Genomic DNA, 57,671 nt, shown 5'->3' on the forward strand with positions numbered 1-57,671 from the left:
TAAAAATAGACTTTGATTGTAATAGATAATTGTTTTCTAAAACATGGAAGGACCGAAGAAAATGACATTGGCGACCCAATTGTTGGCCTGGTATTATAAAAATGGCCGCGACCTGCCCTGGCGCCGGGATAAGGATGCCTATAAGATCTGGGTTTCCGAGATTATGCTGCAGCAAACGCGGGTAGAGGCTGTAAGAGACTATTATACACGGTGGCTGGACAGGTTTCCGACACCGGCGGCGCTGGCGCAGGCCTCTGAGCAGGAGGTTCTTACCTATTGGCAGGGGTTGGGTTACTACAGCCGGGCCCGGCATTTACTGGCCGGAGTCAGGGAGGTCTGCGCGGAATACGGCGGCAGGGTACCTGATAATCCTGCTCTGATTCAACGGTTGCCAGGGGTTGGTGAGTATACTGCCGGGGCTATTGCCAGCATTGCCTATAATCAGGTGGCACCGGCCGTTGACGGTAATGTGCTGCGGATCTTTAGCCGGCTGTTTTGCCTGGAGGAGGATATTGCGAAGACGGCCACTAAGCGGGCGGTTGAGCGCCTGGTTATGCAGCATATCTCCCGGCAATGCCCGGGTGATTTTAATCAGGCCCTGATGGATTTAGGCGCTATGATCTGCATTCCCCGGCGGCCACGCTGCCCTTTATGTCCGTTAGCTGATCTATGTGAGGCTTACCGGCGGGAGGTTCAGGATATGCTGCCGGTACGGGCGCCGAAGAAGGCGCCCCAACTGGTTACCCTGGCGGCCGGGGTTGTGCAGCGGGCTGGGAAATTCCTGGTGCAGCAGCGGCCGGCAACCGGTTTGTTAGCCGGGATGTGGGAGTTTCCGGCGACCGAAATGGGGGCAGGGGACGTGGCGGCTGCGCAGTTAAGAGAAAAATTCCGCTGTGAACTGCAGCAGACTGTGGAAATCGAAGAAAAAATATTGCAGTGCCGGCATACGTTCAGCCATCGCCAATGGGATATTGCTTTTTACCGGTGTCAATGGCTGGCCGGTGATAAACTCCGGGAGCAAGCCTGCTGGCTGGGCAAGACCGAATTGGGGACAGTACCCTGGGCCGGTCCTCATCATAAAATGGCGTTGGCGTTAGCTGAAAGACTGCCCAATAAATAAACAAACATCAAGCGACTCCCCGGTCAGTGATCAGGGAGTCGCTTGTAATCTGGAGGCGTTTAATCTCCGGGGGAACCGCAGGCCCAGGGCGGTGAAGCTGCCGGCTATGGAAAAAAGATGCGGCCGCTTGCAAAAATCATAGCTGGTGTGTAACCGATAAAGCAACCCGGTCATAGCATATAGCAGATGGCCTGATTGTTAGCTGCGGCTAAAAGATATAGATACCTGTTAGCTGGAGCTAACTTATATTTTTGGGCAATCTGTTAGCTAAGGTTAAGTTAGGGAGGGTTGTATATGGATACGTATCCTATGTCACCGATGTCAACAATTGCGCTTTCGGAATTAGCGGTAGGGGCATCCTGTTATGTGGCCAGCGTGGAACTGGAAGGGTTATTGCGACGGCGGATACTGGATTTAGGCATGGTGCCGGGGACATCTGTCCGCTGCGTGCGGAAAAGCCCGGCCGGTGATCCGATTGCGTATGCGGTCCGGGGCAGCACAATTGCCCTGCGGAATGACGATGCCCGTCTTATCCGGGCGTATGTAACCGATAACACCGACCTGGACGGGAGGCGGTAGGCTGTGGCCCAGGCAGTAGATTCACCTAAACGGGTATTGCGAGAACAGTTCGGGGTTTATTCCAACCCTGGTCAATTCGTTATCGCCCTGGCCGGGAACCCCAATGTTGGTAAAAGTACTGTTTTTAATGCCCTTACCGGCCTGCGCCAGCATACCGGCAACTGGCCGGGAAAAACGGTCGACAATGCGCAGGGAACCTTTACGTATCATAATAAATCCTTTTTGCTGGTTGATTTACCAGGTACTTATTCGATTTTAGCTCATACTGTGGAAGAGCAAATCGCCCGGGATTTTATTTGCTTTGGCTGTCCTGATGTAGCCCTGGTGGTAGTAGATGCAACCTCGCTGGAACGAAACCTGAATCTTGCGCTGCAGGTAATGGAAATGACGCCGCAGGTTGTTGTGTGTGTCAATCTGATTGATGAGGCCCGCAAGAAAGGCATTGAAGTCGATATCGACGCTTTGGAAAAAGAACTTGGCGTGCCGGTGGTAGCAACAGCAGCACGCCAAAATGAAGGCCTTGATCACCTTTTATACACGTTGCATCGTGTAGCCACAGGTGAATGCAAGACAAAACCAAACCAATTAATATATTCACCGGCAGTGGAGCAGGCCGTGCAATTGCTGCTGCCAGGGGTGGAGCGTCTGATTGGTGCCAGGCTTAATTCCCGGTGGGTGGCACTCCGGCTGCTGGATGGCGACAGGGCGTTTATCGAACGCATCGGCATGCACCTCAATCTTACTGAGGTAAGCATTGTCAAGGAGGCCGCCAACCGGTGAAAGACAATGTAAAACCGATGAGCACGCTGGCCCAGTTATGTGCGGAGGCTGATTCCATCCGTCTCCGCCACGATAACACATTAGGCGATAAAATAGTGGAAGATATTTATGCTAATGCCGAAAGAATTGCCCGGAAAACAGTGATAGCACCGGCTGCAGATAAGTCCCAGTGGGATAACAAACTGGACGATATTCTGACATCCCGTATTTTCGGCTATCCGATTATGCTTATGCTGCTGGGGCTGGTTTTCTGGATTACCATTAAAGGGGCCAACGTCCCTTCAGGCCTGCTGGCCGGCATGTTTTTCAGTTTTCAGGAGCAGTTAACTATATGGTTTCAGGCGGCCGGGGCCCCGGACTGGCTGCATGGGGTTCTGGTCCTTGGCCTCTATCGGGCCATGACCTGGGTTATCTCGGTCATGCTGCCGCCAATGGCTATATTCTTTCCTTTATTTACCCTGCTGGAGGATTTGGGGTATTTGCCCCGGGTGGCCTTTAATCTTGATAATATGTTTAAAAAATGCAAGGCTTGCGGCAAACAGATTCTGACGATGTGTATGGGGTTCGGCTGCAATGCGGCCGGGGTAGTGTCCTGCCGGATTATTGATTCACCCCGTGAACGGCTGATTGCGATCTTAACCAATAATTTTGTTCCCTGCAACGGGCGGTTTCCGACCCTGATAGCGATTGCAACCATCTTTGTGGGCGGGGCTTTGGCACCGCAATATGAAACTGCGATTGTCACGGTTTTCATGACCGGCCTGGTGATGCTGGGGGTTGCTTTTACTTTTGCCATGTCCTGGCTGCTGTCACATACTGTCCTGAAAGGCGAGGCCTCTTCCATGGTACTGGAATTGCCTCCCTACCGCAAGCCGCAGATCGGTTCTGTAATTTACCGGTCAATGATTGACCGGACGTTGTTTGTTCTCAAGCGCGCGGTGATCATGGCAGCTCCGGCCGGTGTTATTACCTGGATTTTTGCCAATGTGTACATAGGTGATACCAGTATTCTGCTCCATCTGGTGGGATGGCTTCAGCCGCTTGCTTACGCCATCGGTCTGGACGGATACATCCTGCTGGCCTTTATCTTAGGGCTGCCGGCTAATGAAATTGTTGTGCCGATTCTGCTGATGAGCTATTTGTCTACCGGCTATATGATTGAACTTGATGAGCTGTCACAGCTGCATCAAATATTTATCAGCCATGGCTGGACCTGGTTAACGGCCTTGAATACGATGTTGTTTTGTCTGCTGCATTGGCCGTGCACCACGGCCTTGCTGTCAACCTATAAGGAATCCGGCAGTGCCAAGTGGACGTTGCTGGCTTTCTTACTGCCGACGGCAGCCGGTTTTGCGGTGTGTTTTGTGGTTGCTCAGACGGCCCGCTTTTTCGGATTGGTATAGTAGCTGCCGCCCGGGGGCCGGCAAAAGCCCCCGGCTTTATTTATCTTGCAGAAAGCAGAGCCCCTTGCTGCTAATGTCAAGCACGGCTAGATCCTAAGGGCACAGGCGGCTTTTGCCGGCGTCTGGCCCAAGCCAGGTCTTGTCTTAGGAATCCAGCATCTGACAGCTCTCAAGAAATGCATAGAATTGCTGATAAACATCGGGATTTTTCCGCATAAACACCACCAGGGCCTGAAATGAGCCGATAGTCGATTTTGACAAATAGTGCTCGATTGCTTCGGCTTCGGCGGCAATATTGCAGTTTGCCTGCAGCATTAACAAAAATTCCTGTATGATCTGGTTGCGGCGGACAAGAAATTTACCGGTTTCGTTCCCTGTTGCCGTCAGGGCGATATGGCCATATTTCTGGTAGGTGATGTAGTTGAGGGCTTTGAGTTTGCGCATGGCTTTGGTAACAGACGGCAAAGAAACATTGAGCTTATGGCTGATATCTGTCACCCTGACCACACCGAGGCTGGTGTGGAACCGGTATATTTCCTCAAGATAGTCTTCCAGACTTGGTGAAAGCAGTATCCACACCCCCTCTGCATGATCACTGAAGACCGGATAAGCGTAAGAGACAGTATTCGCAGCAGGACTATTTTGACAACTACTATATACTATGATGGACTGGGCAATTATAAACCGTCTGTTTTATATCATTTTTTTCGTAATACCGCCGTCAATGACCAAGTCCTGACCAATGATAAAGGTTGCTAATGCCAACGGCGATAATCCGTTGGTTGTTCATTATTCATGCCGGTGTACAGGCATTTCGGCTGTAACTGTATTGCACTACCTTTGGGCGTCGGTTAAACTATCGCCGGAAAACCTGGCAAAGCGGCTCAGTGCCGAAAAAAATAAATTTGTAGATTTAATATAATTCGACATAAATCAACTATGTATTCAAAATAATTTATGCATTTATTATAAAAATTTAATATGCAAGCAGGATTAAGGGTGGTCTTACCAGAACATATAAAGCACAAGAAACTTTAACTGTAAAAGCTTCAAAAAACAGGATTCTTGTATTTTTTTTCGTACAGGCGGGAGTTAATTAGCGTTATCAGGACTACCAAGCCTGGCCCAGACGCTGATTCCAATATTATGTAAAAAGGAAGGGATCCCGATGGCAAAAATGAAGACTATGGACGGCAACACAGCAGCGGCTCATGTAGCCTATGCTTTTACAGAAGTTGCAGCAATTTATCCCATCACACCCTCATCCAACATGGCAGAATCTGTTGACAGTTGGGCAGCGGAAGGCCGCAAAAATATTTTTGGGCAAACCGTACGGGTTGTAGAAATGCAATCCGAAGCCGGTGCAGCCGGTGCTGTACACGGTTCACTGCAGGCGGGTGCGCTGACAACTACTTTTACAGCCTCCCAGGGTTTATTGCTGATGATTCCCAATATGTACAAGATTGCAGGGGAACTTCTGCCAGGGGTATTACATGTAAGCGCCCGGGCGGTGGCTGCTTCTGCTCTTAATATTTTTGGCGATCATCAGGATGTAATGGCAGCACGTCAGACCGGTTTTGCCTTACTGGCCGAAAGCAGTGTGCAGCAAGTAATGGATCTGGCTGCTGTTGCCCATCTGGCGGCGATTGAGAGCCGGGTTCCCTTTTTAAGCTATTTTGACGGGTTCCGGACTTCCCATGAGATTCAAAAGGTTGAGACCTGGGATTACGATGATCTGGGCAAGCTTGTAAATCAGGATGCCTTGGCTGCTTTCCGCCAACGCGCGCTCAATCCCGACCATCCGGTAACAAGGGGGACTGCCCAAAACCCTGATATCTATTTCCAGGGACGGGAGGTTGCCAATGAATACTATCTGGCTTTACCGGACATTGTTGAAAAATATATGGAAAAGGTCAAAGAGGTTACCGGCCGGGAATATCACCTGTTTGACTATTATGGCGCACCCGATGCCGACCGCCTGATTGTGGCGATGGGCTCTGTCTGCGAAACCATTGAGGAAACCATTGATTATTTGAATGCCAATGGGGAAAAAGTCGGTTTGCTTACCGTTCATCTCTATCGGCCGTTTTCTATTGAGCATTTCTTAAAATATATCCCTAAAACCGTTACTAAAATTGCGGTGCTTGACCGTACCAAAGAACCTGGCAGTGCCGGCGAACCTTTATATCTTGATGTTAGAAATGCATTTTACCGCAAGGCGTGGCAACCCCTAATTGTTGGCGGACGCTACGGTCTGGGCTCAAAGGATGTGGTACCGGCCCAGATTGTTGCCGTTTACGAGAATCTGAAAACTGATGAACCCAAAGATGGTTTTACTATCGGGATTGTCGATGATATTACCAATACCTCCCTGCCGCTCGGCGCGGATATCGATACGACCCCGTCCGGCACGCGGGCCTGTAAGTTCTGGGGTCTGGGTTCTGACGGCACAGTCGGTGCCAACAAGATGGCCATCAAGATTATTGGTGATAAAACCGACCTGTTTGCGCAGGGCTACTTTGCCTATGACTCGAAAAAGTCAGGCGGTATAACCGTGTCCCACCTGCGGTTCGGCAAGAAACCGATCAAGTCGCCGTATCTGATCAATAAAGCTGACTTTATTGCCTGTCACAACCAGTCCTATGTTGCGAAATACGATGTGCTGGCAGGATTAAAACCGGGCGGTACCTTCCTGCTCAACTGCATCTGGGATGAAAAGGAACTGGACGAAAACCTGCCGGCCGGCCTGAAGCGCTTTATTGCCAATAACAATATTAAGTTTTATACAATTAATGCTGTGCAAATGGCCAGAGATGTAGGTCTCGGCGGCCGTATCAATATGATCATGCAATCTGCTTTCTTCAAATTAGCTGATATTATTCCTGTGGAAGAGGCGTTGAAGTACCTGAAAGATTCGGTTGTTGATGAATATGGTCTGAAAGGTGAGAAAGTCGTCAACATGAACTTTGCCGCTATCGACCAGGGGGTCAGCGCCATGGTGAGGATTAATGTTCCCGCCGCCTGGAAAGATGCTCAGGATACTGCTGTGGCTGAAAAAGAAGTGCCTGAGTTTATTAAAAAGGTTGTTATTCCCATGAACCGTTCGGAAGGTGACAAACTGCCCCTGAGTGTACTCAAAGAAATGGGCATAACCGACGGTACCTTCCCGATGGGCACCGCCGCTTATGAAAAGCGTGGGATTGCGGTGGATGTTCCGGCCTGGGAAGTGGATAAATGTATTCAATGCAATCAGTGCTCTTTCGTTTGTCCCCATGCTGCTATCAGACCGGTGCTTGTAAACGAAGAGGAAGTCAAAAATGCGCCGGCCGGCTTTGTTACCAAGAAAGCGCTGGGGGCCGAGGGGCTGCAGTTCCGCGTCGCCGTATCTCCTTATGACTGCACCGGCTGCGGCAATTGCGTCCAGGTGTGCCCGGCCAAGGGCAAGGCCATTACCATGCAGCCGATCGGCAGCCAATTGTCGCAGGCTGATTTGTGGGACTATGCTATGACCGTCTCGCCCAAGCCTAATCCGGTTAAAAAAGAAACTGTCAAAGGCAGTCAGTTCGAGACACCTTATCTTGAGTTCTCCGGTGCCTGTGCAGGTTGTCTGGAAACGGCTTATGCCAAGCTGGTTACCCAATTGTTTGGTGACCGGATGATGATTGCCAATGCCACCGGCTGCTCCTCCATCTGGGGCGCCTCGGCCCCGGCAACTCCTTACTGCACGGATAAGCTCGGCCGCGGTCCGGCCTGGGCCAACTCGCTCTTTGAGGACAACGCCGAGTTCGGTTTTGGTATGCAGGTTGGCGTAAAACAGATCCGTGAGCGGCTGGCCGGCAAGGTTGGCGAGGCACTGGCTGTTGCTGACGGTGACGTCAAAGCGGCCTTGGCCGATTGGCTGGATAACAAGGATATCGGGGCCGGTTCCCGGGACCGTGCTGAGAAGCTCAGCGCTGCGCTTGCGGCTGTTAAAGGCTCTCACGCCCTCCTGGATGAGGTTTACAGCTATAAGGATTTCTTTGTTAAACGCTCACAATGGATCTTTGGTGGCGACGGCTGGGCGTATGATATCGGCTTTGGCGGCCTGGACCACGTCCTGGCTTCCGGCGAAGATATTAATGTGTTTGTTTTTGATACTGAAGTATACTCCAATACCGGCGGCCAGTCTTCCAAAGCCACACCCAGTGCGGCCATTGCTCAATTCGCTGCCAGCGGTAAGCAGACTAAGAAAAAAGACCTTGGTATGATGGCAATGAGCTATGGTTATGTTTATGTAGCTCAGGTCTGCATGGGGTCTGATAAAGCCCAGACGCTGAAGGCTATTGCTGAAGCCGAGGCTTATCCCGGACCTTCGCTGATTATTGCCTACTCGCCTTGCATCAACCATGGGTTGAAACTGGGTATGGGCAATAGCCAGCTGGAGTGCAAACGTGCTGTCGAAGCCGGTTACTGGGCAACGTACCGCTATAATCCGGCTCTCCAGGCAGTGGGGAAAAATCCGTTCAGTCTGGATTCCAAGGCACCTACTGCTGACTTTAAGGAATTCCTGATGGGTGAAGTCCGTTACTCTTCCCTCCAAAAACTGTTCCCGGATCAAGCCGAAGCGCTGTTTGACAAGACCGCTAAGGATGCAGCCGAACGTCTGGATGGCTATCGCCGGTTGGCCAGAATGTATGATGAGGCGGTAGCTGAGGCTGCTGCCGCCAAGGAATAAATGGTTCATAACTAAGCCCTATAATGCCGAAAGCACTATTTGCCAAGAGCAAATAGTGCTTTTTGCTTAATAGGTAATCCTGGTTTTGATGATCTGGGCCTGGCCGTTGCCGGTATTGAATATAGTGACAGGGAGAGGCCGGACATCGCCGGGGGTGCTGAGCAGCAGCAGGTCACCTTGCTGCAATTGGTAAAGGGCCTGGTTGTCGATGGTAATACGTACCCTGCCGGTGACACAATAAAAGGCCGAAGTCAGGTGGGCGGAACCGGCGGCGGGCTGATGTGCGGCCTGTTCGCTGCCGGTTTCTTTTAGGCTGATTGCCATTAATTGGCCCGCGCAACCGGCAGCCAGCATCAGATTGAAATCACGTACTTTACCATGACTTGTAGTTGTCCAGGCACCGCTGAAACTATCCTGTTCAAATGGCCGCAAATGGACAGTGTGGTGGCCGGCATGGGTAAGCTCCAGCTCGCCTGCAATGACCATGAGCAGCCGCCAGATGCCAGGCAGGGGGGTAAAGGTCGATGCCTCCACTTCAACGCTGGCTGAGCTAAGACGCCAGCTAAAGTTCTTTTCACTGTAGCTGGCGTCCGGCGGGTAGATGGCAATTTGTGTTGTTGTGCCACCGGACCAACTGCTGGTAGTTTGCTCAATTTGTTTGATTAACTTGACTGTATAAGCCATGGTTGTTCCTCCTGATTAACAAATACACAGCTTGATTGTACCAATATTTCAATAAATTGGCTATCGGTAAATAAGTGAATAACAAGGAGTTGTTCCTGTTTTTGTCGAAAGTTTGTACAAGTGCAGTAAGAAAGTGGATGGGTACGAGGTTGATATAATGCATGAGTTATCTGCGGTTTTATTGGGAAGCCCTGAGGTTTACTGGAATGGAAAACGGGTGTTTTTTCCTTTTGCCAAGATGGAAGCATTACTGTATTATTTATTGGTTAAAAGAAAGGCAACCCGCGAAGAATTAGCGGCCTTGCTATGGCAGGAAATGGAAGATGGGGCAGCCAGAAAAAATCTGCGCAATACACTCTATCTCCTGAAAAAGCTGACGTCAGAAACCTTGCTCCTGACCCCGTCGCGGGCTAATGTTTTGCTAAATACCGAAACCGTCAGCATTACTACCGATTTCCAGGAATTTAACGAGGTCTCCCCGGCCGAATCGCTGGTATTATACCGGGGGGAGTTTCTGGCGGGATTTGCCTGTAAAGATGCGGAAGCTTTTGAAACCTGGGTCAACCGCCGGCGGGAGAGCTGTAAAGAGGACCTGCTTGCCCGGCTGACCAAGGTTATTGTTGCCCGGCTTAATAATAAAGATTATAGTGCGGCCGAACGTTATCTTAAGCAGCTTATTACGCTGGACGAATATAATGAGAGTGCGTACCGAACGCTGATGAAGGTGTATGAGCGGGCCGGGGCTGTAAATAAGTCGCTTGCTGTCTATGATGGTTTACAGGCCAAGCTTAGCAGCGAACTGGGCATCGGCCCGCAAGACAAAACCCGGGAGGCTTATGAACGTATCAGGGCCAAAATGGTTAATCAGCTGGTTGTGCCGGCCGAGCAGGCGGCCGAGAATTTTTTCGGTCGCAAGCGCGAGCTGCTATGGCTGCAGCGGCTTGTGGCTGACTTTTGCGCAGGCTGCTCACCGTGCGTATGGGCGATTGTAAGCGGTGAGCAGGGAGTGGGGAAAACAGAAATTGTCCAGCGGCTGCAGGAAACGCTGGCTGCCGACTGTGTAACGGTTTTGCGAACCCAGTGTTATCAGGCTGAACAGGATTATCCCTATAAAGCCTGGAATCAAATCTTTTGCCAGGCAATGGAGCTGCTATCGCAGCGCGGTGTGGTACTGCCTGCCATCTGGTATCAGATTATTGCCTCTGTGTTTCCGGCAGTTCTCGGTAATCAGACCGTAGCCTGCCAGAGCCAGGCCGTCAACGGCTATAATATTCATTCCGGTATGATTGAAGAGGTTATGGGCGGTATTTTAGAGAAGGTTGCCGCCCCCAGAAAGGTACTTTTGCTTATTGATGATGTTCAATGGCTGGATATTCAGGGCTGGTCTGTATTGCGCCAGTTGCTGCGGTCCGGGCGGCAGCAACTGTTATGTATAACAACCTGCCGCACCGATTATCAGGAACAAATTGAGTTGTTCAGCGGCAACGCCAGGCAGGAGGGCCTGGTCGAAACCCTTATACTCGAAAATTTTAGCCGGGAAGAGGTTGTCAGATTTTCGGAGTTGATGCTCCCGGCTGATAAGCTTACGGCCGGGCTGCAGCAAAAGCTGTATGAGTATACGGACGGCAACGCCCTGTTTTTAGTGGAAAGCTTTAAGTTAATTAAGATGGGACAAAATGTGAACCGCCTGTCGCCACGCCTGCGGAGTGTGTTGCATGAGCAGGTTAATACGCTGGCGGACAATGCCAGAAAAGTGCTGGATGTCATGTCGGCATTTTTTAATGACGTGGGCTTCAACGAGTTGCTGGCTGTTTGCGGGATGAACGAGTTTGAAATTGTGGAAGCCATTGAGGAATTGCAGCACAGGCGGCTCATTCAGGAAATGCCCGGATCAGTTCCGGGGGGAAGAGGGCCTGTGTACAAATATAACCATATCCGGATCAGAAGCTATATTTATGCAGAATTGTCTTCCTCCAGAAAACAGATGATCCACAGGCGGGCCGGCCGCTATCTGGAAGAACTGATGGATAAAGAGGCCTGGGGCCGGGACTTATATTCAGAGATTCTGTACCACTATGCGCAGATTGACGAAAAAATAAAAATCCTGGAATATACGATTAAGCTGGCCGAAAGATTTTGCTGTCCCCAATATGAATTGTTTCCTGAATTTAGTGATTGGCCGAGAGGGAATGGCTTTATTCTGGATAATAAATTGCAAATCATGCATTATTTGGATAAGATCAAAGCGTTGTTGGCCGCGCTGGAGCAGGAATATGTGCCGCAGGCGAGTTTAAGCCGGTTCCGGGCAGCCTACCTGGAAATGCTGGGCCGTTATTATATCTGGCGCGGGGAGCATCTGGCCGGCCTGCGGGCCATCCATCAGCTGCTGCGCCTGGCCGCCAAAAAAAGTTTTATTGATTATACAGTAAAAGGGTATCAACAAATTATCTATTGCGGCATCCAGATCCGTAATCCCAAGCTTATCGAACTCTTTGCCAATAAGCTGTTACAGACAGCCCAGGCCGCCAGTCTGGCAGAAAAACAGGCCGTGATCCAGCGGTTCCTGGGGATTGCTTATGCTTTGCGCCGGCAAACAGGCCGGGCAGAGCAATATTATCGCCAGTCGATTGCTTATTATAAGCGTTTGGGAGAAAGACCGGGGGAGTTTAATCTGCATATTGCCGCCGGCTATAACTACATCGGCGATGTAAGGCGCATGGAGGGCAAGCTGGCAGAGGCTCTTTATTATTATGATCAGGCCATCAGGGTTGCCGGCCGCAACCAGAGCAGCGCCGGTGTTGTTATTTTTCTGGTTAATGCCGGCCATGCCGCCTATGACCTGGCGGAATATGGCAAGGCTTTCGCCTATTTGTCGGAGGCTTTGGCCCTGGAGGCGCAGTATGGCGAATATCAGGGCTATTGGTGCCTGCGCAGCTACTGTACGTTGCATTGCCTGCTGGCTTTATTGGCTGTTAAGGATAACTCCCTGCAGCAAGGGCGCAGTTATCTGGAGAAAGCCGATGAATTTCTGCAGCGGTATCATGATCTTTATCAGGCCGGGCTTATTGCCCGGGCCAAGCTGGAGATTGGCGTCAGGATGCAGCAGGATGCCCGGCTGCAAGCCGTTTTTGCCGATTATCTGCCGTTGCCGGTTGAGGAATACTATCGCCATGGGCAAGGGTTCTTTAGTAAAACCGGGAATACATTTGAGCAAATAACACTGGACAAATTATATTTAGCTGCAGGTGGCGGGGGGAAAATCATTTTGCATAATAAAAAACCGGCCCAGGGTTAATAATGGTTGATATTTTTGCCCGAGTTTAGGAAACAGTTTCTAACAGGGGGACTGCCAGCTGATTTTGCCGGAACAATCAGTTGGCAGTCTTTTGGTTGAGCGGGCAATAATAATGTTGAAAAAACGGCTGCCGGTATTTTGACGTTTCGTTGACGCAGCTGTGATACAGTAATGGTAAAGTAAGGTATAATAGAGGATATAGATGGAGGGATAATTATGGTTCGCAATTGTGAGATTGGCAGTGCCATGACCGTCAAATTGGATAATGTGCTGCCCGCATTACCGGTTTTTGAACCTGGCATTCGCCGTGCACCCAACCGGGGGTTTCGTCTGACCCGGGAACAGACCAAAGTAGCTTTGAAAAATGCGCTGCGCTATGTGCCGGAGGAGCTGCATGCCGTGCTGGCGCCGGAATTTATGGAGGAACTGCGGACACTCGGCCGGATTTACGCTTACCGTTATATGCCGCAAGAAAAAATTGCCGGCAAGCCGATTGATGCCTATACAGGCAACTGTGTGGAAGGCAAGGCCTTTCAGGTAATGATTGACAATAACCTGGACCCGGCGGTTGCGCTTTACCCGTATGAGCTTGTCACTTACGGGGAAACCGGCAGTGTGTGCCAAAACTGGCTGCAGTACCAGCTCATCAAAAAGTATCTGGCAGTCATGACCGACCGGCAGACTATGGTAGTGGAATCAGGTCATCCGCTGGGGTTATTCCCGTCCAAGCCGGAGGCGCCCCGCGTAATTATTACGAATGCGCTCATGATTGGCATGTTTGATAACCAGGAGGACTGGGAGATTGCCGAACAGATGGGGGTGGCCAACTACGGCCAGATGACGGCAGGGGGCTGGATGTATATCGGGCCGCAGGGAATTGTGCACGGCACGTTTAACACTCTGCTTACGGCCGGCCGTAAACGTTTGGGCGTGGCGGCAGATGGCGACCTGCGCGGGCATTTGTTCGTTTCTTCCGGTCTGGGCGGCATGAGCGGTGCCCAGCCGAAAGCGATTGAGATTGCCGGCGGGGTGGGGATTATTGCCGAGGTGGATTATTCCCGGATTAAAACCCGTTATGATCAAGGCTGGGTCACCAGGATTTCGGCCGATTTGGACGAGGTATTCAAGCTGGCCGAAGAGTATCAACGGAAGAAAGCGCCGATTTCTATTGCCTATCATGGCAATGTTGTGGATTTACTGGAGTATGCAGTTCAAAACAACAAGCATATTCCGCTGCTTTCCGACCAGACTTCCTGCCATGTTGCCTATGATGGCGGCTACTGCCCGCAGGGGCTGAGCTTTGCCGAGCGGACAAACCTGCTGGCTGCCGACCGGCAGCAGTTCCGTAAATTGGTTGATAAGAGCCTGCAGCGCCATTTTGAGCTGATTAAGATACTGGCCGAACGGGGAACCTATTTCTTTGATTATGGCAATGCCTTCCTGAAAGCGGTGTATGATGCCGGGGTTAAAGAGGTGGCCCAAAATGGCTATGACGAGCGGGACGGCTTTATTTTCCCTTCTTATGTTGAAGATATCATGGGGCCGGAATTGTTTGATTACGGCTATGGACCATTCCGCTGGGTTTGCCTGAGCGGCGACCCGGCCGATCTGCGCAAGACCGACCAGGCGGCCATGGCCTGTATTGACCCCAACCGGCGCGGCCAGGACCGGGATAATTACATATGGATCCGGGATGCCGAACAAAACAAACTGGTCGTAGGGACGCAGGCCCGGATTTTGTATCAGGATGCGGAAGGACGCCTCCGGATTGCCCTGAAGTTTAACGAGATGGTGCGCCAGCAGGAAATCGGGCCGGTGATGCTGGGCCGGGACCATCATGACGTCAGCGGCACCGACTCACCCTTCCGGGAGACTGCCAATATTAAGGACGGCAGCAATATTATGGCCGATATGGCCGTGCAGTGCTTTGCCGGCAATGCGGCCAGAGGTATGAGCCTGGTTGCTTTGCATAACGGCGGCGGGGTCGGTATCGGTAAATCGATCAATGGCGGTTTTGGCATGGTGCTGGACGGCAGCGAACGGGTTGATGAAATTTTGCGCCAGGCGATGTTATGGGACGTTATGGGCGGGGTAGCCCGCCGGGCCTGGGCCAGAAACGAACATTCGATGGAAACGATTGTCGAATTCAACCAGCAATACGCCGGCAAGGGCCATGCGACACTGCCTTATATCCCGGAGGAAAGCCTGATTGACTGCATTGTCGCCAAAGTGTTTGCCAAGTAGCATACAGGAAGGAGAAAAAAATGGCAGGAAAAAAATTGCTGATTAAACATGCGGCAGAATTGATTACTTGTGCCGGACCGGCCCCCAAGCAGGGGCCGGCGATGGGGGATATCGGGATGATTCCGGACGGGGCGCTGCTGGCCGAGGATGGCCGGATCAGCTGGGTGGGACCGACGGCCGCACTGCCGGCCCTTGATGAAAGTCAATGGGAGGTTATTGATGCCGCCGGGCAATGCGTGCTGCCGGGGTTTGTTGATTCGCACACCCATATGGTATTTGGCGGCTACCGGGCGGAGGAGTTTTTCTGGCGGTTGAGCGGCACCCCCTACCTGGAAATCCTGGAACGGGGCGGCGGCATCCTGAACACAGTTGAGGCGACCCGGGCGGCCAGTCTGGCGGAGCTGAAAGAGCTGGCCGGGCGGCGTTTGCGCAGCATGCTGGCAATGGGAGTAACTACGGTGGAAGGCAAAAGCGGTTATGGGCTGGATAAGGAGACCGAATTGCGGCAGCTGGCCGTGATGGCCGAACTTAACCGGGAACAGCCGGTGGAGATCGTACCGACCTTTATGGGCGCCCATGCCGTCCCGCCTGAATATAAGGGACGTACCGACGCCTATGTGGACTATCTGATTGCCGAGGTATTGCCGGCCGTGTCCGCGCAAGGGATCGCCGAGTTTTGCGATGTGTTCTGCGAACAGGGGGTTTTCTCGCTGGCCCAGTCGCGGCGGCTGCTGACCGCGGCCAAAGGCCTGGGGCTGAAAGCCAAGCTGCATGCCGATGAGATTGTTGCCCTGGGCGGGGCCGAGCTGGCGGCGGAGCTGGAGGCCTGTTCGGCTGACCATCTGCTGCAGGCCTCTGCTGCCGGCATTGCGGCCTTGGGCAAAAAACGCACCGTGGCTACGCTGCTGCCGATGACTGCTTTTTGCCTGCGTGAGCCGTATGCCCGGGCCCGGGCGATGATTGACAGCGGGGTGGCGGTAGCCCTGGCCACAGATTACAACCCCGGCAGCTGCTTTAGTCATTCCATCCCGCTGGTAGCCGCTTTGGCGGCGATTCAATTAGGTATGACCCCGGCCGAGGTGGTTACGGCGCTGACCATTAACGGTGCCGCCGCAGTCAACCGGGCCGACCGGGTCGGCAGTCTGGAAGTGGGCAAACAGGCCGATGCAGTCATATTGGAATATCCGTCCCATCTGTTCCTGGTTTACCATGCCGGCATGAACCTTGTCGACAAGGTGATTAAGCAGGGACAGCTTAGCTGGAGTAAAGCCGACAATATAGACAATATACATAGAGAAGGGAAGTTATAGCTGTGGCAAAACTTGTAGAATGCGTACCGAATTTCAGTGAGGGCCGGCGGCCGGAGGTCATTGCGGCGATTGTCAATGAAGTGAAGAGTGTAACCGGCGTCAGCCTGTTTAATGTCAATTCAGACGGCAGTCATAACCGGACGGTGGTAACTTTTGTCGGTGAGCCGCAGGCGGCTAAACTGGCTGCTTTTAAAGCCTGCGCCAAGGCGGCCGAGCTGATTGACATGGAACAGCATCAGGGGGAACATCCGCGGGTTGGGGCCACTGATGTGATTCCGTTTATTCCGGTGAGTGAGGTTACTATGGAAGAATGCGTGCAGCTGGCCAACGAATTGGGGCGGGAAATCGGGGAAAAGCTTAATATCCCGGTATACCTGTATGAAGCGGCTGCCAAACAGGCGGCGCGGGTCAAACTGCCTGATGTCCGCAAAGGCGAGTACGAAGGGCTGAAGACCGCAATTGCCACCCCGGAGCGCCGGCCGGATTACGGCCCGGCCCGGATGCATCCGGCGGCGGGGGCAACCGTTGTCGGTGCCAGGCAGTTTTTAATCGCCTATAACATCAATCTGAGCACAAGTGACGTCAATATTGCCAAAAAGATTGCGGCGGCCATCCGGGAGGCGAAGGGCGGCTATAAATTCTGCCGGGCGATGGGGGTTATGATTGAAGAGCGGAATATGGCGCAGGTAACGATCAATATGGTTGACTATACGGGCACTCCGCTGCACCGGGTATTTGAAACGGTTAAGTCGGAAGCGGCAAGGTACGGCGTAAATGTCATCGGCAGTGAGATTGTGGGCATGGTGCCGCTGCAGGCACTGATCGACACGGCTGATTTCTATCTGCGCCTGGAGGGATTTGAACGTAAGCAGGTATTGGAAGAAAACCTTTAGTAAGGGGCTTGATGATATGTTAATTGCAATGAAAATTACCGAGTTTCTGGAGGAACTCGGGTCAAACTCACCGGCTCCGGGCGGCGGCAGTATCTCGGCTCTGGCCGGGGCCCTGGGCGGCGCGTTGACGGCTATGGTCTGCCGTCTGACCGTCGGCAGCGGCAAATATGCCGAGGTGGAAACAGAGGTAACAGCCCTGCTGGCGGAAGCTGATGCGCTGTCAGGGGTGCTGACCCGCTATGTTGATGCCGATACCGAGGCCTTTAACAAGGTAATGGCGGCCTATAAACTCCCCAAAGCAACGGAGGCTGAGAAGCTGGACCGCAGCGCGGCCATTCAGCAGGCGATGATGTATGCCACCAACCTGCCGCTGGAGGTTGCCGCCTGCTGCCTGAAGGTGTTAACAATGGCAGTGCGGATACTGGCCATTGGCAACAGCAACGCGGCCAGCGATGCCGCTGTGGCCGGCCTTATGGCCCATGCCGGCCTGCATGGCGCCCTGTATAATGTAAAGATTAATTTAGGCAGTATAAAAGCGCCAGGCTTCCAACAGGAGATTCAAACGAAAATGGACCTTATCATCAAAGAGGACGAGCGCCTGCACAGCGAGCTTATCGCCGTGGCCGGCAAGGTGATCGGCTAATACTTTTACAGCAACAGGACTGATCCCGGTGACGAGACTCAGTCCTGTTTTGTCGTGCGGCGGGAGACTAACCGGAGCCTGATTTATGATTGCCGTTTTGCCTGTTACCCCGGATAAAATTATGGCGATGCTTACGGCAAGGCAAGCTAAGTAAAAAAGGAAACAACAGGCCCTGCAGGCCGGCAGGATAATATTCCCTGGCGGCGAATGTACTATTAAGGCAATAAGTGCGATGATTTATAGGCGTTCTGTAACATATGCAGAACGTATGATTTTTTGCGGAGAACAACAAGGGTGCGGGGGGTGAATGAATTGGCTGAAGTCCGGGTATTTGGTGAAAAATGTAAAAGCTGTGGTCTCTGTGTGGCCGTGTGTCCGCGTCAGGTACTGGCGATAGGCGATAAAGCAAATTCCAGGGGCTATTATACTGTCGTTGCTGCCGACCAAGAAAACTGTGCGGGCTGCGCCCTGTGCGGCCTGATGTGTCCTGATATTGCCTTAGAGGTGTACAAAGAGTCCTAAGGAAGGAGCAAGTTGTATGAAGAAAAAGTTGATCAAAGGCAATGAGGCCATTGCCGAGGCCGCCATAAAGGCAGGCTGTAAGCTGTTTTTTGGTTATCCGATTACCCCTTCTACCGAGATCGTGGAATATTTGTCAAAACATTTGCCTAAAGCCGGCGGCACCCTGCTGCAGGGCGAAGATGAGATTGCCTCAATTAATATGTGCTACGGCGCGGCCTGTACAGGGGCCAGGGTTATGACCGCCTCCTCCAGCCCCGGCTACAGTCTGAAGCAGGAAGGGTTGTCTTATCTGGCCGCGGCTGAACTGCCTGTCGTTGTCGTCAATATTAACAGGACGGGCCCCGGTCTGGGCGGACTTGGTCCCTGCCAGTCCGATTATTTCCAATGTACCAAGGGCGGTGGTCATGGCGACTATCGTCTGCTGGTGCTGGCCCCGTCCAAAGGCCAGGAAATGTATGATTATACGCTGGCGGCTTTTGACCTGGCCGATAAGTACCGGAATCCGGTATTGATCCTGGCCGACGGCTTTTTAGGGCAGATGATGGAGCCGATTGTGCTTAAAGACCGGCCTGATGCTGAGCTGCCGGTCAAGGACTGGGTGACGGACGGCTGCCTGGGCCGGGCTAAGCGCAAGATTGCCAGCTATTCATTGACCAATGAAATCGGGGAACAAAATAATCTCTATTGGGAAGGAAAATATCAGGCGATCAGGGAACAGGAGCAGCGCTGGGAAGAATTCCGCACTGACGACGCCGATTATCTGATCGCTGCCTACGGCACCTGCGCCAGAATTGCCAAAACGGTCGTGTTGCAGGCCCGGGCCAGGGGGATTAAATTAGGTCTTGTCCGCCCCATTACGCTGTGGCCGTTTCCGGAGAAAGCGTTTGCACCGTACCGGGGGAAAGTTAAAGGCGTGCTTACGGTCGAGCTGAATACGGGCCAAATGATTGAGGATGTGAGACTGGCACTGGAATGCAGTGTCCCTGTCAGTCTGCACCGGCGCTTGGGCGGTATGCTGCCCCATGAGGATGAGGTCCTGGCGGCGCTTATTCAGCAATTCAATATTCCCCTGGACCGGGAGGTGTAGTTATGGAGAAGATATTTGGCAAAACCAAAGGCCTGACTGATGTACCCTTTCACTATTGCCCTGGCTGTACCCATGGCATCATCCACCGTCTGATCGGTGAAGTTATGGAAGAGCTTGATATTATTGGCAAAACTATCGGTGTGGCCCCGGTGGGCTGTGCCGGTTTTTCCCTTGATTTTTTCAGCTGCGACTTTGTCGGTGCGGCCCACGGCCGGGCCCAGGCCGTAGGCACCGGCATCAAACGGGCGCAGCCTGACAAGCTTGTGTTCACCTATCAGGGCGATGGCGATATTGCTGCCATTGGGACTGCCCATGCCATTCATGTGGCGGCCAGGGGTGAAAAGATTACCTCGATTATGGTTAATAATGCGGTTTTTGGCATGACCGGCGGCCAGATGGCGCCTACCACCCTGGCCGGACAGATAACGACAACAAGCCCTTATGGCCGAGACCCGGGCCTGGTCGGAGCACCCGTAGACCTGCCTAAAACCATTGCCACTTTAAATGGTGCCGTGTATGTGGCGGCCGTGGCGGTAGACTCTCCCAAAAACATTATGCAGGCCAAGAAAGCGCTTAAGCGCGCCTTCCAGGTACAGCAGCTGGGGCTGGGGTTTGCTTTTGTCAGCATATTATCCACCTGCCCGACTAACTGGGGCCTGTCACCGGTTGACAGCCTGGCCTGGCTCCGGGAAAACATGCTGCCTGTTTATCAAATGGGAGAGCTCAAAGTACCGGAGGAGGTTAAAAGGCTATGATGGACAAAATACTCTTAGCTGGTTTTGGTGGTCAGGGAGTCATGTTTATCGGCAAAGTTCTGGCCTATTCAGGCATGGCAGCCGGCCATGAGGTCTGCTGGATTCCCTCCTATGGACCGGAGATGCGGGGCGGAACAGCCAATTGCTCGGTGCTTGTTGCTGACGAAGAGATTCATTCACCGGTCATAAGTCAGGCTGATGCCGGGATTGTTTTAAATCAACCCTCCTATGACCGGTTTTTGGCGCGCATCAAACCGGGGGGCACCCTGGTAGCCAACAGTTCGATTGTGGCCTTAACCCCTAAACGGGAGGATATTACTGTTATTGCTGTGGAGGCCACGGAACTGGCGAATGAAATTGGCAACTCCAGCCTGGCCAACATGGTATGTCTGGGGGCTTTGCTGCCGGCGCTTTCGCTCATTAACCTGGATAGTGTGCAAAAAGCTATGGCTGAGGTAATTGGTAAGAAAAAGCCGGAGTTATATGATTTGAACGTCGCCGCCATCAGCAAAGGCATGAACCGGTAACAGGGGCGGCCGCAGGAACGGGTTTTACCGCAGCTGCAATGGTAAAAAGGGGCTGAGCTCTAAGCCGGAGCGCGGCCCTTTTCTGCATGAGCGGAAGGGTTAGGGGCTTTCTTATAAAAGCGCCAGGCCAGGCTGTTATTTTCATAGATTTTTTAACGACAGGGGCAGCCAGGATAATAATACTTGTGGAGACTTTTGTAGCTGTGATAAGATTAAAAGATATAGATATTTGTCGATCAGGGAGCTGGTGAGATGATAAAAAGAATCATCTTTTTATTATGGGGCCTGTTTTTATTTGCCCTGGGAATTGTCTTGACTGTGCAAAGTAATCTGGGAGCCTCACCCTGGGATGTTCTGCACCTGGGGCTGATTAATTATTTCCCGGTAACCCTGGGTGAAGTGTCCCAGCTAACCGGGATTATTGTAATCCTGTTGAGCTGGCTGCTGGGAGTCAAGCCAGGCTGGGGCAGTATTGCCAACATGTATTTTATCGGGCTGTATATTGATATTATCGTCGGCAGCGGCTGGATTCCCGGTCAGCAGCAATGGCCCGCCCAGCTGGCAATGCTGCTGGCCGGCGTGGGGCTGATTGGCTGGGCCAGCTATTTTTATCTGACGGCGGCTTTTGGCGCCGGCCCCCGCGACAGCTTTATGGTTGGCGCAGTGCAAAAAACAGGCTGGCCCGTATGGAAGGTGAGGACAATACTGGAATCCGGGGTGGCCGCAACCGGCTATTGTCTGGGCGGTCCTGTAGGCCCCGGCACGATTATTATTGCCGTTACGCTCGGTCCTGCTATTCAATGGGCCTTTGCCGTTATGGGCCAACGGCCGCAGGATATCGAACATACGCCGTTTGTATTTTGGCTGCCCAGGCCTGTTGGCAATCAGGAACAGGATAAGGCGGCGGTTATGGATTTCACGGAAAAAGGCGGAGAAACAAGTGGCAGAGAATGCAAAATATCACAGTGAACACTTTACCGGCGTAGTGTCTGCAGCCGGAGCTTATTTATTATGGGGAATACTGCCGGTGTACTGGAAGCAGCTGGCTTATGTGCCGGCTTATGAGATCCTGGCCCATCGTGTGATTTGGTCGTGTGTTTTTATGTTTGCGGTTTTGCTGGCAACACGGGGTATCCGGCAGTTTGCCCAGGAAACACTGGCAATTGTGCACAATCCGAAAAAACGTTTAGGCTTACTTGTGGCTTCGCTGCTGATAAGTGTCAACTGGCTTATTTATATCTGGGCAGTTAATGCGAACCGCGTTGTGGAAACAAGCCTTGGTTATTATATTAACCCTCTGGTCAGTGTCCTTTTAGGAATCATGGTTCTTAAAGAGCGCTTGTCTTTGTGGCAAAGCATCTCGGTTGTGCTTGCCGCCGCCGGGGTTGCCGCCCTGGCGATAAGCTACGGGACAATTCCCTGGGTGTCGGTGTCGCTGGCCTTGTCGTTTGCTTTTTACGGCATGTGCAAAAAGATGCTGGGAATTGGCGCTGTAACATCCACAACCCTGGAGACGCTGATTGTAGCCCCGGCGGCCCTGGTTTATTTGCTGTACATAGCCGGCCAGGGCGGCGGTGCTTTTCACCTTGACTCCTTGCTTACGGCCGCTCTGTTAATGGGGGCCGGGGCTGTGACGGCTGTCCCCCTGCTGTTGTTTGCCAGCGGTGCGAACCGTCTTTCGCTCAGCCTGCTGGGGTTTATTCAGTATATGTCGCCCACCATCGCCCTGGCCTTAGGCGTCCTTTTATATCATGAGCCGTTTACCAGTGCCCACCTGATGGCCTTCAGCCTGATCTGGCTGGCGTTGGCGGTGTTTTCACTGGCCAGAACCAGGTTTTTTGTCACGGCGGAAGGCTGGCTGAAAAAAGCAGCCTCTTGACACTGATAATAACTTTAATTATAATGGAAAACAATCAGATTTATGTTGTGACGCAGAAGTCGCTTGCCATGATATCATGGCAGGCGACTTATTTTATTTTTATTAAAAAGGGGGATTATTATGAACAAGCCTAAGAGTCATATTTTTGTCTGTACCAGCTCCCGGCCTAACGGTCAGCAAAAAGGTCATTGCCACACGAAAAACGGGGTCGAGATTGTCATGGAATTTATGGAGGAGATTGAGGAAAGGGAGCTGGGCGGTGAAGTATTTGTGACCAATACCGGCTGTTTCGGTATTTGCGACAAGGGCCCGGTTGTGGTTGTTTATCCTGATAATGTCTGGTATGGCTCTGTAACACCGGCTGATGTCGCGGAGATTATGGAAAACCATATCGAAGGCGGCATGCCGGTGAAAAGGTTAGAGATTTAAACAAACAGCGAGATTTGTAAAAAATCTGTTAATAGTTGACAATAGTTAAAAACTTATGTTAAATTTAAGAAATGCAGGTGTAATAGTGTAAGCTTTCAAAAAAATGGGCCTATTTAGATTATGTCTAAATAGGCTCTATTTAAGGCGTAATTTGATTGAAAGGAGGCAAAAATCAGACTATAATGGTGAGTATTGAAAGTGGCTACTAAAGGAGGACTTTTTTTATGAAAATGAGATGGTTAGTCCTGGTTATGCTGGCGATTTTGGCAACAGTGGCTGCTGGCTGTGGCACGGCCGGCGATGACAATGTTATCAAGATCGGCAATGCCGTCGCTTTAACCGGTGACAATTCAACCTGGGGCCAGGCTGAAAAAAATGCCCTGGAAATGGAAATTGAAAAGATTAATGCCAAAGGCGGGGTATTAGGCAAAAAACTGCAATTGGTGGCTTATGACACCCGGGCCGATGCAACGGAAGGGGTCAATGTAACTAAAAGATTGGTCAGTGATAAAGTGGCAGGTATTATCGGACCGGGACAAAGCGGTGTGGCTATTGCCATGAGTTCGGTGGCCGAACCGGCCAAAGTGCCTTTTATTGCCACTTCGGCCACCAACCCCAAAGTGACTGTTGACGATAAGACCAATAAAGTCCGTAAGTATGCGTTTCGTACCTGTTTCATTGATCCCTTCCAGGGAACGGTGGCAGCCCAGTTTGCAGCCAAGGAACTGAAGGCTACCACGGCCGCTATTGTTTATGATGTAGGCTCCGACTATTCAGCCTGGCTCGGCAAATATTTTACTGCCGAGTTTGAAAAGCAAGGGGGGAAAATTGTCGCCAATGAGGCTTTCCGCTCCGGCGAACTTGATTACCGCGCTATATTAGGCAAAATCAAAGGCACAAACCCTGAGGTCATTTTTATACCCACGATGCAGAAAGAAGCAGCCCTGGTGATGAAGCAGGCTGCCGACCTTGGCATTAAAACCAAGTTTGTAGGTGGTGACGGCTGGGGCAGCCCTGATTTGCTCACCCTTGGCGGCTCGGCAGTAGAAGGCTCTTATTTTGTAAACCTGGCCAGTATGGATGATCCGGATATTCAAAACTTTATTAAAGAGTATCAGGAAAAATATAAAGCCGACCCGATCATGCCCAACCCGGTTATGGCGATTGATGCCCTCTACGCGTTGGTTGATGCCATGAATAAAACCAATAGTGCCGATCCGGTGAAAATAGCCGAACAACTGGAGAAAACCAAAGATCTCCCGGTACTAAGCGGCAAGCTGACTATTGATCCGAATACCCATGATCCGCTGAATAAGCCGGCCATCATCCAGGAAGTTAAAGATGGCAAGTTCATCTTTAAATCCAAATTTGTTACCCAGTAACTTGGCGTGCAGGACGGCGCGGGAATTATTCCCACGCCGTCTTTCAATACTTAAGGAGATGGCGCATAATGTTCATTCAAACACTGGTTACAGGCCTCGCTATCGGCGGTATATACGCACTCATGGCAGTTGGCTACTCCCTGGTATTCAGCATCCTGAATTTCAGTAACTTCGCCTATGGCTCAATTATTATGCTGGGGGCGTATATTGGTTACTACCTGCTAATGGAAATGGGCGTGCCGGTATATCTGGCCATTGGCGGCTCCATTGCCGGGGCGGCCCTGTTATGTTTGCTAAATGAGCGGTTAGCCTATAGTACGCTGCGCAAACGCAATGCACCTTCGCTGTATTTCATGATTAGTGCTATGGGGACCTCAATTTTTTTGGAAAATTTTGTTTATGCCACGATTGGTTCAAGATTCTATGCTTTTCCGGAGGTTCTTACCCAGCAGAATTTTAGTTTTGGCGGGGTTTCGATCGGCATGCTGGATGTTTTTGCCATTGTTTTTTCTTTTATAGCCATCTATGGGCTGCATTACTTTTTACAGAACAGCAGAACAGGTATCGCTATCAGGGCTGCTTCGTATGACATGCAGGTCAGCCAGCTAAACGGTGTTAATATTGCACGCACGATTGGCTGGGTGTTTCTGCTGGCCGGAGCCCTGGCCGGGATTTCCGGCATGTTTTTGGGGATGAAATATATGGTCTATCCCACCATGGGCTGGATTACCAATAAAGCCTATATTGCCGCCGTCATTGGCGGATTGGGCAGCTTGCCGGGGGCCGTGGTCGGCGGACTGCTGCTGGGTGTCCTGGAAACCTTTGTATCGGCCTATGTATCGTCGGTTGTGCGCGATGTATTCAGCTTTTCGCTGCTGGTCGTGCTGTTATTGGTGCTGCCAACCGGTCTGTTCGGCAAATTTCTTGAGGAAAAGGTATAGCAGACATGGCAGAATATATTAGCGGGGTTATAACTTTCAGCCTGATTTACGTCATTGCTACCGTTGGTCTGGCTGTCTTTACCGGCTTTACCGGTCTTTTTTCCTTAGGGCATGCCGCTTTTTTTGCTGTTGGCGCCTATACGGCCAGTATTCTTACTTATTTCTATGATGTTAACTACTATCTGGCCCTGGTGGCCGGTATGGCTATGGCCGCAGTGGTGGGCACCATCATTGGCTATCCCACGCTGCGGGCCAAGCTGCGCAGTGATTACTTTGCCATTGCCACGCTGGGGTTTGGTGAAGCTGTCCGGGTGCTGCTGGAAAACCTTGAAATTACCCAGGGCGCGCGCGGGCTTCCCGGCATTGCCAATGAAACAACGCTGACAGTTGTCGTGATAGCCACGATTCTGGTCATCTGGGTTGCCCGGAACTTCGTTTATTCCCGGTATGGCCGGGCCGCCATTGCGGTGCGGGAGGACTTTGTTGCCGCTGAGATGATGGGAATTAATCTGTTTCAGGTACGGATGCGTTCCCTGCTGTTTAGCGCGATGACCGCCGGTTTGGCCGGCGGGTTGTTTGCTCACTATGTTTCTTTTATTCAGCCAGGCATGTTTACCGCCTATTTGTCGACCCAATTGACAGCAAGCGTTGTCGCCGGCGGTATGGGCAGCATCACCGGGCCGGTTGTTGCCGCCGTACTGTTTGTGGCTATCCCGGAAGCTCTCCGGGTGGCCAGTATGTGGCGGCTGGTGGCCTATGGCTTCCTGCTGGTGGCAATTATGGTATTCAGGCCACAGGGCTTATTTGGCTATAAAGAGATCTCTCTGCACAGTTTTCGCCGCTTGTTTAGAAAAGAGGTGTCCTGATGAAGCTGCTTGAATTAAAGGGAGTAAGCAAGGCGTTTGGCGGGATCATGGCTTGCCGGGATGTCAGTTTTGTCACTAAGCAGGGACAAATCATGGGTTTGATCGGGCCTAACGGTGCCGGTAAAACCACAATGTTCAACCTGATTACCGGTGTGTACGCACCTACCAGCGGCAGTATCCTGTTTCAGGGGCAGGAGCTTGCCGGTATGGGGCCGGCTGGCATTGTAAGCCGGGGTATTGCCCGGACTTTTCAGAATATCCGCTTATTCCGTAACCTGTCCGTGCTGGACAATGTCTGTATTGCCGTCGATAAACATGTCAAGTATTCGTTTGTGACTTCCCTGCTCAGACTGCCGTATATACTGAAACAGGAACAGGAAATACGGGAGCAGGCTATGGCGTATTTAGCTGAAGTGGGACTTGCGGACAAAGCCGGGGTACAGGCGGACAGCCTGCCTTACGGCCTGCAGCGCAAGCTGGAGATTGCCCGGGCCCTGGCCCTGCGGCCCAAGCTCTTGCTGTTAGACGAACCGGCAGCCGGTATGAATCCGGAGGAATCGCTGGATTTGGCCAAACTCATCCGCCGGCTTCATCAGCGGCATAACCTGACAATATTATTGATCGAACATCATATGGATGTTGTGATGGAGCTTTGTGATTCTATTTTTGTGCTTAATTTCGGCCTGAAACTGGCCGAAGGGACCGCACAGGCCATTCAAACCAATCCTGATGTACTCAAGGCTTATCTCGGGGAGGGGTATAAACGTGTTAGAAGTTAGCGGCCTAAATGTGAAATATGGGCAAATCCATGCTCTCCGTGATGTAACCCTGACCGTACCGGCCGGCCGGATTGTGGCCGTGATCGGCGCCAACGGGGCCGGCAAATCCACGCTGATGATGACCCTGGCCGGCCTTTTGCAGCCGGCCAGCGGCACTATTGTTTATGAAGGCCGCCCTTTATCCCGTAAAGCGTATGAGGTTGTCGGCCAGGGGGTGTGCCTGGTGCCGGAGCGCCGGCGCCTCTATGCCAACCTTACTGTTAAAGAGAATCTGCTGATGGGGGCTTTTCTGCGCCAGGACAAAGCCGGTATCCAGGCTGATCTGGAAAAGATGTACCAACTCTTCCCGATCATGCAGGAACGGCTCAAACAATATGCCGGGACTTTAAGCGGCGGTGAACAGCAAATGGTGGCAATCGCCAGAGGCCTGATGTCCCGCCCGCGGCTACTGCTCCTGGATGAGCCGTCCCTGGGCCTGGCGCCGCTGATGGTTGCCAATATGTTTGCGGTTATCCGCGGCATCCGCGCTCAGGGCACGACGATACTGCTGGCAGAGCAGAATGCCTTTGAGGCGCTGGAAATGGCGGATGAGGCTTTTGTCCTGGAAACAGGCCGGGTGATTCTGTCCGGGTCCGGTAAGACTTTGATTGATGACCCGCTGGTGCAAAAAGCATATTTGGGAATAACGCACTAAATTTTGGAGGAAACAGCAATGCATATCGATACCTTACTTATTCACGGTGACGAGGGCGACCGGACTACCGGCGCCGCCAGCACACCGATCTACCAGGCTTCAAGTTTCAGGCACCATACTGTCGGTCAGGAAGGCGGCTATCAATATTCGCGGGGCAATAATCCGACCAGGCATGCGTTGGAAAAGCAGATGGCCCTGCTGGAAGGCGGTTGCCGGGGTTTTGCTTTTGGATCAGGAATGGCAGCGATAACGGCAGTCTTTAATTTATTCAAGACCGGTGATCATATTATTGCCAGCCGTAATCTGTACGGCGGCACCTCACGGGTGCTTGACAAGATCTTCAGCCGCTTTGGGCTTACGGTTGCTTATGTGGATTTTGGCAGCCTGGCCGGGCTGGCAGCCGCAATTACGCCGGCGACGAAAGCCCTGGTTATCGAGACCCCGTCCAATCCTACTTTGATGGTGACAGATATTAGCGGTGTTGCCGCTCTGGCCCGGGAGCGCGGCTTGTTAACCATTGCCGACAATACCTTTATGTCACCCTATCTGCAGCAGCCGCTGCGCCTGGGGGTTGATATTGTTATCCATAGCGCCACCAAGTTTATTGGCGGCCATAGCGACGTGCTGGCCGGTGTGGTGGTGGTGAAAGAAGACCAACTGGCGGAAGACCTGCATTTTGTGCAAAACTCTACCGGTGGTGTCTTAGGCCCGTTTGATTCCTGGCTGCTGCTGCGGGGGTTAAAAACCCTGGGCTTACGGCTGGACAGACAGTCCCGCAATGCCGGGATACTGGCGGCCTGGCTCCGGCAGCGGCGGGAGGTCCAAAAAGTATATTATCTGGGTTTTGCCGACCATCCCGGCTATGAATTGCACCAAAGTCAGGCCCGGGGCCCGGGGAACGTTGTTGCTTTTGATGTCGGGGACGGTGAGCTGGCCCGCCATATTCTGGGCAGGCTTAGATTCTGCATGTTAGCCGACAGCCTCGGCGGGGTCGAGACCATGGTAAACCTGTCTGACGTCATGTCCCACGGCTCGGTTCCCGCTACGCGGAAATTGCAGATGGGCATTACCCCCAGTCTGATCCGTCTGTCGGCCGGCATTGAAGATCCGGCCGATATTATCGCTGATTTTGAACAGGCTATGAGCCGGTAACCAGTATAGGCTGCCAGTGGGAAACCCTGCCTGGCAGTTTTTTTATTTGCTTTAAAAACTGCCAGTTTACGGGTATAATAATAGCTATATTATGTTTAGTGAGGTTCGCAAATGAGTAAAATTGTGGTATTAGCGGAAAAGCCGTCAGTCGGGCGGGATTTAGCCCGGGTTCTCCAGTGCGGCAGCAAAGGCAATGGTTACCTGGAAGGACCCAAATACATCGTAACCTGGGCCTTGGGGCATCTGGTAACCCTGGCCGATCCCGAAGCCTATGACGAAAGATATAAAGCCTGGCGGCTGGAGGACCTGCCCATGCTGCCCCCGGAACTGAAGCTGGTTGTTATCAAACAAACAGGCAAGCAGTTTAGTGCGGTAAAAGAACAACTAGGCCGCAAGGATGTCAGCGAGGTTGTCATTGCCACTGATGCCGGGCGCGAAGGGGAGCTTGTGGCCAGATGGATACTGGAGAAAGCCCATATTAATAAACCGGTTAAGCGTCTCTGGATTTCCTCTGTGACCGACAAAGCCATCAGGGACGGCTTTAACAATCTAAAGCCAGGCCGGGAATATGAAAACCTGTATGCCTCGGCTGTGGCCCGGTCGGAGTCGGACTGGCTTGTCGGCATTAATGCCACCAGGGCCCTGACTACTAAGTATAATGCCCAACTATCCTGCGGGCGTGTCCAAACCCCGACGCTGGCTATTATTGCCGCCAGAGAGGCCGAGATAAAAAACTTTCAGCCCCGTACCTATTATGGGATTACAGCAACTGCCGAGCGTCTGAAGCTGACCTGGCAGGAGGCTAAATCCAAAGAAAGCAGAACGTTTGAAAAAGCGGTCTGTGACAAAATCATTACAGCGATAACCGGGAAAAAGGCTGAGGTGATTGATGTGCACAAGGTGAGCAAGAAAGCGTTTTCCCCAGCCTTGTATGATCTCACCGAGCTGCAGCGTGATGCTAATAAAATGTTTGGCTTTTCGGCCAAAGAAACATTGTCAATTATGCAGAAACTATATGAAACCCATAAGGCTTTGACCTATCCGCGGACCGACTCGCGTTATCTATCGGCAGATATTGTTGAGACCCTGAAAGACCGGGTGAAAGCCTGTGATACAGGCCTGTACCCCAGACAAATTCTTAAAGTCTTAAAAGCTCCCATCAAGTCCGGCAGCCATTTTGTTGACAATAGCCGAGTGTCTGATCACCATGCGATCATCCCTACTGAACAAGCGGTAGTACTTAATTCGTTAACAGACAAAGAAAAGAAGATTTATGAGCTCGTCGTCAGGCGCTTCCTGGCCGTGCTCTGCCCGCCTTTCGAATATGAAGAGACGACAGTCAAAGCCCAAATTGGCAATGAAATCTTTAGCGCGAAAGGCAAAACCGTAAGTGCGCTTGGCTGGCGAGAGCTATATAACAATAATCTGGATGAGGAGGAAGCGGCTGATGACCAGGCTGTGGCGCAAACGCTTCCCCACTTAAATAAAGGTGATATTTTACCCATAAACGCAATTGCGTTGACTAAAGGTGAGACTAAGCCGCCGGCACTTTTTACCGAAGCCAGCCTATTATCAGCAATGGAAAATCCGGCAAAATATATGTCAGGCGAAAGTCAGGCGCTTAAGCAGATCATCGGGCAAACAGGCGGGCTGGGTACGGTAGCTACCAGGGCTGATATTATTGAAAAGCTCTTTAGCAGTTTTGTCATTGAGAAAAAGGGCAAAGATATCTTTATCACCTCTAAAGGCCGGCAATTGCTGGAACTGGCGCCTGCCGACCTGAAATCACCGGCCTTAACGGCGCAGTGGGAACAAAAACTCAGCGCTATCGCCAAAGGGCAGTTAAAGAAGCAGGCCTTTATTGCCGAAATAAAAGAATATACCAAGGCAATTATCCGCGAGATAAAAAACAGCCGGGAACAGTTCAAGCACGACAATGTAACACGTACGCGCTGCCCGGAATGCGGCAAGTATCTGCTGGAGGTAAACGGCAAGAAAGGCAAGTCGCTGGTTTGTCAGGACCGGGAATGCGGCTACCGGAAAAACGTTGCCCAGGTAACCAATGCCAGATGTCCCAACTGCCACAAGAAACTGGAATTACGGGGTGAGGGTGAAGCCCGCATTTTTGTTTGCGCCTGCGGGTACCGGGAAAAGCTGGCCGCTTTTACTGAGCGGAAAAAGCAGGAGGGGGATACCCGGGTTTCTAAAAAGGATGTTTCCCGTTATTTAAAAGAGCAGGCGGATAAACCAATTAATAACGCATTGGCGGAAGCGCTGGCTAAGCTGAAGCTGCACTAGGCGGTGGTACTTTGAAAAAGGAAATACTGATCATACGACTTAGCTCTATCGGCGATGTGATTCATTGCTCCCCGGTAGCCGGGGCACTCAAGGCTGCCTGGCCTGATTGCAGACTTACCTGGCTGGTGGGGGAAGTTTGTGCTGATTTAATTAAATATAATCCCTTAGTTGATGAGATGATTGTCTGGTCCCGTGAGCGCTTCGAAAAATACCTGCGGGCCTGTGAATTCAAAAAGGCTTTGTCCCTTTGGCAGAGCTTGCAGGCTTGTTTAAGGGCAAGAGTGTTTTATGCGGTGCTGGATATTCACGGGCTGTTCCTTACAGGGCTGATCGCCAGGCAGGTAAATACCGGCCGGCGCATCGGCCTGAGCGGGGCCAGAGAGTTTAACCCGCTGTTTATGACGGAAACAGCCGAACCACTGGGGCCGCATATTACGGAAAAATATCTTGGGGTGTTGACGGCACTGGGGATCACTCCCGGCAGCCGGCAGATGACCCTGGCAATACCGCCGGCGGCGGTGAGCTTTGCCGAGCATTTTATAACCGGGGCCGGCATTACCCGGCAGGACCGGATTGCGGTTCTGGTCCCGGGAACCACGTGGCCGGCAAAGAATTGGCCGCCAGCGCTTTTTGCCCGTACGGCGGCACTCTTGTCCCGGGATTTTAAAATTATCCTGTGCGGCGGCAAAAATGAATTGGCTATGGGGCAGGAAATCGGGGCACAGGCCGGTATTCCTGTAACCAATGCCATTGGCAAAACGTCATTGCTGGAGATGGCCGGCATTCTGGCCAGGGCTGCCGTCGTGGTGGCGGGCGACACCGGACCGCTGTATATGGCAGCTGCTTTGGCAACGCCGACCGTGGCCCTGTTTGGCCCCACGAATCCAGAGACCTACGCCCCGCCAGGCAGGCATCACCGGATTGCGGTTAATAAGCTGGCCTGCTCTTTTTGTCATAAAATGCAGTGTCAGCATGGGCGAAACGACTGCATGAATAGTATTACACCGGCGGCGGTGGTGCAGCAGGTATATCAGGTACTGGGCCTAGACAGCGCCGCCCCAACTGATAGGCTGTCAAACTAAATAAACAACAGTGGTACCGGCAGGTTGGCCGGTCCGCTGTTGTTTTTTACTCCCTGGGCCTAAGCAGATTTTTCCAATTATGATAGTGGCAGCGTAACTGTAAACGTAGCGCCCGCTCCCGGGGAACTGATAACTTTAATCGTACCATTATGGCTTTCGACGATTAGTTTGGCAATTGACAAACCCAGGCCGGACCCGCCGTTGGTGCGGGCCGGGTTGGCTTGGTAAAAACGGTGGAAAATTTTCGGCAAATGCTCGGCCGCGATGCCTTCTCCGGTATCCCGGACAATGAGGACAATCGAATCGATTGTATGCTTAAGGCTTATTGTTATCATACCGCCGGCGGGTGTATTGCGGATGGCATTGTCGGTTAGAATGGCGACTACCTGGCACAACTTGCCTTCATCACCAAAATAGGTGATCGTTTCGGTGTGAATGCCCAACTTAATCTCTTTACGTTCGGCGGCAGGGATAAAAGGGGCTCCGGCCAGGCAGACTGCTTTGCCCAAATCGAAGTTGCTTTTATTGAGAATTTGTTGATGTGAGTCGGCACGGGCCAGAAACAACAGTGAATCAACCAGTTTTGTCATGCAGGAAACCTCTGTCTGAATATTTTCCAGCCAGTGTTCCTGTTCTTTAACCGCATCGTCCGGGGCAGAGCGCACGACCTCCAGATTGGTCTGAATGACTGCCAACGGGGTTCTGAGCTCATGGGAAGCATCGGCCAGAAAATCCCGCTGCTGCTGCCAGGCCTGCTGAATGGGAATCATGGCTTTGTTGGCCAGATAGCGGCTGCCAAAAAAGGAGAGAAAAATACAAACCAGCCCGATGAGAATAAGAGCAGTGATGACAATCCGCAAAGCATTTTTTTCCCGGGAGAAATCCTGAAACAGGAAATAATAGTCGGTTTGTCCGGGAATATTTGTTTTTAAATAATTGTAGTCTACCTGGGCCAAGGTGAGCGTGCCTTGCTCGGATTTTAAACTGCGTGCTTCTGCCAGCAGGAGGACTAAGTCTTCGGCAGATAAGGAGAGATTGGAGGAATTGGCCATTATTTCGCCCTGCGCATTTACCCGGACAAAAAAAACAGACGGACCGGGGCCGAACCCGGGGCCGAGAATAGGGGCGGGCCCGGGCCTTGGTCCTGGAGCGGGCTCCGGACTCATACCTTCGCCGCGATTAGGACGGGGTGGCAGGTCATCGAGTTTGCCGCTGATTAAATCTGTAGCGACTCTTTTTAATAAGAAAGCAGCGCCTGTGGTTAACCGGTCCTGAGCAAATAAGTAGCTGCCGGCCGTCAGAATCAGGAAGAGGAGCGCCATTATGCCCATGTTTACCAGGGTTAACTGGCGGCGTAGTTTACGAAACATGACTTTCACTCCTTAGATAATAGCCAATGCCTCTAACTGTTCTGATAAAGGTCGTATTAAGCTTCCGGCGCAGATAATGAATATAAAGGTCAACGTTCGCAATGTCAATGTTAGCCTGAAAGCCCCAGACTTTTTCCCAGATGCGCTCTTTGCTGACGACAAGGCCGTAATTGCGCATTAATAGCTCCAGCAGCAATGTTTCTTTGGTTGTTAGTTTGATAATCTCGTTATCTTTGGTTACTTCACAGCGGAGCGGGTCTAAGATCCACCCGGCAGCTGCCAGCGTATCGCTGGTTAAAAGTTTGGTCTGCCTGCGGGCCAGGGCACGCAGGCGGGCCATCAGCTCTTCTGATGAAAAAGGTTTTACCAGATAATCGTCGGCACCGGCATCCAGACCTTCTACCCGGTCTTTGGTCGAGTCTTTCGCCGTTAAAAAAATCACGGGCGTCTCAAAACCCAGGCCGCGAAACTCTTTTAAGACCGAAACACCGTCCCGGACCGGGAGCATCCGGTCTAAAATGAGGATATCATAGACACCGGTGGCCGCCATATCTAAGCCGGCTTCGCCGTCTAAGGCAGTATCGACAGCGTAGCCATGTTTTTTAAGGATATGAGATAACGCTTCGGCCAGCCGGCGTTCGTCTTCAATTAAGAGTAGTTTCACAATAAGACTCCTTTAAGACAATGTAGATATAGCACACCGTAGTATCGTAGGATTGCTACTTATGATTGTAAAGGAACAACCTTGGAAAATCATTTGTTTTTAAAGAAAAATCAAAGGAAATTCAAAGAAAATTTCTGGCAGGCCTGAGCTTGCGGGGGTGTGGGCCTGGCCAGAAAATAACCGGCTATTAGCCGGTTGTTTAGTGTGTTGATTTTGGTCTGGGTTTTTATAGAATAATTATCTTTATAGTAGAATTTTAAAGGAATTGAGAAAAATTTGTCTAATTTTAATGCTTATAAATAAGTCCGGAGGATATCAATGAAAAAAATTTCAGCAATTTTAGCGGCAGCGATGACCATAACATCGGTGTCATTTGCTTCACCGCTGACAGACTATACCCAAGGGAAGGCCGCCATCGACTTAAATCCCAACATCAACAGTGACAGCACTAAAGATAATGTCAGCGGTGGCATCACTTATGGCGTTGGCAACAAATTTGCACTGCAGTATAAATATGCTGATAATAAAAACAAAAACTATTTAAGAATGACTCCGCCAAGTAATGCGCATGCTCAGCTTAGTGCATATGAAATGAATGTTTTATATCAAATAAACCCGAATGTATCTGCATATGCCGGTTGGGCAGGGGAAACTGCAAAGATTAATTTATTGTACTATGCAGGTCCAGACTTAGGCAATATAATTTATCGTGAAAGAGGATCTCAAAGCAGTTTTCATTTAGGGCTAATCGGACAAACTAAATTTACTGAAAATTTGACTGGCTGGGCCTCTGCCGGCGCCGGCAGCCACATAATTGGCTATGAAGTTGGTTTAGGCTATAGTATCGCTAAAAATGCAGAATGCAATGTAATCTACCGCTATAATAAATATCAGGGGTTTAATTTAAGCGACGGCAAGATTGACGTCAAAATCGAGGGTGTTGGTGCCGGTATTACTCTTACATTCTAATAAGCGCTTGCCACGGAGAGGGGGAATTTTTTTCTTGGTTTTCCGGACAAGAAGTGGTACAATGATTTACATATAATGGAAAAGAAGAGGCGGGATAGAACTATATGCTGTTGGAAGAGTTGGTGCTGCACATAAAAAAGCAGCTAATTGCCAGTGGAGTTAGTAATTTTACCATTGCTGACGGCAAGATCCACTTTATGAATGCCGGTGATAAAGCCAGAGGCGAAGAAATTATGTTTGAATATCTTTACCAGCTGCTTGCCGAAAGGGCGACAATCTATAACTAGGGCGAATTCCGCTTGTCATAACCGGCAAGCGGCTTTTTATCGGGGGCAGAAAAACACCGCTACTGCTGGTAGTTAAGTAAACCCCGGGGTAGCCGGGGTTTACTTAACTGATCAGAATACAAGGTTAAACTTTAAAATCGACATGATCCCCCACCCCCGCCACCGGGGCAGAGGGTTGCTTGGTTGCTTCATTCGGACTCTTTTTTTTGGCGCGGAACCTCTTCTTGGGCTTAGACTGGTCTTCGGTCTGGAAATCAAAGTAATTCGATACTACTCTGCGAACAGGCAACGTTCTTTTTATAGGCTGTACTGATTCAACACGATCCACAATACCACCCCCGCCTATATATTTATTTAGCCGCTGCATCAATTTAGGCCGTTTCTATTGCTTTACCGCTTTTAAAGATATTATAACATTCAGAGGCGTATACCCCAAGCCTCTGTTATCAGCAATCTTGAGTATTTTTTCAAACAGGGCGGCTTCTGTTATTTCGCCGATACGGTTCAGCTGACCGTGATCTCACTAAATGCAATTAGATTACATATAATGAGATTATAGGGTAAAGCAGGCCCGGTTGGTGAATGCTGAACAGTAGAGGAGCGACGTAAATGCTGGCATATGAAAATTTTTCGAAGATTAAGCAGGCGATAGCCGCCGAAACAGTAGAGAAAACGATTACCTTGGGGAATGTATTAAAAGTGGCAAAAAGCCTGGAACTATTCAAAATCCATGTAATTTTGGCCGATAGTATCGACAGCGATAACGCAGGCGGGGTACAAAACGATGTAATTGCAGATAAGTTTCTTGGTTCTGAGCAGCGCCTGCAGCTGGTGTTTATTGAGAGACTGTGTATCGGTACCTATAAAAAACAGAGAACAATTGCAATCCTCAATTTGGCCATAGATCGAATAGGTACTGATGAAATATACCTTGTGCCGGAATTGGCGATTGATATCAGTGAATGGCGATATAAGGCAGTCTGAATGACTATGGAACCGCCGTTCCGGCGGTTTTCCTGTTATTACCACTTTACGGCCCGGAACATTTGTTCTACGATAAAACAAACAAATGTTTGGAGGCAGTGTAAATGAGCAAGCTATTTGTCAGTATAACAGCTGAACATGATGTAAACGGGATTGTCAGGCCCTTAACCTTAAACTGGGCTGATGGCCGTAAGTTTACCGTCGATAAAGTTTATGATGTCCGTCAGGCCGCATCTCTCAAAGCCGGCGGGGTAGGGCTAAGGTATAGTTGTTTAATTTCCGGCAAGCAGGTGTATTTGTTCTGTGTTGAGGGGAAATGGTTTATTGAGCGGCCTGTGTGACAATTTATTTGCGTTGAATAGTATATAATAAAGCTGCTAAAGGGGGGATTGCTATGGCTCGGTGTCCCAATTGCGGGACTAGGCTGTCACGCCAACTGATTATCAGCGTAGGAAAAGCTGGCTGGAGTGGCAATAAATGGGGGAGCTGGCATAAGCCTGGCTGGGGCGGCAACTGGGGCTGGCCCGGCTGGAATTGGAACAAATTCGGCTGGGGATATCCCGGCGGGGGAAAACCCTGGCACTGGCTTCATGGCTGGCGATCTAACGAGTATTCCGATTATGATAATTAGTAATTTTTTTCGCAGGCTGCTGGTCTCTGAGGATTGGCAGCTTTATCTTTTGGCTGTTAGCGTCCCGGTGCTCTTTGGCGCTGCTGACATTTGCCATACAATTGGTGGGGAGCTTGGACTTTGCGCTATAGGAAATCTAACAATATGGCGGTCAATTGAATTTTTTCAAAGAGAATTCCAAGGCTGCCTATCGATAAGGAAGTCAAGAGTATTTAATTTAGTGGGAAAAAGGAGCAGTATAATATGGCAATAACATCGATTGGTCAGAGTGGCAGTGCGCAGGTAAGTCAAATTAGCAGCCAGGATGAGACGAAAAGCCTGGAACAAAAAAAACAAGCCCTGCAAAAAGAAATTAATGAAATAAATCAGGACAAAAAAACTACTGAAACAGATAAGCAACAGAAGATCCAGGTAATTCAGGCCCAAATTCAAACAATTGAGACGCAAATACAGCAGCTGCAGCGGAAAAAGACAGAGGCTCAGGCCTCCGGTTCCGAACAGAGCAGTGCTGGTAGCAGCAAACAGGCGCTTGTTCGTCAACGAGTAGATATAGAGATATAAAGGCTATTAATAAAAACATTCGGATTGCACTGCATACAATCCGAATGTTTTTATTGTTACCGTAGCGGCATTTATCAAGTTCAATGCGGTGCCCTTTCGGGTTAAGAAAATCTTTACCCGAAAGGGCACCGCAAATTTTCCTGATAATGAAGGCAGCGGCGAACGGCTGTGCATTAAAAATCTGTGACTGGCAACACAGATTTTGCTAAAATGAGGATAGCGGGTAAATGGGGAAAGGACGGGAGCAATGAACAGGGAGGTCGTCGGTATGCTGGAAAAGGTGGATTTGCAGAAGAAGATTGCCAAAGCCGAATATAAGGAAATGATTGGCGGCTTACGTGAGCGGCTGGGAGCATTGCAGCGCCAGGCCCGGGATTTAGGAATTCCGGTCTTAATTCTTTTTGAAGGCTGGGATGCAGCCGGCAAAGGAACCCTGATTAATGAGCTGATTTTATCGCTTGATCCCCGGGGCTTTAATGTCTATTCGATTGGCGAGCCCAATGAAGATGCTGTAAAGAGACCTTATTTCTGGCGATTCTGGAATAAAACCCCTCAGCGGGGACGGATCGTCGTACTGGACAGAAGCTGGTATACAAAAACTTTGGCTGACAGAGTGGCTAAGGGTGGGACCGATTATAGTGGGCAAGACGCATATCATGACAGCCGTGCTTTTGAGCGGCAGTTAGCTGATGACGGGACATTAATTATTAAGCTGTTTTTACATATTAGCGAGCGGGAACAGCGTAAGCGGCTGGAGAGACTGGAACAAGACCCGGCTACTGCCTGGCGGGTAACCGCGACTGACTGGGAGCATCACCGGCAGTATAATGATTTTTTGCTGGCGACCGAAGAAATGATGCAGCAGACTGATACTGCATGTGCCGCCTGGACTATTATTGAAGCTCATGACCGGCGGTATGCAACTTTAAAAATCATTGCCACGGTCAGCGGGGCTTTGGAAAAGCAGCTGGCGATGCTTGCCGCTGCAGAGCAGGAAAAGAATGACAGGCCATCTGACCTGCTGCTATCTGCTTGGACATTGCCCAAAATATTTACCTCATCGATTCTTGACGGGGTTGACCTGACTAAAACCCTTAAGGCGGCAGAATACGAAAACTTTATGAAACTTTACCAAACCCGGGTGAGGGAACTGGAACATCTTATTTACAGCAACCGCATCCCGGTGATGATCGTATTGGAAGGCTGGGATGCTGCCGGCAAAGGCGGTACTATCCGCCGTCTTACCCAAAACATGGATCCCCGCGGCTATACGGTTATTCCCACCGGTGCGCCAACGGCTGAAGAACAGGCGCATCATTATTTGTGGCGCTTCTGGCGTAATGTTCCTAAAGCAGGACATATTGCGATTTTTGACCGCAGTTGGTATGGGCGGGTTCTGGTTGAACGGGTAGAAGGCTACTGCCGGGATAAAGACTGGCGGCGGGCTTACCGGGAGATTAATGAGATGGAGGCGCAGTGGGGCAGTTTTGGTGCCGTGATGATAAAATTCTGGCTGCATATTGATAAAGACGAACAGCAGCGCCGCTTTGAGGAACGCTTGGCCAATCCGGGAAAACAGTGGAAAATTACCGGTGAAGACTGGCGCAACCGGGAAAAGTGGGAGCTATACGAGCAGGCTGTTGACGAAATGTTTTTCCGTACCAGCACAACATATGCCCCCTGGACGCTGGTAGAAGCCAACTCCAAGGAATATGCCAGGAAAAAGGTTATGCAAACAGTAATCGAGGCTATTGAGAGTAAGCTCTAAGCAAAAGAAGACCGGGATGCAGGTTGCATCCCGGTTATTGTCAGCGCCGCTGTTTATTATCGCGGTTTTTGAATTTTTCCCATAAAAAGCGTCCGGCCATAAATACTGCGGCTAACAGTATAATGTTGAACAACATGCCCATAAGGGAAGCAAACATGCCTGATTCACCGAACCCAAACATGCCGCCAAGCATGCTGCCTAAGAGCATACCGCCGCCCAAGAGCCCGGCGCTGCGGAGGAAGCCGCCGCCGGTTTGTTGCTGGGCAGGCTGGGCATTGGGTTTGGCTGCCGCCGCCGGTGCTTTATCGCCATAACTCTGAGCCGGAGCTGAGGGTTTGTAGTCGCTGGTAGTGTTTTTGGCCGGTGCCGTCTGGTTTGTTGCCGGCCGGGGGGCCGGCGATGCGGGCCTTGATTTAAAGCCGCCTTTGGCAGCAAAACTTACAGTAGTGAAAGCGAACATAAACAGAACGGTTAAGACTAATAATTTTTTTATCGTCATATTATTCCTCTTATTCCTCCCTATGGGTTTTAACATCTTCCGGAAAAGTGAAGATTTCAGCTAAATTAGGCAGTTCACCCGCTAAATACCGGTCAATGTCATGGACATCAATATAAAACGTACAGGCTACTTCCAGATAGCCTTGTTCTCTCGCTTGGCTGAGGTCTCTGATGGCAATCAGACGTTCACGGAGAGCTGTGCAGTCCTGGGGCGATGCTGTTACATTCAGGGTTGCAAGTGGGATGCCATATTCCCGGAGAACATCTTGCAAGCTCATTCTTTCGGACATTAATTATCACGCACCTTGTTGTATTTTGTCTTTTGAAGGAGGGCTCGACACAACCAATGTAATATGAAATTTAAAAAAAGTCAAGAAAAATCAAAGTTTTTTCGGACCTATATTGTAAGGTGACGGTCAGCGATATTCCTTGTATAATAAAGAAAAAGGTCAATTTTACAGTTAGTGAGGTAAAGGAATTTGCGTAAATTTGTTAAGGTTAACGAAACTGTCATTACCCCGCTTGAGCCGCGGCGGGTCGATATACTGGGCAGCGAATGCCTGATTGATGTTCGTTTTGTCGAGAATCATAGCGGTACAGGCCGCTGGCTTTATGAATATGAGGCCAGCGGTGAAGTCGGTAAAGTCGAGCGGTTTCTTAACCGGTTGAGGGAGCTGGAAAGAAAACAGGATGAATAAGGGAATCAGGTACACCTGTGACTATGCTTGTGTAACCACCATCTGGCCACCGGTACGCAGACAATAAGGATAAACAGCAGGCGGAACAGCTGAAAGGCGACAACCGTGGGGAGATCTGCATTGGCCGCCAGGGCTATCAGCCCCATTTCCGACATGCCGCCCGGGGCCATACTGATAAAGGCAGTAACCAACGGTATTGAGTAAAAAGAAGAAATGATAAAAGCAAAGCCGAGCAGGAGCAGAATTACTGCCAGCACGCTTACTAAGCTTGAGGCCGCAATCTTTTGCCAATTGGGCAGGCTGCTGAAGTCAATATCTATGCCCATTCGGATGCCAATCACAACCTGCGCCAGGGCAATGACTGTAACAGGCAGCGCCGGCGCCGGCACTCCGGCTAACACCAGGCAGGCTGTGCCGAGGATTGGCGCAATTACATATGTATTTGGCAGATGTATTCGCTGACAGAGTTTTATAAGCAGCAGGATGGTCACGGCGAAAACCGCCAGTGCGGGAATTTCACCGGGACTGATGCTCGTTGCCAACCGGCTGGCGGCAGTAACTTTGTCACTAAGCCCATGCAGTGCCAGCAGCGGTACCGTAAATACAACAGTAATGACACGGACTGTTTGCATCAGGGTTACTACTGACACATCAGTGCCGCCGGTTTCTTCACAGATGATTGACATCTGCGACAGGCCGCCAGGTATGCTGCCAATGACGCTGTTAGCTGTGCCAATGCCTACAAAACGGTTGGCAATATAGCCTGTGCCCAGGCAAAGCGTAATCAGGACCAGCGTGATCGCCAGCATTAACGGTAACTGGTAAAGTACCTGCTGGGCAACCGCCGGGGTGAAAGGGCTGCCCAGCAGATAGCCCAGAAATACCATCCCTGTATTGCGCAGTTTTTTGGGCCAATAAACTTCTTTTTTGGTAATGACTTTCCAGACAACGGCCGTCACCAGCGGCCCTAGTGTCCAGGGTAAGGGGATATGACTTATACTGAATAAGTAGCCGCCAAGAACGGCAAGGAAGAATAGCGGCAGCGATTGTTTATACATAATTCACCTTTTTGCACATAATGAATATATTTTATCACTTTTAAACTGAAAGTAGAAATACGACAGCACCTGAAGAAGCAGGTTCTGTCGTATTTAACAGCGTATTACCTGGCGAAGCGGCAGTTAGAAAGGAATTATTCCGATAGCCAGTGAGAACGCCAGCATAACTAAAGAGGTGCCGATTGCCCACAGCAGGGTATATTTCTGGAAATCACCAAACTCGACCCCGTTCAGACCTACCAGGAGGTAGGTTGATGCAACCAGCGGGCTTAGCAGGTGTGCGCCTTGCCCAATTAAGGAAGCGCGGGCGATCTCAGCCGGGGTGATGCCGTAGGTTGCCGCGGTCTTGACCAGGACAGGTACTACACCAAAGTAGAAGGCATCATTTGTCAGGAAGAAGGTAAAGGGCAGGCTGGCCAAAGCTGTAATCAGGGCCAAATGCGGTCCCATAGAAGACGGAATGACTGATACCAGTGAACCGGCCATAGCATCAACCATCTTGGTGCCTGACATGATGCCCATGAAAATACCGGCTGCGAAAACCATGGCTATAACCGGCAGTGCATTAGCAGCATGGGTGGCAATACGAGCCTGCTGGTCTTTGATTTTGGGATAGTTAATAATCAAAACAAGGGAAGTGCCGATCATGAACAGAACATTGAGAGGCAACACCTCTCTAACTAAAGCGGCCATCAGGATAACGGTTATGCTCAAATTAACCCAGAACAAGTGTGGGCGTTTGAGCTTTTGGGCTTCGATGTCAACAACGGCAGTTGCTGTTTCGGCAATTACATCCTGCATCTGCAGGGTGCCCAGCCGGGCGCGTTCTTTCAATCCAATACGGTAAGCCACAAACAGTACCCAGATGGTGCCGGCAATCATCGCCGGGATTAAAGGCACAAATACATCGGCAGCCTCCAGATTTAAAGCACTCATGACCCTGCCGGTAGGGCCGCCCCAGGGCAGGATATTCATAACCCCATTCTGCATGATTGCCATGGCTGGCAAAACCATGGGGTGAATGCCCAGGCGGCGGTGAATAGCCAGCATCGCGGAACAGGTAATCATATAGGTGGTTGAGCCATCGCCATCAAGGGAAACGATACCTGCTAAAACGGCTGTACCAACAATAACTTTCAGGGGGTCACCTTTTGCAGCTTTTAAAATCTTGTTGATCAATGGATCAAATAAGCCGGCATCAATCATAACACCGAAATAAAGTATGGCAAAACAAATCATGATTCCTGTAGGCGCAACTTTTTTGATTCCATCAAGCGACATTGCACCAAGGTCAGGTCCAAAGCCAAGGATGATGCCAAAGGCCAGCGGCACTAGCATTAGAGCGGTCATGGCCGAAAGACGTTTGGACATAATGAGGTACATAAAGACGATAACCATTAAGAATCCCATTAATGCGAGCATGGATTGCTCTCCCCTTCCTGACTAAAAATTACGACAATTTCAATGTGTACGAATCTGAGTATAGATTACTGCAGTCTATAAGTAAAATTCAAACTCGTGATGGCTGGTTATCAAAATTATTGATATATTTCATATATTATAACAACACTCACCGCGGACAGCGGAATAATACTTTAGTCATTGGCTATTATTTTGCTCAGAGAAAAGGCAATATGCATATGCGAAGAAAGCTCACATAAGCATATTGCCTTTTATTTACAGGGGAGAATGAGGTTAAGAAAGTCGATGTTTTTAACAAAGTGAACAAATGCGCTGACGATGTTCATTTCCAGCAGTTCTTCGTGGTAGAGCATCCAGGTTCGGCGTAGTATCGGCTTACCCTCCTTATCGGTGAGGATGATCTTATGCAGGTGCTCAATGTTGCTAACAATAAGTGAGGGCATAATGGCATAGCCGAGGCCGCTTGCCACCATCTCTTTGCAAGTAGAGAGCTTGTCTACCTCCATGCTGATGGAGGGAGACTCAGCGAAGTTTTCCCGCCACCATTTGTCAATCATTGCTTTAATTAATGAATCAGTCTGGTAGTTAATTCGTGGCAGTTTGGGTAAATTCCTTATATCTAACGGGCTGGCTGAGGCAATACAAACCGGTTCTTCAAATAATAGATGCCGCTGGCTTTGCCAGCCATAATCTGAACTGACAAAACCGACATGAATATCCTGGTTATGCACCAGATTAAAGACCTCGCGGCTCCAGCTTGTCGTTACTTTAAACTCAACATGCGGGTGTTCCTGTTTAAAGCACTGTAAGAGGCGCGGCAGCATGTACATGGTAAAATAGCTGGAGGCTCCCAGGCGCAGTGTGCCGGCAACACTGCTATTCATATCGGTGACATGTTCTTTGATTCTACGCAGATTAAAAAGTATGTCAGTAGATGATTTGGCTAAATATTCGCCCTGAGGAGTAAAATGCACTCCTTTGCTGGTACGGTAAACAATCTTAATACCAAACTCTTCTTCGATATTTCTGAGTCTTGCTGTCAGCGCCGGCTGCGATATAAATAATGCCTGGGCAGTTTTAGTAATATTCTTTTGCTCATAAAGAGCCTGTAAAATAAGCCAGTCCCGGTCTTCCATGAGTCATCCTCCTCAATGTGCTGTATTTGCTATGTACGCCGTCGGTATGCCAGTCTCCTGTTTAACGGGGAAACTTGTTGGGCTGATATCCAAATATGTTATGGCTTTCAATCGTGTATATGTATTGTTGTTATTTCAGAATATTAGTTATAATATGCCGTAGTTAGATTGTCATTCAGGGGAGGAGGATTTAGTATGCCTAAACTGCTGAAAGCGGCGCAAGCCGGCAGCGTAGAATCGACAGATATCCTGATCATGGTGGCTCCTGCTGAGACGGGGGCTGGAATAAAGATTGAACTGGTCAGTCCTACTGTCCAGCAATACGGCGAACAGATTAAAAACGTAATTATCAGCACACTTATCGCCCACGGCATTGAAGACGCTACTGTGCATGCCAACGACAAAGGCGCCTTGAATTTTACAATTGAAGCACGGGTAACAACAGCAATCAGCCGGGCGCTCAGCTAAGGAGGAGAAAGTTATGGAGAAAAAATTACGCCGGGCGATGATGTTTATGCCGGGGAATAATCCATCCATGCTGCAGAATGCAGGTATTTACGGGGCTGATACTGTAATCTTTGACCTGGAAGATGCGGTAGCGATCAGCGAAAAGGATGCAGCCCGGCATCTTGTGCATAACGCGATTAAGTATTTTAACTATCCCTGTGAGGTGGCAATACGCATTAATCATATTCAAACACCTTATGGCGTCGATGACTTAAAGGTTGTACTTGCGGCTAAACCGGATCTAATCCGGTTGCCCAAAGCAGAGTCACCCCGTGATATTGAAGAGGTTGACGCAATCATCAGTGAAGCAGAAAGCCGTTATAGCTTTGCACCTGGTTCAATTAATATGATGGCTGCTGTTGAAACCGCCAAGGGGCTGCGCAATGCCTATGAGATTGCTACTGCCAGTCCGCGGATGGTGGCATTGGCCATCGGCGGCGAAGACTTCATCGCTGATCTTAAAACTACCCGCAGCAAAGATGGCAAAGAGCTGTTTGTGCCCAGATCGCAGCTCTTGCTGGCGGCCCGTGCAGCCGGCATTGATGCCATTGACACTGTGTTTGCGGATATTAACGATGAAGAGACTTTTATTGCTGAAGTCAATCTGATCAAGCAGCTTGGGTTTGATGGCAAATCGGTGATAAATCCGCGGCAGGTCCGGATTGTCCATCAGATCTTCACCCCGACGGAAAAAGAAATTGCTCAGGCCGGGCGGGTCATTGCTGCCTACAATGCGGCCATTGAACGCAATTCCGGGGTTATCAACCTGGACGGGAAGATGATCGACACCCCGATGGTGCTGCGGGCGGAGCGGGTGCTGGCCTACGCCAAGTCGGTTAAAAAGTAACAGGGAGGCTTAAGTCATGATTAATGCAGCTGGAAGAATTATTCCGGATCAAATAACCGGGGTGGCTCAAGTCCGCCCTTATGCCGGACCATTTGCTACGATTCCCACCGGGCGGATGGTGGGGCCTAAAATTCGGGTTAACAAACCTAGATCAGAAAAGATCGTAAAATCAATTGAACAAGCCATCGAAGCGGCCGGGTTAAAGGATGGCATGACAATTTCCTTTCATCACCATTTTCGCAATGGTGATTATGTGCTTAATCTGGTGGTTGCAGCTATTGCCAAAAAAGGTATTAAAGGCCTGACGCTTGCCCCGAGCTCACTTAATGATATTAACGAAGCCATAATTCCCTTTATTGAGCAGGGCGTTATTACCGCGATTGAGACAAGTGGCGGGCGCGGTAAACTCGGTAGGCTTATGACTTCCGGCAAGCTGGCCAAACCGGCTGTAATCCGGTCTCATGGCGGCCGGGCCCGCGCCATCGAAGCCGGCGATCTTAAGCTTGATGTGGCTTTTATCGGTGCTCCCTGTTGCGACAGCTATGGCAATATGAATGGGATTAATGGCCGCTCGGCCTGCGGTTCGATGGGGTATGCCATGGTGGATGCCGCCTATGCTGAAAAAGTTGTGGCTATTACCGATAACCTTGTGCCGTATCCGGCATACCCCATCAGTATTCCGCAAACGCAGGTCGATTTTATTGTTGTGCTTGACAGCATCGGTGATTCGCAGGGCATTGCTTCCGGCGCCCTGCGAATCAGCCGTGATCCGCGTGAACTGCTGATCGCCGAATATGCTGCCGGTGTTATTGAGCATTCGGGGTACTTTAAAGAGGGCTGGTCGCTGCAACTCGGCAGCGGCGGGGCCTCATTGGCGGCGGCTAAGTTTATTAAGGAGAAAATGCTGGCTCAGGGGATTGCTGCCAGCTTTGGTGTGGGCGGCATTACGGCACCATTTGTTGATATGCTGGAGCAGGGACTTATTAAAACAATATTTGATGTTCAGGATTTCGATCTCCCTTCGATCGAATCATTGAAGAATAATCCCAACCATCTCGAAATGTCAGCCTCATATTACGCTAATCCGCATAGCGGCGGGCCTATTGTCAATAACCTGGATGTGGTTATTCTGAGCGCGACAGAGGTGGATGTTGATTTTAATGTTAATGTTATTACTGATTCCAATGGTGTGATCATGGGGGCCTCGGGTGGTCACTCTGATACGGCCGCAGGCGCTAATCTGGCCATTGTTGTTGCGCCGCTGCTGCGGGGCCGGCTGCCGATGGTGCTGGACAAGGTTAATACAATTGTTACTCCAGGGGAAACGGTTGACGTTATCGTCACTGAACGCGGGATTGCCGTTAACCCGCGCCGTACAGACCTGACGGAGAATTTTAAGGGTATCGGCTTACCGGTTATGAGTATTCATGACCTGCAGAGGTTAGCCTATGATATGGCGGGTAAGCCGGAACCAATTGCCGTGAGCGATGAGGTTGTGGCTGTTATTGAGTATCGTGATGGTACGATTATTGATGTTGTGCGGAAACCGTTATAGAAATGGCATAGGTAATTTCTATTTTGGGAAAAGTATGGTAAAATTGAAGAGAAAATGACAGAGGGAGATGGAACAGAGCCTTGGATCAAGTAACCTTAGCGGCGATTCTGGCTGCTAAAGAACGGCTGGCTTTCCTCCAGGCTGAAATTAGAAGCGGGTATAAATTGCCTGTGGTCAGCTTTACCACCAACATCCCCGGCCCTGTCAAAAACAGCACCAATATCCAAAAGCTGCTGCAAGCCGCGGTTGACCGTTTCCGGATTGCTGCCCGGGACTGTGGTTTTACCATTGTGGAAGAGCGCTTTATTTATCCGCTGACCGGGCCTGCGGCTATTCTGGCTGTTAACGGTGCTGCAGATAAGCTTAAACTGGCTTGTATGGCTATTGAGGAGTCCGGCTTTTCTACAAGGCTGTTTGATATTGATGTATTTGATGCTGCCGGCCGGCAGATCGCCCGCAGCAGTCTGGGATACCCGGAACGTTCCTGCTTTTTGTGCAATCAGCCGGCCGTATTGTGCCGGCGGCTGGGCCGGCACAGCAGTACGGAGCTCGGTGACAATGTTGCCTGGCGGTTAAGTGCTTTTGCCGCTGCTGCTACGAATCCCTGGCCGGCAATTGTCTGGAATATAGGGTCATGGGCGATTGAAGCCATGCTGCTGGAAGCCGCGTGTACACCGGCCCCGGGGCTGGTAGACCGCGATAATGCCGGTGCCCATCAGGACATGGATTTTTTTAGTTTTCTGATGAGCAGCAGCGCGCTGGCAGGCAGTATGTTCCGCTGCGCAGCTGCCGGGTGGGGGCACCAGGGAACGCCGGCGGAGTTACTGCCTGTTTTGCGCTGTATCGGCCAGGAGGGTGAGCAGCAAATGCTGCAGGCCACCGGCGGGGTTAATACGCAAAAAGGACTGCTGTTTTTGCTTGGTATTCTTACCGCGGCAGCCACTTACACCTTACAGCAGACGAATATTGCCACTGCCGATCAAATACTGGCCACCGCAGCTGCCATGGCCAGTGGTCTTGTAGCGCGTGAACTGGCCGTGCTTAAGGCAGGACAAGCAACCGGCAGGCTGACAGCCGGTGAAAAATTATATGTTAAATATGGTGTTACCGGTATACGGGGTGAAATAGAAGCAGGTCTACCCAGCATAAAAGCACAGGGTCTGCCGGTATTGAAGGCTGCGTTAGGACAGGGGCTGTCACTCAATGATGCCCTGGTACATACGCTTTTGAGTTTGATGACAGTTGTCCAGGACACCACGATTTTAAATCGTCATGGCCTGGAGATTTTAGATGAGGTGCAAAATAATGCCCGGAGGGTCATGGATTATGGTGGAATGCTGACAGCTGCCGGCAGAGCACTGATTGGTGCGCTGGATACAGCCTTTATTAAACGTAATATTAGTCCCGGCGGTGTTGCCGACTTATTAGCTGCCACATATTTCCTATATTTGGTTGAGACTAACCATGAAAAATAAAGTGTTATGGGAAGGAGCTAAACAATGAATAATAATCAACCTGTAAAAATTGTGGAAACAGTCCTGCGGGACGGCCACCAGTCGCTTGCCGCCACACGTATGCGTATTACCGATATGATCCCTATGCTGGAACAACTTGATGAGGCTGGCTTTCACGCCCTGGAAGCCTGGGGCGGGGCAACTTTTGACAGCTGTCTGCGTTTTCTGGGGGAAGATCCCTGGGAACGTCTGCGCACCCTAAAGCAATATCTGAAAAAGACTCCCCTGCAAATGTTGCTGCGCGGTCAAAATGTTCTCGGCTATAACCATTATGCCGATGATGTTGTGCGTGAATTTGTCAACCGCGCGGTTGATAATGGTATCGGTGTTATCCGGATTTTTGATGCCTTAAACGATGTCCGTAATCTGGAGGTGGCTATGCAGGCCGCCAAGGCCGCCGGGGCGCATGTGCAGGGAGCATTTGTGTATACGATCAGTCCCTATCACAATCAGGACAGCTTTATCAAAGTAGCCAAAGATCTGGTTGCGCTTGGGGCAGATTCGATCTGCATTAAAGATATGTCAGGCCTGCTGGCGCCATATGCGGCCTATGATCTGGTCAAAGCACTCAAAGCCGATATTGCCATTCCCATTCAACTGCATAGCCACTATACCAGCGGCATGGCTTCCATGACCTATCTCAAGGCTATCGAAGCCGGTGTTGATATTATTGACTGTGCTTTGTCTCCCTTTGCCCTGGGTACTTCGCAACCGGCCACCGAAGCGATTGTTGCCGCTTTGGAGGGTACTGCGCGCGATACCGGTATTAAAAAAGAAAACCTCTATCCGATTGCCGACCATTTCCGGGCTGTAAAAAAAGCTCTGGCCGGGGATTTTAATCTGAATACTGCGATAGACATCGATACCAAGGTGTTATCGTTCCAGATACCGGGCGGTATGTTGTCCAATCTGCTGAATCAGATGAAAGAACAGGGGATGGCTGATAAATATCCTGATTTGCTGGAAGAGATGCCCAAGGTGCGGGCGGAGCTTGGCTACCCGCCGCTGGTTACGCCGACCAGTCAGATTACCGGCTCGATGGCGGCCTTCAATGTTATGCTGGGGCGTTATAACGTAATTCCCCGCGAGATTAAGGACCTTGTCCGGGGCAAGTACGGGCGGACGCCGGCACCGATCGACCCTGAATTCAGAAAGATGATCGTTGGTGATGAACCTATTATTACTCACCGCCCGGCTGATGACATTGCGCCACAGATGGACGCACTGCGTCAGGAACTGGCAGGAAAAGGTTACCCTAACGCTTCGACTGAGGATGTATTGTCCTACGCTCTGTTTCCGGAAATTGCGCTGGACTATTTTGGGAAGTATCGCTAGAATAATGACAAAAAGCACTATTTGCAGGCTTAGCAAATAGTGCTTTTTGATCAAGGGGAGGACTCCTTTTTTTCCATGATCAGAAAAGATAAAACCGAGTCAGGGTACTAGGCTACAGGGCACAGGCGGCTTCTACCGGCGTCCTAACGGACTGGGCAAGCTCAATACGGGAGCTACATGGATTTTAAGACCTGAGCTTACTGTTTTGGCGAGCTTAGACTTTATTTCTGGGCAAAACTATGGTACAATTACACTTCGTAAGTAATATTTAGGAAAGATGGGTAATTAACGATGATTAGTACTAATAAGCTGACGCTGCAATTTGGCAAGCGCATTCTGTTTAAGGATGTCAATATAAAGTTTACTCCCGGCAATTGCTATGGCCTCATTGGCGCTAACGGCACCGGTAAATCGACTTTTCTCAAGGTATTGTCCGGTGAAATTGAGCCAACCGCGGGCGAGATTGCCATTTCCTCAGGGGAACGTTTGGCCGTACTTAAACAAAATCACTATGAATTTGATGAGTTTGAGGTTCTAAAAACAGTTATCATGGGCCATGCCCGTCTGTATGCCATTATGGAAGAAAAGGACAGCCTGTATGCCAAACCGGATTTTTCGGATGAGGATGGTATCCGGGTATCGGAACTGGAGTGCGAGTTTGCTGAATTGAACGGCTGGGATGCGGAAACCGAAGCCGCCAAGCTCTTAAACGGCCTGGGTATTAAGGACGACCTCCATCAGCTAAAAATGGGGGAAATCAGCGGCAACGAAAAAGTCAGGGTGCTGTTAGCGCAGGCACTGTTTGGCAACCCTGATATTTTACTGCTGGACGAGCCTACAAATCACCTGGACATTGATTCCATTTCCTGGCTGGAAGATTTTCTGGCCGATTTTCCGAACATTGTCATCGTCGTATCCCATGACAGGCATTTTTTAAACCAGGTATGCACCCATATTGCCGATATTGATTTCCAGAATATTCAGCTCTATGTGGGCAACTATGATTTCTGGCTGGAATCAAGTCAGCTTGCCCTGCAACTGGCCAAGGAAGCCAATAAGAAAAAAGAAGAAAAGATTAAAGATCTGCAAAACTTTATCCAGCGCTTTAGTGCCAATGCCTCTAAGTCCAAGCAGGCGACTTCCCGCAAAAAACTGCTGGAAAAAATTACGCTTGACGACATCAGGCCTTCTTCCCGCAAATATCCGTATGTGGCCTTTAAGCCTGACCGCGAGGCAGGGGCTCAGTTGCTGACTGTCGAAAACATCAGCAAAAAAATCGAAGGTGAGCAGGTCTTAAATGATGTTAGTTTCCTGGTAAATAAAGGCGACAAAATTGCTTTTGTCGGTCCGGCAGGAGCGGCTAAAACTTTGCTGTTCAAAATTCTAATGGGAGAAGCAGAGGCTGACAGCGGCTCTTTTAAATGGGGTGTAACAACAAGTCAGGCCTACTTCCCCAAAGATAACTCCCCGTATTTCGACGGTGTTGCCCTGAATCTTGTTGATTGGCTGCGCCAGTTTTCCCGTGACCAGGAAGAATCCTTTATCCGGGGTTTTTTAGGGAGAATGCTGTTTTCCGGCGAGGAGAGCCAAAAAGAAGCCAGTGTCTTATCCGGTGGGGAGAGAGTCCGGTGCATGTTAGCCAGAATGATGTTAAGCGGCGCTAATGTGCTGTTGCTTGATGAGCCGACAAATCACCTGGACTTAGAGTCAATTACCTCGTTAAATACTGGACTGACAAACTATGAGGGTACACTCTTGTTTGTATCCCATGACCATCAGTTTATTCAAACAATTGCCAATCGTATTATTGAGATTACACCCAATGGTATAGTTGACCGCACCATGACTTATGACGAATATCTGGCCAATGCTGATGTCAAAAAACTACTGGCAGCCATGTACGGCAAGTAACGGAACAGCAGCTTCAAAACCTCAGGCGATGGTGATCTGCCACACCCGGCATGTGGCGGTTTTTCAGAGTAAGAAGGTGCTTTTATTACTATTCCCGACAGTCGCATGCCATCGGCAGCAGGGGTAGAAAACGGTGATACACTGCTATAAAAAGAGATTGTCATACTATTGCTTGTGATGACGGAGTACAGTAATTATCCAGGCTAAAAGTAAGCAGTCTCTTTTTGTACTACCGGTAAGCTATTTTTTGTTTAAGAAAAAACAGGATTTGAGGATAGATGATAGAATGCTTATCTGTAATAATTATGAAATCTTTAGAGGATACTCTATATAGTTGAATAAGCTAATATAGGAGAAAAAACATGTCTGCTAACACCTTTGAGCATATGACAATTGAAAAGGTACAGCGTCCGGATTTGGCACAATTGGAACAATTATTTGCCAGTGCTTTTGGCGAGGAGATTGATGCTGAGCAGATTAGGCGCCGCATTCACCGTACCAGGCAGTTTTACTATATTTTGCACCCGTTGAGCAAGTTCTCAACCTGGGTTAAAAATCATTTTACTATTTATGTTGTAAAAATAGCAGGCCAGGTTATTGGTTTTATTCAGCTGTCCAGCCTTAACCCCACCCAGCTGCATGTGGACTATATAGCCTTCAGCAAGCAGTACCGGGGTTTGGGACTGGGGACCTGGGTTTTAACAAAACTGCTGAATGATGTGGCTGATGTTAATGATTATGATGTTGTGCTTGAGGTCCGGGTTGATAATCCGGCTTACAGCTTTTACCAGCGGCTGGGGTTTGGACAAGTCACGCAAATACTGCATTATGAAAAACCTTTGCGTTCAGGCTGCTCTTGGCCGGAGCAACAGACGGAGACTATAAGCGGCTTTCGCGAACTCCGGGGAGGAGACAGGGCCAAACTCTACCGTTTATACCTGGAATCGGTTCCATTAACGCTGCGGCGGGTGATTAAGCGGACTTATGGTGAATTTAACCCCAGTATGATGGTTAGAGGCCTGGAATGGATTAAAAATAATCTGATGCGGAAGCAGCAAAAAGACTATGTCGTGGAGCAGCAGGGTAAAATCGTGGCTTTGCTGACAATAAACAGTTATTTTAAAGCCAACAGCCATATTTTCAGCCTTATCCTTCATCCGGCGCATGAGCAGCTGCGGCGGGCGATCATCGAGAAAGCCGGCAGTATTCTCATGGCCAATGGTTGCCAGGGGGTTATTAGTACCACTATCTACAGCGACGATTCTGCTAAACAGATCACATTGGCGGACCTGGGTTTTAAAAATAACTTGGCTTATTATCTGATGTTCCGGCCATCGGCACTAAGGCAAAAGGAGCTAAGCCGGGTTTTAATCCCGGCCGGTCAGCCGGTGTTGACCGGCCGGAAACCACTGGGAAACCAAAATTAGGGAAGGGATATTTTATGCCTGAAATTCCTGAGATTGAAACTGTCAGAGTCCATCTTGAGCACAAGGTACAGGGGCAGGCCATTGAACAAGTGATTGTTAACCGCGAAAAAGCTCTTAATGTGCCGGTTGCGGAATTTAGTGCCCTAACAACCGGCCGGCAGATCACTACTATCCGCCGGCGGGCAAAGCAAATCATCATCAGCCTTGGGCAGGAGCGCTCGCTGATTGTCCACTTTATGCTTGAAGGCCATGTGCGGCTGTTGTATCCCGGCGAAGAGCCGGCGGGGAAGCCCACGGTTATGCTTATGCTGAATTCAGGCCAGCGCTTAGCCTTTTTTAAACTCAATCTGGGCTATCTGCATCTGGTGCCTACTGTAAACCTAACGGCTATGCCGGAATTGGCCGGGCTGGGGCCGGAACCGCTGGCAGCGGATTTTACCCTGAAAAAATTTCTGGAATTGCTCGCACCGCGTAAAGGGATGATCAAACCGCTGCTGCTGGATCAGGCGTTTATTGCGGGCATTGGTAATGTGTATTCGAATGAAGCGCTGTTTTGCAGCCGGATTAGGCCTGAACGCAAGGCTTCACACCTTACTGCCGCAGAACGGCAGCAGCTATATCACTGTATCAGAGCAATCTTGACCGAGGCGATAAAATTTGGCGGTGTGTATGAAGAGAAGTTTGCTTCAGACGACAATTTTACTGGCGGCTTCGAGCCTTACCTCCAGGTCGCTTACCGGACAGGCCGGCCATGTACAGTCTGCAGCCACCTGATTGAGACAAAACGTGTGGGCGGCAGAAACGCTTTTTATTGCCCTGTCTGCCAAAAATAGTTTCTTTCAGTAAGCTAATCAACGGGAGAGTGAGACTATGGTTAACCAAAGGCGGCGCTGTGACCGGCAAGCTGCTGTTGCAGATTCTGTCAGTATGCTGGCGAAATGCGAGGGTGGTGTTTTGGCAACGGTAAATCAGGACCGGGTTCCCTATGGGGTAACGTTCAGTTATATTTTAAAAATTGTGATAAAATATATGGCCGGCAAGGTGCGGTTATAACTGCGATGAACGAAAATGTGATTAAACAGCAAATATGCGGGATTGGTAAACGCATGTATGACAGTGGCTTTGTCGCCGCCAATGACGGCAATATTACAGTAAAACTGAACGGGCGTGAGCTTATTACGACGCCGGCCGGGGTAAGCAAGGGGTTTATGACGCCGGAGATGATGATCAAGGTTGATCTGGCCGGCAACGTGATTATGTCCCACTCTGACTGGCAGCCTTCCTCAGAACTGAAAATGCATCTGCAGGTTTATCAAGACCGCCCTGATGTCGGGGCTGTTGTGCATGCTCATCCGCCGTATGCCACCACATTTGCTATTGCCCATATGCCGCTCAATAAGCCGTTAATTGCCGAAGCCATTGTTGCCCTGGGCTGTGTCCCGGTAGCCGGGTACGGAACCCCTTCTACCCAGGAAATACCGGAGGCTGTTGCCCCTTACCTGAAAAAATTTGACGCCGTGCTGTTGGCAAATCATGGCGCATTGGCCTGGGGCGCCGATTTGATTACGGCCTATCATAAACTGGAATCGGTGGAGTTTTATGCCAAACTGACTTTTTTGTCAATGCAATTAGGCTGTTCACAGGAATTGACCGCCGGTCAGATCAAAAAACTTTATGCACTGAAAAAACAGCCGGCAAACATCTGCGGCGTAGAGTGCCCGTTACAGTGCAGCCGGAATAATATAAAAAAACAAGATGAAATGTAACAAATGCTCTTGACATTGGGCTCTGACTTTGGGATAATGTATACAAAGTTTAGTTGTGATGCAATGATGTGTATGCAGTAAGAACATAAATCCAATATTGTACTCAGAACAGTGATGACTGGGAGCGGAATACCCGCAAAGTCCGTTACAGAGAGCCGGTGGTTGGTGTGAACCGGTGCGGTGCGGCTATTCTAAATCACCCATGAACTCCCTGCCCAACGTGATCCGCAGTTCAACTGCGGAGCATTCTAAGCCGGGGCGTAGGCTCTACGTTAACAGAGCAACCGGTGATAGCCGGTGGATGAGTGTAAAAGCAGGGTGGTACCGCGGATATTTCCGCCCCTGTTGTGTAGGTTTACCTATACAACAGGGGCGGTTTTTAATTGGAAAGGGGCGTTGGCGTATTATGAAACAGGGGATTTCAATTATACTGAAAAGACAGGGAGATTCACTTGTGCGGCTGACAGGGCTTTTATACCGGCGCGGTTATGTCATTGAGAGCCTTTCGGTGGAACCTGACAGCTGTCAGGGGCATGTTCAGGTTACGGCGGTGGTTACCAGCCAGGCTGCGCCCCGTCAGTTACTGAGTCATGTTGCTAAGCTGGTTGATGTAGTCAAAGTTGAGGATCGCTGTATGGGGGGCTAACTATTAATGCGAACAACAGGGAGTAAAATAATCGTTGATAGTTTGCTCAGCCTGGGGGTTGATACGGTGTTCGGCTACCCCGGCGGGGCGATCATGCCCTTGTATGATGCTTTGTATGATGCGCCGTTACGTCATATTCTGCCGGTACATGAACAGGGGGCGGCCCATGCTGCCGACGGTTATGCCCGGGCTACCGGCCGCGTCGGGGTTTGTATTGCCACATCCGGGCCCGGGGCGACCAATCTTGTTACAGGCCTGGCCACCGCGTTTATGGATTCTTCACCGGTGGTGGCCATTACCGGGCAGGTAGCCACCTCTTTGCTGGGAAGGGATGCGTTTCAGGAGATTGATATTACCGGGATTACGATGCCGGTCACTAAACATAATTTTCTGGTCAGAGACATTAACATGCTGGCTGAGACTATACAGCAGGCCTTTGCTATTGCCGTGAGCGGACGTCCCGGCCCGGTGCTTGTCGATGTTCCCCGCGATATCCTGTTAGGTTCAACTGATTATTGCCCGGAAATAGCTGCTGCCCCTTGGCCGGCGCCGGCCCCAGCCAGCCCGCCGGCAGAGCAGGTGCAGGCCGCTGGCAGGATTTTGGCGGCGGCCCGGCAGCCGGTGCTGATTATTGGCGGCGGTGTTAAAGCCGCACAGGCCGAGCAGCAAGTTCTGCAGCTTGCTGATTGCTGTGGTATGCCGGTAGTCAGCACTCTAATGGGTCTGGGGGTAATTCCCTCCGGCCACCCCCGGCTGCTGGGACTGACAGGGATGCATGGGCATAAAACCGCTAACCTGGCAGTAACGCATGCTGATGTTATTGTGGCGGTGGGAACCCGCTTTAGCGACCGGGTAACCGGCGATCCCAAGCAGTATGCGACAGGGAAGACGGTCATTCATTTTGATATTGATATGGCCGAATTTGATAAGAATATAACGGCTGATATTACTATTGCCGGCGACCTGAGGCAGGCGCTGACACAACTGGCAGCTTGCCTGACAATTAACAAGCGGCAGCTGGTGGCCTGGCAGCAGCAGATTTATACTTGGCAGCAGCAGTTTCCACAGCTCGATGACTGTCAAGGACTGACCCCGCCCTGGATTATGCGGCATATGTCGGAAACAACAGCCAAGCTGGCGGTTGCCTGGGTTACTGATGTCGGCCAGAACCAGATGTGGGCGGCCCAGCATCTTAAAATCGACGGCGCGCGCAACTGGGTAACCTCCGGCGGCCTGGGGACGATGGGGTTTGGTTTACCGGCGGCAATGGGGGCCCAGGCCGGCTGTCCGGATAAAAAAGTAGTGCTGATTGCCGGCGACGGTGCTTTTAAAATGACCGGGATGGAGCTCTATACTGTCGTCAATCAGCAGCTGCCATTAACCTGTGTGCTGCTGAATAACCGGTCTCTGGGGATGGTGCGGCAATGGCAGCAGTTGTTTTTTGATAAGCGTTATTCCTCCACCCTCCTGCCGGAATTTGATTTTGCCGGGTTTGTCAGGGCCTGCGGGGCAGTGGCTTTGGCAGCGTCTACCCGGGAGCAATTCCGGGCCGCATTTAAACAGGCGCTGGCGTCGGCGGTGCCAACAGTAATTCTTGTTGATATTGAGACAGACCTGATTGTTAAGCCGATGGTTTATCCCGGCCAGCCAATTGACCGGTTTATTGATTAAGATACTTTGCAATTACGGGAGGAGTTATTATGACAGAAAGCGGCAGCAGGCTGGAGAATCTGTTGATTTACCGGAACATACTGAATGATAATATTGTAAAGGGGCTTCGATCACCCGGCGGCCAGGGAACTCCCGGCAATCAGTATGCCATTGGCGCCCGGTTAATTGAATGGGCTGAAATAAATCAGGTGGCCGGCAATATCCCGGAAAACTATCTGTTAACACTAATCGGGACTGATGAAAATATATTCAGCCGCGTTGCCGGCCAAGCCGGGGTCCGGGCCGGCAGCAGCCTGGTGCAGGCTGCTGCCCATGATGTTGTTATTTTAAAGGAGATGTTTAAGGCCGGCATTGCCAGGGGGTTAGGGGCTGAAGTCAATGCCGTTAT

Annotated in this window: 57 protein-coding genes (1 of these 57 running past the window's edge); 47 read left to right on the forward strand and 10 right to left on the reverse strand. The window is 50.5% G+C overall.

What is annotated here, in order from left to right:
- Window positions 1-43 precede the first annotated feature (43 nt).
- The 4 genes from mutY to SPTER_RS06295 all read left to right on the forward strand — a co-directional run bounded on the left by mutY (window position 44) and on the right by SPTER_RS06295 (window position 3,882).
- Entirely contained in the window at window positions 44-1,120 is a 1,077-nt protein-coding gene (gene mutY, locus SPTER_RS06280) for an A/G-specific adenine glycosylase (protein ID WP_246105506.1), read from the forward strand.
- A 294-nt stretch (window positions 1,121-1,414) separates the two neighbouring features.
- A complete protein-coding gene (locus SPTER_RS06285; protein ID WP_144349542.1) occupies window positions 1,415-1,699 on the forward strand; it encodes a FeoA family protein in 285 nt (94 codons plus the stop codon).
- 3 nt (window positions 1,700-1,702) lie between these two features.
- Window positions 1,703-2,479 carry a FeoB small GTPase domain-containing protein gene (locus SPTER_RS06290; RefSeq protein WP_144349543.1) on the forward strand — a complete coding sequence of 259 codons (777 nt, stop codon included), beginning with the start codon at window positions 1,703-1,705 and terminating at the stop codon, window positions 2,477-2,479.
- Complete coding sequence (locus SPTER_RS06295; protein ID WP_211367498.1) at window positions 2,476-3,882, forward strand: nucleoside recognition domain-containing protein; 1,407 nt, start codon at window positions 2,476-2,478, stop codon at window positions 3,880-3,882. The genes SPTER_RS06290 and SPTER_RS06295 overlap by 4 nt, the downstream gene beginning before the upstream one ends.
- Window positions 3,883-4,026: 144 nt before the next feature.
- Here SPTER_RS06295 and SPTER_RS06300 read toward each other — a convergent pair whose 3' ends face one another.
- Complete coding sequence (locus SPTER_RS06300) at window positions 4,027-4,461, reverse strand: metal-dependent transcriptional regulator (RefSeq protein WP_246105507.1); 435 nt, start codon at window positions 4,459-4,461, stop codon at window positions 4,027-4,029.
- Between the two features lie 163 nt (window positions 4,462-4,624).
- Between SPTER_RS06300 and SPTER_RS06305 the strand changes: the two genes are divergently transcribed.
- Together SPTER_RS06305 and nifJ are read left to right on the forward strand one after the other, a co-directional pair.
- Window positions 4,625-4,804 carry a hypothetical protein gene (locus SPTER_RS06305; RefSeq protein ID WP_144349544.1) on the forward strand — a complete coding sequence of 60 codons (180 nt, stop codon included), beginning with the start codon at window positions 4,625-4,627 and terminating at the stop codon, window positions 4,802-4,804.
- 246 nt (window positions 4,805-5,050) lie between these two features.
- Window positions 5,051-8,596 carry a pyruvate:ferredoxin (flavodoxin) oxidoreductase gene (gene nifJ / locus SPTER_RS06310; protein ID WP_144349545.1) on the forward strand — a complete coding sequence of 1,182 codons (3,546 nt, stop codon included), beginning with the start codon at window positions 5,051-5,053 and terminating at the stop codon, window positions 8,594-8,596.
- Window positions 8,597-8,662: 66 nt separating this feature from the next.
- Here the strand turns inward: nifJ and SPTER_RS06315 are convergent, their stop codons facing one another.
- Window positions 8,663-9,280, reverse strand: coding sequence for a HutD/Ves family protein (locus SPTER_RS06315; protein ID WP_144349546.1), 618 nt, complete (start codon window positions 9,278-9,280; stop codon window positions 8,663-8,665).
- Window positions 9,281-9,437: 157 nt separating this feature from the next.
- On the opposite strand from SPTER_RS06315, the gene SPTER_RS06320 reads away from it, so the two are divergent.
- From SPTER_RS06320 to SPTER_RS06415, 20 genes are all read left to right on the forward strand, one after another.
- On the forward strand, window positions 9,438-12,575 hold the full coding sequence (locus SPTER_RS06320) for an ATP-binding protein (RefSeq protein ID WP_144349547.1): 3,138 nt from the start codon (window positions 9,438-9,440) through the stop codon (window positions 12,573-12,575).
- A gap of 216 nt (window positions 12,576-12,791) precedes the next feature.
- Window positions 12,792-14,819: a urocanate hydratase gene (locus tag SPTER_RS06325; RefSeq protein ID WP_144349548.1), complete on the forward strand. Its 2,028-nt coding sequence runs from the start codon at window positions 12,792-12,794 to the stop codon at window positions 14,817-14,819.
- 20 nt (window positions 14,820-14,839) lie between these two features.
- Window positions 14,840-16,129 (forward strand): imidazolonepropionase, encoded by a 1,290-nt coding sequence (gene hutI / locus SPTER_RS06330; RefSeq protein WP_144349549.1) that lies wholly within the window; start codon window positions 14,840-14,842, stop codon window positions 16,127-16,129.
- A gap of 2 nt (window positions 16,130-16,131) precedes the next feature.
- A complete protein-coding gene (ftcD, locus tag SPTER_RS06335) occupies window positions 16,132-17,022 on the forward strand; it encodes a glutamate formimidoyltransferase (protein WP_144349550.1) in 891 nt (296 codons plus the stop codon).
- A 16-nt stretch (window positions 17,023-17,038) separates the two neighbouring features.
- Entirely contained in the window at window positions 17,039-17,665 is a 627-nt protein-coding gene (locus SPTER_RS06340; protein WP_144349551.1) for a cyclodeaminase/cyclohydrolase family protein, read from the forward strand.
- Between the two features lie 303 nt (window positions 17,666-17,968).
- The gene (locus SPTER_RS06345) at window positions 17,969-18,187 is read left to right on the forward strand and encodes a 4Fe-4S dicluster domain-containing protein (protein WP_246105508.1); all 219 of its coding nucleotides are present in this window, start codon (window positions 17,969-17,971) and stop codon (window positions 18,185-18,187) included.
- A gap of 16 nt (window positions 18,188-18,203) precedes the next feature.
- Window positions 18,204-19,274, forward strand: a complete 1,071-nt coding sequence (gene vorB / locus SPTER_RS06350) for a 3-methyl-2-oxobutanoate dehydrogenase subunit VorB (protein ID WP_144349552.1) — start codon at window positions 18,204-18,206, stop codon at window positions 19,272-19,274.
- A gap of 2 nt (window positions 19,275-19,276) precedes the next feature.
- Window positions 19,277-20,029: a thiamine pyrophosphate-dependent enzyme gene (locus SPTER_RS06355; protein ID WP_144349553.1), complete on the forward strand. Its 753-nt coding sequence runs from the start codon at window positions 19,277-19,279 to the stop codon at window positions 20,027-20,029.
- Entirely contained in the window at window positions 20,026-20,556 is a 531-nt protein-coding gene (locus tag SPTER_RS06360; RefSeq protein WP_144349554.1) for a 2-oxoacid:ferredoxin oxidoreductase subunit gamma family protein, read from the forward strand. The genes SPTER_RS06355 and SPTER_RS06360 overlap by 4 nt, the downstream gene beginning before the upstream one ends.
- 252 nt (window positions 20,557-20,808) lie before the next feature.
- Window positions 20,809-21,525, forward strand: coding sequence for a YczE/YyaS/YitT family protein (locus SPTER_RS06365; RefSeq protein WP_246105509.1), 717 nt, complete (start codon window positions 20,809-20,811; stop codon window positions 21,523-21,525).
- A complete protein-coding gene (gene rarD, locus SPTER_RS06370; protein WP_144349555.1) occupies window positions 21,497-22,435 on the forward strand; it encodes an EamA family transporter RarD in 939 nt (312 codons plus the stop codon). Before SPTER_RS06365 ends, rarD begins: the two co-directional genes overlap by 29 nt.
- Before the next feature lie 120 nt (window positions 22,436-22,555).
- A complete protein-coding gene (locus tag SPTER_RS06375) occupies window positions 22,556-22,864 on the forward strand; it encodes a 2Fe-2S ferredoxin (RefSeq protein ID WP_246105510.1) in 309 nt (102 codons plus the stop codon).
- A gap of 224 nt (window positions 22,865-23,088) precedes the next feature.
- Window positions 23,089-24,246: an ABC transporter substrate-binding protein gene (locus SPTER_RS06380; RefSeq protein WP_144349557.1), complete on the forward strand. Its 1,158-nt coding sequence runs from the start codon at window positions 23,089-23,091 to the stop codon at window positions 24,244-24,246.
- A gap of 68 nt (window positions 24,247-24,314) precedes the next feature.
- Window positions 24,315-25,187, forward strand: a complete 873-nt coding sequence (locus tag SPTER_RS06385) for a branched-chain amino acid ABC transporter permease (RefSeq protein WP_144349558.1) — start codon at window positions 24,315-24,317, stop codon at window positions 25,185-25,187.
- Between the two features lie 5 nt (window positions 25,188-25,192).
- The gene (locus SPTER_RS06390) at window positions 25,193-26,053 is read left to right on the forward strand and encodes a branched-chain amino acid ABC transporter permease (RefSeq protein WP_144349559.1); all 861 of its coding nucleotides are present in this window, start codon (window positions 25,193-25,195) and stop codon (window positions 26,051-26,053) included.
- Window positions 26,053-26,832, forward strand: coding sequence for an ABC transporter ATP-binding protein (locus SPTER_RS06395; protein ID WP_144349560.1), 780 nt, complete (start codon window positions 26,053-26,055; stop codon window positions 26,830-26,832). Before SPTER_RS06390 ends, SPTER_RS06395 begins: the two co-directional genes overlap by 1 nt.
- Window positions 26,783-27,526 (forward strand): ABC transporter ATP-binding protein, encoded by a 744-nt coding sequence (locus SPTER_RS06400; protein WP_211367500.1) that lies wholly within the window; start codon window positions 26,783-26,785, stop codon window positions 27,524-27,526. Before SPTER_RS06395 ends, SPTER_RS06400 begins: the two co-directional genes overlap by 50 nt.
- A gap of 18 nt (window positions 27,527-27,544) precedes the next feature.
- Window positions 27,545-28,678 carry a trans-sulfuration enzyme family protein gene (locus tag SPTER_RS06405; RefSeq protein WP_144349562.1) on the forward strand — a complete coding sequence of 378 codons (1,134 nt, stop codon included), beginning with the start codon at window positions 27,545-27,547 and terminating at the stop codon, window positions 28,676-28,678.
- Between the two features lie 111 nt (window positions 28,679-28,789).
- Complete coding sequence (locus SPTER_RS06410; protein ID WP_144349563.1) at window positions 28,790-30,976, forward strand: DNA topoisomerase III; 2,187 nt, start codon at window positions 28,790-28,792, stop codon at window positions 30,974-30,976.
- Window positions 30,977-30,987: 11 nt separating this feature from the next.
- A complete protein-coding gene (locus SPTER_RS06415) occupies window positions 30,988-32,058 on the forward strand; it encodes a glycosyltransferase family 9 protein (protein WP_144349564.1) in 1,071 nt (356 codons plus the stop codon).
- 77 nt (window positions 32,059-32,135) lie between these two features.
- On the opposite strand, the gene SPTER_RS06420 is transcribed toward SPTER_RS06415, so the two are convergent.
- Both SPTER_RS06420 and SPTER_RS06425 read right to left on the reverse strand, forming a co-directional pair.
- Complete coding sequence (locus tag SPTER_RS06420; RefSeq protein WP_246105511.1) at window positions 32,136-33,428, reverse strand: sensor histidine kinase; 1,293 nt, start codon at window positions 33,426-33,428, stop codon at window positions 32,136-32,138.
- On the reverse strand, window positions 33,418-34,092 hold the full coding sequence (locus SPTER_RS06425; RefSeq protein ID WP_144349565.1) for a response regulator transcription factor: 675 nt from the start codon (window positions 34,090-34,092) through the stop codon (window positions 33,418-33,420). The genes SPTER_RS06420 and SPTER_RS06425 overlap by 11 nt, the downstream gene beginning before the upstream one ends.
- A 318-nt stretch (window positions 34,093-34,410) precedes the next feature.
- Between SPTER_RS06425 and SPTER_RS06430 the strand changes: the two genes are divergently transcribed.
- On the forward strand, window positions 34,411-35,061 hold the full coding sequence (locus SPTER_RS06430; protein WP_144349566.1) for an outer membrane beta-barrel protein: 651 nt from the start codon (window positions 34,411-34,413) through the stop codon (window positions 35,059-35,061).
- 104 nt (window positions 35,062-35,165) lie between these two features.
- Complete coding sequence (locus SPTER_RS06435; protein ID WP_144349567.1) at window positions 35,166-35,348, forward strand: hypothetical protein; 183 nt, start codon at window positions 35,166-35,168, stop codon at window positions 35,346-35,348.
- A gap of 124 nt (window positions 35,349-35,472) precedes the next feature.
- Here the strand turns inward: SPTER_RS06435 and SPTER_RS06440 are convergent, their stop codons facing one another.
- Entirely contained in the window at window positions 35,473-35,676 is a 204-nt protein-coding gene (locus SPTER_RS06440; RefSeq protein ID WP_144349568.1) for a hypothetical protein, read from the reverse strand.
- A 281-nt stretch (window positions 35,677-35,957) separates the two neighbouring features.
- On the opposite strand from SPTER_RS06440, the gene SPTER_RS06445 reads away from it, so the two are divergent.
- The 5 genes from SPTER_RS06445 to pap all read left to right on the forward strand — a co-directional run bounded on the left by SPTER_RS06445 (window position 35,958) and on the right by pap (window position 39,292).
- Window positions 35,958-36,332, forward strand: a complete 375-nt coding sequence (locus tag SPTER_RS06445) for a hypothetical protein (protein ID WP_144349569.1) — start codon at window positions 35,958-35,960, stop codon at window positions 36,330-36,332.
- A gap of 104 nt (window positions 36,333-36,436) precedes the next feature.
- The gene (locus SPTER_RS06450; protein WP_144349570.1) at window positions 36,437-36,673 is read left to right on the forward strand and encodes a hypothetical protein; all 237 of its coding nucleotides are present in this window, start codon (window positions 36,437-36,439) and stop codon (window positions 36,671-36,673) included.
- A 53-nt stretch (window positions 36,674-36,726) separates the two neighbouring features.
- On the forward strand, window positions 36,727-36,963 hold the full coding sequence (locus SPTER_RS06455) for a hypothetical protein (protein ID WP_144349571.1): 237 nt from the start codon (window positions 36,727-36,729) through the stop codon (window positions 36,961-36,963).
- Window positions 36,964-37,206: 243 nt separating this feature from the next.
- Window positions 37,207-37,524 (forward strand): FlxA-like family protein, encoded by a 318-nt coding sequence (locus SPTER_RS06460; protein ID WP_144349572.1) that lies wholly within the window; start codon window positions 37,207-37,209, stop codon window positions 37,522-37,524.
- Window positions 37,525-37,792: 268 nt separating this feature from the next.
- On the forward strand, window positions 37,793-39,292 hold the full coding sequence (gene pap, locus SPTER_RS06465; RefSeq protein WP_144349573.1) for a polyphosphate:AMP phosphotransferase: 1,500 nt from the start codon (window positions 37,793-37,795) through the stop codon (window positions 39,290-39,292).
- Between the two features lie 40 nt (window positions 39,293-39,332).
- Here pap and SPTER_RS06470 read toward each other — a convergent pair whose 3' ends face one another.
- A complete protein-coding gene (locus SPTER_RS06470; RefSeq protein ID WP_144349574.1) occupies window positions 39,333-39,791 on the reverse strand; it encodes a hypothetical protein in 459 nt (152 codons plus the stop codon).
- 10 nt (window positions 39,792-39,801) lie between these two features.
- On the reverse strand, window positions 39,802-40,080 hold the full coding sequence (locus SPTER_RS06475) for a hypothetical protein (protein ID WP_144349575.1): 279 nt from the start codon (window positions 40,078-40,080) through the stop codon (window positions 39,802-39,804).
- A gap of 189 nt (window positions 40,081-40,269) precedes the next feature.
- On the opposite strand from SPTER_RS06475, the gene SPTER_RS06480 reads away from it, so the two are divergent.
- Window positions 40,270-40,488, forward strand: a complete 219-nt coding sequence (locus SPTER_RS06480) for a hypothetical protein (RefSeq protein WP_144349576.1) — start codon at window positions 40,270-40,272, stop codon at window positions 40,486-40,488.
- Between the two features lie 5 nt (window positions 40,489-40,493).
- Here the strand turns inward: SPTER_RS06480 and SPTER_RS06485 are convergent, their stop codons facing one another.
- The 3 genes from SPTER_RS06485 to SPTER_RS06495 all read right to left on the reverse strand — a co-directional run bounded on the left by SPTER_RS06485 (window position 40,494) and on the right by SPTER_RS06495 (window position 44,104).
- Window positions 40,494-41,546 (reverse strand): AbrB family transcriptional regulator, encoded by a 1,053-nt coding sequence (locus tag SPTER_RS06485; protein ID WP_144349577.1) that lies wholly within the window; start codon window positions 41,544-41,546, stop codon window positions 40,494-40,496.
- A 123-nt stretch (window positions 41,547-41,669) separates the two neighbouring features.
- On the reverse strand, window positions 41,670-42,968 hold the full coding sequence (locus SPTER_RS06490) for a CitMHS family transporter (protein ID WP_144349578.1): 1,299 nt from the start codon (window positions 42,966-42,968) through the stop codon (window positions 41,670-41,672).
- Window positions 42,969-43,219: 251 nt separating this feature from the next.
- Entirely contained in the window at window positions 43,220-44,104 is an 885-nt protein-coding gene (locus tag SPTER_RS06495; RefSeq protein WP_144349579.1) for a LysR family transcriptional regulator, read from the reverse strand.
- Window positions 44,105-44,299: 195 nt separating this feature from the next.
- On the opposite strand from SPTER_RS06495, the gene citD reads away from it, so the two are divergent.
- The 13 genes from citD to SPTER_RS06560 all read left to right on the forward strand — a co-directional run.
- A complete protein-coding gene (gene citD, locus SPTER_RS06500; RefSeq protein WP_144349580.1) occupies window positions 44,300-44,572 on the forward strand; it encodes a citrate lyase acyl carrier protein in 273 nt (90 codons plus the stop codon).
- A 13-nt stretch (window positions 44,573-44,585) separates the two neighbouring features.
- The gene (locus SPTER_RS06505) at window positions 44,586-45,458 is read left to right on the forward strand and encodes an aldolase/citrate lyase family protein (RefSeq protein WP_144349581.1); all 873 of its coding nucleotides are present in this window, start codon (window positions 44,586-44,588) and stop codon (window positions 45,456-45,458) included.
- Window positions 45,459-45,474: 16 nt separating this feature from the next.
- On the forward strand, window positions 45,475-47,013 hold the full coding sequence (citF, locus tag SPTER_RS06510) for a citrate lyase subunit alpha (protein WP_144349582.1): 1,539 nt from the start codon (window positions 45,475-45,477) through the stop codon (window positions 47,011-47,013).
- A gap of 80 nt (window positions 47,014-47,093) precedes the next feature.
- The gene (citX, locus tag SPTER_RS06515) at window positions 47,094-48,488 is read left to right on the forward strand and encodes a citrate lyase holo-[acyl-carrier protein] synthase (protein WP_144349583.1); all 1,395 of its coding nucleotides are present in this window, start codon (window positions 47,094-47,096) and stop codon (window positions 48,486-48,488) included.
- Between the two features lie 24 nt (window positions 48,489-48,512).
- Window positions 48,513-49,862, forward strand: a complete 1,350-nt coding sequence (locus SPTER_RS06520; protein ID WP_144349584.1) for a pyruvate carboxylase subunit B — start codon at window positions 48,513-48,515, stop codon at window positions 49,860-49,862.
- Between the two features lie 291 nt (window positions 49,863-50,153).
- Window positions 50,154-51,773, forward strand: coding sequence for an ABC-F family ATP-binding cassette domain-containing protein (locus SPTER_RS06525; RefSeq protein WP_144349585.1), 1,620 nt, complete (start codon window positions 50,154-50,156; stop codon window positions 51,771-51,773).
- A gap of 362 nt (window positions 51,774-52,135) precedes the next feature.
- Window positions 52,136-53,200, forward strand: a complete 1,065-nt coding sequence (locus SPTER_RS06530; protein WP_144349586.1) for a GNAT family N-acetyltransferase — start codon at window positions 52,136-52,138, stop codon at window positions 53,198-53,200.
- Window positions 53,201-53,214: 14 nt separating this feature from the next.
- Entirely contained in the window at window positions 53,215-54,033 is an 819-nt protein-coding gene (gene mutM, locus SPTER_RS06535; RefSeq protein WP_144349587.1) for a bifunctional DNA-formamidopyrimidine glycosylase/DNA-(apurinic or apyrimidinic site) lyase, read from the forward strand.
- A 37-nt stretch (window positions 54,034-54,070) separates the two neighbouring features.
- A complete protein-coding gene (locus SPTER_RS06540; protein ID WP_144349588.1) occupies window positions 54,071-54,253 on the forward strand; it encodes a hypothetical protein in 183 nt (60 codons plus the stop codon).
- A 5-nt stretch (window positions 54,254-54,258) separates the two neighbouring features.
- The gene (locus SPTER_RS06545; protein ID WP_144349589.1) at window positions 54,259-54,966 is read left to right on the forward strand and encodes a class II aldolase/adducin family protein; all 708 of its coding nucleotides are present in this window, start codon (window positions 54,259-54,261) and stop codon (window positions 54,964-54,966) included.
- A gap of 406 nt (window positions 54,967-55,372) precedes the next feature.
- On the forward strand, window positions 55,373-55,612 hold the full coding sequence (locus SPTER_RS24615; protein WP_170233179.1) for an ACT domain-containing protein: 240 nt from the start codon (window positions 55,373-55,375) through the stop codon (window positions 55,610-55,612).
- 6 nt (window positions 55,613-55,618) lie between these two features.
- On the forward strand, window positions 55,619-57,283 hold the full coding sequence (gene ilvB, locus SPTER_RS06555; protein ID WP_144349591.1) for a biosynthetic-type acetolactate synthase large subunit: 1,665 nt from the start codon (window positions 55,619-55,621) through the stop codon (window positions 57,281-57,283).
- A gap of 29 nt (window positions 57,284-57,312) precedes the next feature.
- On the forward strand, window positions 57,313-57,671 hold the start of the coding sequence (locus SPTER_RS06560; protein ID WP_144349592.1) for an ATP-binding protein. 913 nt of this gene lie beyond the right edge of the window; only the first 359 of its 1,272 coding nucleotides appear in the window; the start codon lies at window positions 57,313-57,315; its stop codon lies off the right edge, out of view.

This window comes from Sporomusa termitida (assembly GCF_007641255.1).
GTDB classification, from domain to species: Bacteria; Bacillota; Negativicutes; order Sporomusales; family Sporomusaceae; genus Sporomusa; species Sporomusa termitida.

Excerpts from the sequence above, each read along its gene's own strand:
- SPTER_RS06505 (WP_144349581.1), top strand. The coding sequence starts at position 44,586 with ATGGAGAAAAAATTACGCCGGGCGATGATGTTTATGCCGGGGAATAAT.
- SPTER_RS06410 (WP_144349563.1), top strand. The coding sequence starts at position 28,790 with ATGAGTAAAATTGTGGTATTAGCGGAAAAGCCGTCAGTCGGGCGGGAT.
- SPTER_RS06445 (WP_144349569.1), top strand. The coding sequence starts at position 35,958 with ATGCTGGCATATGAAAATTTTTCGAAGATTAAGCAGGCGATAGCCGCC.
- SPTER_RS06485 (WP_144349577.1), bottom strand. The coding sequence starts at position 41,546 with ATGTATAAACAATCGCTGCCGCTATTCTTCCTTGCCGTTCTTGGCGGC.
- citF (WP_144349582.1), top strand. The coding sequence starts at position 45,475 with ATGATTAATGCAGCTGGAAGAATTATTCCGGATCAAATAACCGGGGTG.
- SPTER_RS06490 (WP_144349578.1), bottom strand. The coding sequence starts at position 42,968 with ATGCTCGCATTAATGGGATTCTTAATGGTTATCGTCTTTATGTACCTC.
- SPTER_RS06360 (WP_144349554.1), top strand. The coding sequence starts at position 20,026 with ATGATGGACAAAATACTCTTAGCTGGTTTTGGTGGTCAGGGAGTCATG.
- SPTER_RS06435 (WP_144349567.1), top strand. The coding sequence starts at position 35,166 with ATGCTGTTGGAAGAGTTGGTGCTGCACATAAAAAAGCAGCTAATTGCC.
- SPTER_RS24615 (WP_170233179.1), top strand. The coding sequence starts at position 55,373 with ATGAAACAGGGGATTTCAATTATACTGAAAAGACAGGGAGATTCACTT.
- SPTER_RS06395 (WP_144349560.1), top strand. The coding sequence starts at position 26,053 with ATGAAGCTGCTTGAATTAAAGGGAGTAAGCAAGGCGTTTGGCGGGATC.
- SPTER_RS06530 (WP_144349586.1), top strand. The coding sequence starts at position 52,136 with ATGTCTGCTAACACCTTTGAGCATATGACAATTGAAAAGGTACAGCGT.
- SPTER_RS06285 (WP_144349542.1), top strand. The coding sequence starts at position 1,415 with ATGGATACGTATCCTATGTCACCGATGTCAACAATTGCGCTTTCGGAA.
- SPTER_RS06355 (WP_144349553.1), top strand. The coding sequence starts at position 19,277 with ATGGAGAAGATATTTGGCAAAACCAAAGGCCTGACTGATGTACCCTTT.
- SPTER_RS06390 (WP_144349559.1), top strand. The coding sequence starts at position 25,193 with ATGGCAGAATATATTAGCGGGGTTATAACTTTCAGCCTGATTTACGTC.
- ilvB (WP_144349591.1), top strand. The coding sequence starts at position 55,619 with ATGCGAACAACAGGGAGTAAAATAATCGTTGATAGTTTGCTCAGCCTG.
- nifJ (WP_144349545.1), top strand. The coding sequence starts at position 5,051 with ATGGCAAAAATGAAGACTATGGACGGCAACACAGCAGCGGCTCATGTA.
- SPTER_RS06400 (WP_211367500.1), top strand. The coding sequence starts at position 26,783 with ATGTACTCAAGGCTTATCTCGGGGAGGGGTATAAACGTGTTAGAAGTT.
- SPTER_RS06470 (WP_144349574.1), bottom strand. The coding sequence starts at position 39,791 with ATGACGATAAAAAAATTATTAGTCTTAACCGTTCTGTTTATGTTCGCT.
- SPTER_RS06320 (WP_144349547.1), top strand. The coding sequence starts at position 9,438 with ATGCATGAGTTATCTGCGGTTTTATTGGGAAGCCCTGAGGTTTACTGG.
- SPTER_RS06545 (WP_144349589.1), top strand. The coding sequence starts at position 54,259 with ATGAACGAAAATGTGATTAAACAGCAAATATGCGGGATTGGTAAACGC.
- vorB (WP_144349552.1), top strand. The coding sequence starts at position 18,204 with ATGAAGAAAAAGTTGATCAAAGGCAATGAGGCCATTGCCGAGGCCGCC.
- SPTER_RS06475 (WP_144349575.1), bottom strand. The coding sequence starts at position 40,080 with ATGTCCGAAAGAATGAGCTTGCAAGATGTTCTCCGGGAATATGGCATC.
- citD (WP_144349580.1), top strand. The coding sequence starts at position 44,300 with ATGCCTAAACTGCTGAAAGCGGCGCAAGCCGGCAGCGTAGAATCGACA.
- SPTER_RS06340 (WP_144349551.1), top strand. The coding sequence starts at position 17,039 with ATGTTAATTGCAATGAAAATTACCGAGTTTCTGGAGGAACTCGGGTCA.
- pap (WP_144349573.1), top strand. The coding sequence starts at position 37,793 with ATGCTGGAAAAGGTGGATTTGCAGAAGAAGATTGCCAAAGCCGAATAT.
- SPTER_RS06455 (WP_144349571.1), top strand. The coding sequence starts at position 36,727 with ATGGCTCGGTGTCCCAATTGCGGGACTAGGCTGTCACGCCAACTGATT.
- SPTER_RS06540 (WP_144349588.1), top strand. The coding sequence starts at position 54,071 with ATGGTTAACCAAAGGCGGCGCTGTGACCGGCAAGCTGCTGTTGCAGAT.
- SPTER_RS06420 (WP_246105511.1), bottom strand. The coding sequence starts at position 33,428 with ATGTTTCGTAAACTACGCCGCCAGTTAACCCTGGTAAACATGGGCATA.
- hutI (WP_144349549.1), top strand. The coding sequence starts at position 14,840 with ATGGCAGGAAAAAAATTGCTGATTAAACATGCGGCAGAATTGATTACT.
- SPTER_RS06450 (WP_144349570.1), top strand. The coding sequence starts at position 36,437 with ATGAGCAAGCTATTTGTCAGTATAACAGCTGAACATGATGTAAACGGG.
- SPTER_RS06460 (WP_144349572.1), top strand. The coding sequence starts at position 37,207 with ATGGCAATAACATCGATTGGTCAGAGTGGCAGTGCGCAGGTAAGTCAA.
- SPTER_RS06520 (WP_144349584.1), top strand. The coding sequence starts at position 48,513 with ATGAATAATAATCAACCTGTAAAAATTGTGGAAACAGTCCTGCGGGAC.
- SPTER_RS06525 (WP_144349585.1), top strand. The coding sequence starts at position 50,154 with ATGATTAGTACTAATAAGCTGACGCTGCAATTTGGCAAGCGCATTCTG.
- SPTER_RS06405 (WP_144349562.1), top strand. The coding sequence starts at position 27,545 with ATGCATATCGATACCTTACTTATTCACGGTGACGAGGGCGACCGGACT.
- SPTER_RS06305 (WP_144349544.1), top strand. The coding sequence starts at position 4,625 with ATGATAAAGGTTGCTAATGCCAACGGCGATAATCCGTTGGTTGTTCAT.
- SPTER_RS06385 (WP_144349558.1), top strand. The coding sequence starts at position 24,315 with ATGTTCATTCAAACACTGGTTACAGGCCTCGCTATCGGCGGTATATAC.
- SPTER_RS06495 (WP_144349579.1), bottom strand. The coding sequence starts at position 44,104 with ATGGAAGACCGGGACTGGCTTATTTTACAGGCTCTTTATGAGCAAAAG.
- SPTER_RS06380 (WP_144349557.1), top strand. The coding sequence starts at position 23,089 with ATGAAAATGAGATGGTTAGTCCTGGTTATGCTGGCGATTTTGGCAACA.
- SPTER_RS06315 (WP_144349546.1), bottom strand. The coding sequence starts at position 9,280 with ATGGCTTATACAGTCAAGTTAATCAAACAAATTGAGCAAACTACCAGC.
- SPTER_RS06375 (WP_246105510.1), top strand. The coding sequence starts at position 22,556 with ATGAACAAGCCTAAGAGTCATATTTTTGTCTGTACCAGCTCCCGGCCT.
- SPTER_RS06430 (WP_144349566.1), top strand. The coding sequence starts at position 34,411 with ATGAAAAAAATTTCAGCAATTTTAGCGGCAGCGATGACCATAACATCG.
- mutM (WP_144349587.1), top strand. The coding sequence starts at position 53,215 with ATGCCTGAAATTCCTGAGATTGAAACTGTCAGAGTCCATCTTGAGCAC.
- SPTER_RS06365 (WP_246105509.1), top strand. The coding sequence starts at position 20,809 with ATGATAAAAAGAATCATCTTTTTATTATGGGGCCTGTTTTTATTTGCC.
- mutY (WP_246105506.1), top strand. The coding sequence starts at position 44 with ATGGAAGGACCGAAGAAAATGACATTGGCGACCCAATTGTTGGCCTGG.
- SPTER_RS06325 (WP_144349548.1), top strand. The coding sequence starts at position 12,792 with ATGGTTCGCAATTGTGAGATTGGCAGTGCCATGACCGTCAAATTGGAT.